This window comes from Stenotrophomonas sp. Steno-C15 (assembly GCF_056393265.1).
In genome coordinates, this window is sequence record NZ_JBWJPF010000002.1 from 163676 (window position 1) to 219338 (window position 55663).

A 55663-nucleotide genomic window follows, 5' to 3' on the forward strand; every position below is an offset into this window, starting at 1 on the left:
TCGGGTACAGCAGCAGGCTGGGCACCTCGACCTGCACGGTCTGTTGTCCATGGCTGACCTGCACCGGTCCACGCCGTACCAGATGCAGCTGGCCGGCTTCGTCCTCCCCTTCCAGGCTGTTGATGCCGCACAGTGCACCGGCGTGGAAGACCGACGCAGTGACCGCGAAACGCTCAAGCAGGACGGCGAGGCGATCCACCATGTCGGACTCCAGGGCAAGCAGAAGGGGGAGGAACCTGCAGATCGTATCGAATTCGGCGTCATTGTGTGCGGCGCTGGCCGCCGGCGCTGCGCGGCGCTATACAGGGGCCACCGTCCCGCGCATGGAGCCCACGATGTCGAACCGGATCGCCCGCGCCGTGTTGCCTCTGCTGCTTTTCGCCACCCATGCGCAGGCCGCTGCAACCGCAGACATTGAACAGCTCGGCTGGCTCTCCGGCTGCTGGCAGCTGGACGGGCAGCCACCTGGAGCCGGTGAGCAGTGGTCCACCGTGGCCGGCGGAACGATGTTCGGCAGCAGCCGCAGCCTGCGCGACGGGCGCACCGTGGGTTTCGAGTTCATGCAGCTGCGCCAGCACGACGATGGGCGGCTGGTGTTCACCGCGCTGCCCTCCGGCCGCAACGCTACTGATTTCAGTGCCGTCCGGGTGGAGGCCGACGAGGTAGTCTTCGAGAATCCGGCCAATGATTTCCCGCAACGGATCACCTATCGCCGCATCACTGGGCAGCGCCTGCACGCACGTATCGAGATCGCACAGGACGATCCGGCACAGGCCATGGATTTTCCGATGCACCGCGTCGCCTGCGGCGGGCCGGTGATGGCCCCCTGACCTGACGCATTGCAGCGGGCACGGCACCGCGGCCGGTTCTATGCTCGGCGTATCACCTGCCCGGATGAACACGATGCGTGCCCTTCTCCGACTGACCCTGGCACTGGCCCTGGCGTTGCCTTCCGTGCCGCTGCTGGCGGCGCCGCCCGCCCCACCACGCATGCTCAGTGGCGAGCTGCAGGGTGCGCCGTGGCGCCTGGACATCCCTGCGGACTGGAACGGCGATCTGGTGATGCTGGCGCACGGTTACGAGCCGGTGGGCACGCCACGCGAATCGCCGATGGCCGCCAACGAGGCAACCGCACCTCTGCTGGCGGCCGGCTACGCGGTCGCACAGAGCGCCTACGCGAGCCAGGGGTGGGCGGTGGCCGATGCCATCAACGATGTGGAACGCCTGCGTCAGCACACGCTGGCCGGTTTGAAGGGCGTGCGCAATACCTGGCTGCTCGGTTTTTCGATGGGCGGTGCGGTGACCGTAGCCAGTCTCGAACGGCATCCGGCCCACTACGCCGGTGGTGTTTCGCTATGCGGCGCCAACCTGTCAGGCGAGCAGCTGGCCGGCGACCTGCTCACCACCGTGGTCGCGTTCGACTACTTCTTCCCGCATGCCGAAGGACTGCCTGCTGCTGGCCTGGCATCCAGCGAAGCCGCTTCGGTACCACAGGGCGAGCTGTACCAAGGCATCGCCAACGCCCTGCAACGCGCGCCGCACTCCGCTGCGCTGCTGGCCACACAGTTGCAGGTCGCGTCCGATGCGCTGCCCGGAACGATCAGCCTGCACGCCCTGGTCCTGCACGAACTGGCCACGCGCAGCGGCGGCATGCCAGTCGGCAACATCGGCGTCGTCTATCGTGGATTCGGCGATGACGTCGCGTTCAATGCAGGGGTGCAGCGCATCGCCGCCGTTCCCGCAGCACAGGCGCGTGTGCGCAAAACACTCGGATTGACCGGCGCGCTGAAGCGGCCGTTGGTGATTCAGTTCAACAATGACGATCCCACCATCGCACCGCGCATGCAGGAACGCTATCCGCAACTGGCCGCGCACGCGGGTGCGACGCCGTTGCCGCGCGTACTGCCCGCAGCAGGCACAGGCCACTGTGGCTTCTCCGGAGAACAGGTGGTCGCGGCCCTGAAGGCTGCCGCGATGCGCTAGCCGCCCAGCGTGCCCATGGTGAAGGTGTAGCCGCTGCTCATCAGGAACTCACGCATGCGCATCTCGGCACGACGCGGCGATGCCAGGTTGGCAGGCCCGTACAGCGCGTAGACCACACCTGCCCCCTCGATGGCCTCGCGCCGGACCCCGCAGTGGCGGGTTTCCGAAGCGGTGCTCCAGCCATCGCGCAGGCGCTCCGGTCCGATCGATTGTCCGTTCATCAGCCGGAATGTCAGCCAGCGTACTTCCGTTGTGGGTTTGCTCATTGCCGATCCACCGCCTGTCCGCCACGCGCCATAGTCTCCCTGCCTGCCATTGCCGCGCCCGAAGGCCTCTGCGCTGACCATACCGCCTTGCCATGTCGTGGGCGGCTGAGACTGGGATGTCAGGCACGCTTGGCAGCGCACGATGACGGCGCAAAAAAAAAGCCCTGACCGAAGTCAGGGCTTTTCAATTGGAGGCCTCAAGCGGAATCGAACCGCTGTAAACGGATTTGCAATCCGGTGCATAGCCACTCTGCCATGAGGCCAACGTACTGCGCGCCAGGAATGGAGCCCCTGACATGACAAAACCCCGCGATGGGGCCTGTCGGAACATGGAGCGGGAAACGAGACTCGAACTCGCGACCTCAACCTTGGCAAGGTTGCGCTCTACCAACTGAGCTATTCCCGCATAGGCTGTCATGATACCGGAAGCCCGGAACTCACACCAGCGATTTCACACCTTATTTCACTTTTCTGACTGCGCGAAAAGCCTTGTGGCTCAACGGGCCCCGCCTTGCCAAGGGCGGGAGAAAAACAAGGCCCCAACCGGGGCCCTGTAGAATCTGGAGCGGGAAACGAGACTCGAACTCGCGACCTCAACCTTGGCAAGGTTGCGCTCTACCAACTGAGCTATTCCCGCAGATTCTTCGACCTGCGTCGAAGGAGCGCCATTGTGTCGAAGTTCCTTCACGCCGTCAACCGTCTTCCGATGGCGTGCGACGCGTGGCTTGGTCCACCGGGGCCCGCTGCCAGATCGCATACAGCGTTCCGACGATCTCCATTCCCTGCTCGAATGCCGAGAATCTGGCCTTCACCTTGCGGGGGCGGCGGCGCAGGTCGTCGCTGGCCATCAGCTCGCCAGACCGGTCGGCAGATGCCGCCTGGGCCTTCTGCAGGTACTGCTTCTTGAGGTACTTCTCGATCCCGGGAAGGTTCGACAACAGATGCACCCCGTTGTGCCAGGGCATCAGTACCGCAACCAGGTCGTTGCGTTCTGCGATCTGGATGGCGATGTCCAGGAAGGACTCCACGATGGACCGGAGACAATGCGTCGCAAGCATGTCTTCCATGGGATTGATCGCGCGGATGATGAGGCAGCTCCCGGAAGCGTGCAGGGACGGCACGACCTCGATGTTCACCATGGCCATGCCCGCCAATCGTCGCTGCCTCGGATCGAATACGACCAGGTGGGCGTGGCGCGCCTCCTGCCACATCGCAACGCGATCGCGTGAGCATAGATTGGCGGCATGCTTGGCGAAGTACGCCGGGTGCTTGGTCAACGTCGCCTGCAGATGCGTGCACGATCCGGAAGGGTCCGGGCGGCCATACCTGCCCTTCTCGCGCTTCACCCAGCGCACGCACACATCCAGAACGTTCTTGCGCATCTGCGCGAAGGCCTGATCCAGTGACATGACCGGTACCGTGCTGTCAGCGGACGGCGACGGCGGCAGCAGCCGCTGCAGCAGCTGCCCGGCGTCATCGGGAGCGAGGCTATGCAGAAAACGCTGAGCATGTTCGTCGAGGGCATCCGGCAATGCGCTGTTGAACAACCGATCCAGCTGCTCCAGGTACGCGCTGGTCTGCGCACCGTCCTCCGGCATGCTGGCGACCTCGCTGAAGGTGCTGCGCCGCCACTGGAGGATCTCCGGATCATTGCCTGCGGCAGCCAGCAGCAGGCCGAGATGGGCGGAGACCGACCAAGGATCCCGCGCGGGATCCAGCAACCGCTTCGATCGCAGGTCACGGAACGTTCGCGGCCCCTCATCCGGGCCGTGCTGGAACCGCGTCGCGTGTTCGCTGGCGCGTTTCAGTGCCAGCAGGCTGCTGCGCTCCAGCACGCCTGTGCGTTTTCTGATCGAGCGTTGCCAGGCCATCGGATGGAACGGCTCCAGCCTCCATCCATCCAGGTGCGACTGGAATCCGCGTGCCGCCGCCCAACTTCCACGGACGACATCGACGGACGTGCGGTAGACCATCGAAATGAGCTCCGCATCCACCTCGTCCAGCTCGGCTGACGTTGCTCCCTGCCCGGCCAGCAACTGCTCGACCGCGGGCTGTAACCGGGCCAGCCTGTCCTGCAGTGCTTTCATCGACGTTCCGCCTGCGCGAAGGACCGATGCGAGCAGAAGTCCGCCGGTTCCCTCCAGCATCGCGGGCAACTGCGGCAGGAGGCGCGCCATCTCTTCGCGACGCCGCGTGGCCAGCGCATCGTAGTAGCGCGCCATGGCATCTGCATCGACGTTTCTCTGCGGGCGCGGAACCACCTGGTGTGCCCGTCGTTCGACCACCTCCAGGACGCATCGATGGTTCTGCATCATGAAGCCGAAGTTGTGGCGCTGGAAGGCGTCATCCGCCAGCAGCCGACACAGTTCGGGATCGCTGCCGCCCCACCAGGTCACCCCGTGCAGGCCCCGGGTAGCGAAGTACCAGTCGCGCAGCGCTTTTACCGAATCCAGGCCTTTGTCTTCAACCAGGTAACGCAGCAGTCCCGGACCGAGGGACGCCAGCACTTCCAGCTTCCGCTGCTCTGCAAAATCAGCAGGCGCAATGGCCGAATGCAGGTACTGGAATGCGTCCAGGCTCCCCTGTGCAAGCATTCGACCCACCCATTCGACCAGCACATCGACGTCCATGCCCGCTGTGCGCCCCGCAATGAGGGTCAACCACGCGTCCAGGCGATCGGCGTCACCGACGCGATAGCAGGCCTGGAACGCAACAACGTGGCCCGCTGCACCGAGATCATGGCGAACCAGCACCTGCAGGAATCGATCCAGCCGGTCGGGCCGTCGCAGATACTGGCCGCAGGCGCCCAACTGCGTGAAGTCGAGGCAATGAGGTGCTGCCAGGAGAAGGTCGATGGCGGCCTCCACATCTTCGGCCGGGGCATCATCGCTCAGCTCGGCCAGCAACCGACAGCAAGTGGCAAGTGCATCAAGGCCTGCACCCACGTGCGATCAGATGATGGGCGATCCAGTCAGGGGGTGGAGCATGAAACCCCAGGTAGCCGCGCAGCGTGTGGATATCTGCCGGTGTGCATGCGCCGGCTGCCCCCAGCACCCAGGCCCACGTCTTCGTCGGCGTGCGCCACAACAGATAACGTGCAGAATCGAATACCTCGTGCACCGGCGCAATGCCGGCACCGGCCAGCAGTGTCAGATTCGCGGCCAGACGCGCCGCATCAGATTCTTCCAGGTCGACATCATGAAGGCGCGCCAGGTGCGGCCGCGCAACGCCCGCAAGCATCAGCTGGCGCACAACGGAACGCACCGGCTCGCGCTGCGTTCGCCGCGGCCGCCAGCCGACGCTCCATGCCCTGTGCGCGGTGTGCGCGGACTGCAGCCACTGCAGCTCTTCCTTGTGCTGGATGATGCCTTCATCCACCATCCACCGCGCAAACCATCCAGGCGCTTCAGACCGTCCAGCACACCGGTCGAGGTCCGTCAGCCGACGGAGGCCCAGGCGATGGGCAGCGATGAGCCAGCCGGCATCCCGCAGCTGCAGCGCCCGCAGTTCTTCCCACGACGTGGCTTCGAAGCGGCGCAGGGCGATGTCCAGGCTGCGGCTGTACATGCGTGCTTCCGCATGCAGGAACAGCCGTGCGTGGAACTGGCAGTACACGTACTGGCGGCCCTCGAACGTCCGGATCCGCGACAGCGCGTGTCGCACGTACCTGAGCACCCACGGGAACGGCATGAACACCTGCACCAGAAGCGGCCACCCGCGGCCCTTGCCAGGATGCAGCGCGATGTCCGCCGGAATGCCCAGCGCACGGCGCGCCATGTCTTCCTCGGTGACCACAGTCGGGTCTTGCCCGCGCAGCGCATCGGCCACTGCGATGCGGAAGCCACGGATGCGGTTGCGCGGTACTTCGGGCCGGTCATCCGTCCGCTCATCGTCGATGTCGTCGTGGAACGCACCCGCGGATCGTCCCCGGCAACCCTCCAGCATCCGATCACGGTACGCCCGGTAGGCGGTCTGCCCACCGTCCTGCCTCGTTTCGTGCACAGCCTCCATCTGCCAGCCCTTGCCCCGCTCCCTGCGTCACCCCGACGACTACAGCGGATGATATCCATTCGGCACGGTCCGCAATGGCGGGCAGGAGGGTCCGGCCTGACCGGAAACGAAAAACGCCCCCTTGCGGGAGCGTTCTTTCTTGAATCTGGAGCGGGAAACGAGACTCGAACTCGCGACCTCAACCTTGGCAAGGTTGCGCTCTACCAACTGAGCTATTCCCGCAGATTCCGTTCGACCTGCGTCGAAGGAGCGCTATTGTGTCGAGATTGCAGCAATGCGTCAACAGAAATCTCCTCGGCGATTCCCGTTTTCCGTTCAGGTTCGGATGAGCGGAAAGCCCGGCAATCCAGGGCCGGCACGACATAAAAAAAGAGAGGCCAGAGGCCTCTCTTTCAGAATCTGGAGCGGGAAACGAGACTCGAACTCGCGACCTCAACCTTGGCAAGGTTGCGCTCTACCAACTGAGCTATTCCCGCTTGGGAGGCGAAATTCTACCCATTCTGGAAGGGGCGTCAAGGCCTTTTTTCAACCGCGCGCATCCAGCAACCAGCGCGCTTCGCAACCTGACGGGCATCCCGTGTGCCGCCGATCAACCGTTGCCCAGCTTCTTCTGTCGTGAGCGCTCGCGTGCGGCACGCTCGTCCTCGCGCAGGCTCGGCCAGGCCGCGTGCAGATACTGCAGGCCGGACCACAGCGTCAGCACTGCCGCGATGGCCAGCGTCCAGTCACCGATGTGGAAGATCGGCCAGCCCATCCAGATGTCCTCGACCGCCACGCTGGGCGCGACCGAGTACAGCAGGCACAGCAGCGCGACCATCTGCGCCGTTGTCTTCACCTTGCCGATCATCGCCACCCGCACCTTGGCACGCTGGCCAAGCTCGGCCATCCATTCGCGCAATGCCGAGACCGCGATTTCGCGGCCAACGATGACGGCGGCCCAGAACGCCATCCACGGCGTCGGATGCCCCTGCACGATCAGGAACAGCGCCACCGCCACCATCAACTTGTCCGCCACCGGGTCGAGAAAGGCGCCGAACGCCGATTCCAGCTGATAGCGGCGGGCGATCCAGCCATCGAGCCAATCGGTGATCGCGGCCAAGCCGAAGATCGCCGCCGAAGCGAAGTTGGTCCAGGTGTAGGGCAGGTAGAACACCAGCACCAGCACCGGGATCATCACGATCCGCAACAGCGTCAGCCAGGTGGGCAGGGTCAACTTCATGCTTGCGCGCTTCTCTCTCTAATCGGCCGCATCGGGCGTGGCCAACCCGTGCAGGTTAGCGTAGATACGGGCCGCGAGGGCATCATTGATGCCTTCCACCTTGGCGATCTCCGCTTCACCGGCCGCCTTCAGGCCGACCAGCCCACCGAAATGCTTCAGCAGGCTGGCACGACGACGCGGGCCGATGCCCGGGATGTCTTCCAGCCTGCTGGTCATGCGCGCCTTCTGCCGGCGGCCGCGGTGACCGGTGATGGCGAAGCGGTGCGCCTCGTCGCGCACCTGCTGGATGAACTGCAGGGCGGGATTGGCGGCACCGGGGCGCAGCTCGCGGCCGTCGGGCATGACCAGCGCCTCATGACCGGCGCGGCGCTCCACGCCCTTCGCCACGCCCACCAGCAATACGCCCTCCACGCCCAGGTCGGCCAGCGCTGCCTGCGCCTGCGCCAGCTGGCCGGCGCCACCGTCGATCAGCAGCACGTCGGGCAGTACGCCCTGCTCTTCCACGGCACGGCGGAAGCGGCGGTCGATGGCCTGACGCATGGCGGCATAGTCGTCGCCCGGCTCGATGCCGCTGATGTTGTAGCGACGATATTGGGCACGCACCGGACCGGCCGCATCGAAAACCACGCAGGACGCCACGGTCGCCTCACCCAGCGTGTGGCTGATGTCGAAGCACTCCACGCGCTTGACCGGCTCGGCCAGGCCCAGCATCTCGCGCAGGGCTTCGCTGCGCACGTGTTGCGCGTTGCGGCTGTTGAGCTCGGTGGCCAGCGTCAGCTGCGCGTTGCGGCTGGCCAGCTCTACATAACCGGCGCGCTCGCCGCGCACGTTCCACTTCAGCTGCACCTTGCGCTCGGCCGAAGCAGACAGCGCGGCCATCAGCAGATCGGCATCCGGAATCTCGCGATCCAGCAGGATCTCGCGCGGTGGCTCGAACTCGATGTAGTACTGGGAGACGAACGCCGCCAGCACTTCCTGTGGGCTGTCCTCGCCATTGGTGCGGGGGAAGAACGGGCGGGTGCCCAGGTTGCGCCCATCGCGGAATGCCAGCAGCAGCACGCAGGCCTGCGATCCCTGCATGGCCACGGCCAGCACGTCCAGGTCGGCGGCGCGGCCATCGACGTACTGGCGGGTCTGCATGCTGCGCAGCGACGAAATCAGATCACGCAGGCGCGCGGCCTGCTCGAACTCCAGTGCTTCACTGGCAGCCTGCATCTGCTCACCCAGTTCCCGGGTCAGCTCATCGCTCTTGCCTTCCAGGAACAGCGCCGCGCGGCGCACCGACTCGGCATACTCGCCTGCCGGTACCAGCTCGACGCAGGGGGCACTGCAGCGGCCGATCTGGTACTGCAGGCACGGCCGTGAGCGGTTGCGGAACACGCTGTCCTCGCAGCTGCGCAGCTTGAACAGCTTGTGCATCAGGTTCAGCGTCTCGCGCACCGCGGTGACACCCGGATACGGCCCGAAATAGCGGCCGGGGATCGCACGCGGCCCCCGGTGCAGGGCGATGCGCGGCCATTCCTCGCGGGTCAGCAGCACGTGCGGGTAGGTCTTGTCGTCGCGCAGGGAGACGTTGTAGCGCGGTGCCAGCGACTTGATCAGCTGGTTTTCCAGCAGCAGCGCCTCGGCCTCCGAGCGCGTGACAGTCACATCCATCCGCGTGATCTGCGAGATCATCGACATGATCCGCGCGTTCTTCGGGCTGCCATTGAAATAGCTGCCCACGCGGTTGCGAAGCGCGCGTGCCTTGCCGACGTACAGCAGGGTGTCGTCGGCGGCGTACATGCGGTACACCCCGGGGGCGGTACTGAGTTGGGCCGCGAAGGCCTTGCCGTCGAAGGCCGGGACGGGAACGTCGGTCATTCGCTGATCGGTACTTCGCTGAGTACACCACTGTCAGGGTCGAAACGCAGCACGGCGTGCGCGTCGGTCTCGGCGATCCACACCGCGCCCGCGCCCACGGCCAGGCCGGCCGGGCCATGCAGGCGCCGTGGCAACGGTTGCGTGGTCAGTTCGCCGCCGCCCAGGCGCAGCGTGCGCAGGCGACCGTTGCCGGTATCGGCAATCCACAGCAGCGGTGCGCCCGGACTCAGTGCAATAGCCTGCGGGAACTGCAGGCTGGCGTGGGCACGCGGGCCGTCGGCTTCACCGAAGCGCCATGTGCCCTGCCCGAGCCGCGTCTGCACCAGATCCCCACGCAGCTGCAGCGCGCGGATCGAAGACCCCAGCGCGTCGGCCACGTACAGGACCTGTTGTACTACGGCAAGCGCGGTGGGTTGCGCGAAGGCAGCCAGATGCCCACTGCCGTCACGCTCGTCGATCGCGCCACTGCCGGCGCGCCATTGCAGGCTGCGCTGGCCGAGGTGGTAGCTCCAGATCCGGTTGTCTCCCGCCATGGCGATATGCAGCTGGTTGTCGGCGATGGCGAGGCCGACCGGATGATCCAGCGGCACCTGCCGCGGCTGGGCGACAGGCCCTTCCACCGGCGCGCCCGGGCGTCCATTGCCGCACAGAGTGTCGACCAGACCGGTCAACAGGTTGATCCGGCGGATGGCGTGGTTGCCGGTGTCGGCGACGTACAGGGCGTCGCGCTCGAGCACCAGTGCCTGCGGCCTGTGGAAGGCGGCCTCGGCCAGATTGCCATCCATGAAATCCGCGGTCCCCAGCCCGAACTGACGAAGCACGCGGCCGCCATGGCTGCATTCGAGAATGCGGTGATGGCCGCTGTCAGCGATGTACAGGCGCTCGGTGCTGACCGCCAGGCCCAGCGGAAAGCGCAACGCATGCCGCGGCTCGGGGTGCAGCTCGTTGCCACCGCGCGGCGGGGCCGAGGGTGCACCCTCGCACAGTGCGTTCAGCGCGCGCTCGAGCTCGCCGGCAGCGCCCTGCCCGACCAGCCGCTGCCGCTCGCGTCCCTGCGCGTCGAGAAGGATCAGGGTCGGCCATGCGGTGACACCGAAACGGCGCCAGCCGTCCCAATCCGCATCCAGCAGTACCGGGGCGGTCAGGCCCTGGCGGCGCAGCAGTTTCAACGCGGCATCGGGATCGCGCTCGAAGTCGAAGCGCGGCACCTGCAGCACCAGCGGCTGCAGCTTGCCCGGATGGCGCGACAGCCATTGGCCGAACTCGGCCAGGCGTTGTGCGCTCCAGGCAGAGGCAGCGTTGACGAACAGCAGCGCGACCGGCCGGCCGCGCAGTTCCGCCAGGGTGCAGGGGGTGGCGTTGAGCCAGGTGGCGAACTCGGGCAGGTCCGGGACAGGCTGGGCGTTCATGCCCTGATTATGCCGGAGTCGACGTCATGCAACAGTCGTGCCACCGCACGTTCTGCCGCTTGGTCAACCGGGGTCCAGACCTGCTCGAAATGATCGCTGCCACCGGTGTACGGATCCGGAATGGCGGCCGCGCCCTGCCCGCCTGACCATGGCAGGTACAGGGCCAGGCGCTGGCGCTCCTGCGCGGTGGCCAACCGTCCGGCATCGCGCAGGTTGGCCTCATCGGCGCAGAGAATCCAGTCGAAGCGCTGGAAGTCATCGGCGCGCAGCTGGCGGGCACGCAGCCCGCTGATGTCAACGCCATGGCCGGCTGCGCAGGCGATCGCCCGCCGGTCCGGCGGCTCGCCCACATGCCAGTCGCCGGTGCCGGCCGAATCGACCTGCACACGGCCGGCCAATGGGGATGCCTCCAGGCGCGCGCGCAATGCCCCCTCGGCCATCGGCGAGCGGCAGATGTTGCCCAGGCAGACGACCAGCAGCTTCATTGCGGGGTCATGGCCCGCAGCACCGCCTCGGCCCGCTCCAGGTCCTCCGGGGTGTCGATGCCAGGCGGAAACGCTTCAGGCGAGATGGCGACGCTGATCGAAAAGCCGGCTTCCAGCACGCGCAGCTGCTCCAGCGCTTCGATCTGCTCCAGCCGGCCCGGCGGCATCGCCGCGACCTGCTGCAGGAAGCCGGCGCGATAACCGTAGATGCCGATGTGACGAAGCCACTGGTGGCCTTCAGGCAGGGCCTCGCGACTGCGTGCGAAACCGTCCCGGTGCCAGGCGATCGGGGCGCGGCTGAAGTACAGCGCCTCGTTGCGCACATTGCGCACCAGCTTGACCACGTTCGGATCGAACAAGGTCTCGGCGTCCTCGACCGTCGTAGCCAGGGTCGACATCGGCGCCGCGCCATCGACCAGCGCCTCGGCCACGGCGCGGATGCCGGCCGCCGGCGCGAACGGCTCATCGCCCTGCAGGTTCACCACCACGGTGTCGTCATCCCAGCCGGCGATGCGCGCGCACTCGGCCAGGCGATCCGTGCCGGATGCATGCGATGCGGCGGTCATCGCCACCTTCACTTCGCCCAGGCCCGCCAGTGCGTCGGCGATCCGCTGATCGTCGGTGGCCACCCATACCTCGCGCGCGCCAGCCAGCAGCGCACGGCGCGCCACATGCAGCACCAGCGGATCGCCGCCGAGCAGGCGCAGCGGCTTGCCCGGCAGCCGCGAGGCGGCATAGCGGGCGGGGATGGCAACGACGAATTCAGTCATGCGGGCGGTACTCGGCAGGCTCGTTACAACGGGAATGTGGCCAGCGGCGCCTGATTGCAAGCGTCGCCCGGCCGCTCAGTTCGGTCGCAGCTTGTCCAGGCGATCGGTCAGCGCCACCCAGAACGCGGCAGGCAGTTCAGCGCGCAACGGCACGGCGTAATACCAGTCATTGCCGAACGCGCGGCACTTCACCGCGTCCTTCTCGGTCATCAACACCGGCAGCTGGCTACCAAAGGACAGTTCCTGCGGCTGGTAGGCATGGTGATCGGCGAAGGCATGCGGCACCACGCCGATGCCGCGCGCGCGCAGCATGTCGAAGAAGCGCTGTGGATGGGCGATGCCCGCCACGGCATGCACGCGCTGGCCCTTGAAATAGCCCAGCGGGCGCGCGCGCCCACCCGCGAGAGGCTGTGCGGTGTCGATATACAGGGCCATCGGCCATTGACCGAATCCGCAGGCCTGCGCCGCGCCGTCCTCATCCGTCTGGCCCAGGTTGACCACGCGGAAATCGCACTCGGCAGCGCGGCTGACCGGCTCGCGCAACGGGCCGGCCGGGATCATCCGGCCGTTGCCGTAGCGGCGCTGCGCATCCACCACTTCGATTTCGATGTCACGGGCCAGCCGGTAGTGCTGCAGGCCGTCGTCGCAGACGATCACATCGCAACCGGCCTCGATCAGCGCACGGCCCGCCGCCACCCGATCGCGATCGACGCGCACCGGCACGCCGGTCTTCCAGGCAATCAGCACCGGCTCATCGCCGCCGGTTGCAACCGGCGTATCGGCCTTTACCCACTGCGCCTTGTCGGCGTTCTCGCGGCCATAACCACGGCTCGCCACGCCTGGCGTCCAGCCGGCCGCGCGCAGCCGCTCGACCAGGGCGATGGTCAACGGCGTCTTGCCGGTGCCGCCAGCGGTGATGTTGCCGACCACGATGACCGGCACCGGCAACGTGTGGCGCTTGCGCCAACCGCGCTGGTACAGGCGTCGCCGCAGCGCGGTGACGCCGGCATACAGCGGGGCCAGCAGGCGCATGGGCCATGGAACCGAACTGCCGTCATACCAGTACGGCGGGGTCTGGGTACCCTTGCCTGCCATCAGTCCTGCCTTTCGCGGAACTGCATGCTGTGCAGGTGCTGGTACAGGCCACCCATGGCAAGCAGCTCATGATGGGTGCCACGTTCGACGATGCGGCCGTGATCCATCACCAGCACCTGGTCGGCGTGCTCGATGGTGGACAGGCGGTGGGCGATCACCAGCGTGGTGCGCTCCGGCATCAGTCGCTGCAGCGCGTCCTGCACCAGCCGTTCGGATTCATTGTCCAGCGCCGCGGTGGCTTCATCCAGGATCAGGATCGGCGCATCACGCAGGATCGCGCGGGCGATCGCCAGGCGCTGGCGCTGGCCACCGGACAGCAGCGCACCGTTCTCGCCCACCGGCGTCTGCAGCTGCTGTGGCATGCGTGCGATGAATTCCCAGGCATTGGCCGCTTCGGCCGCGGCACGGATCTGCTCGTCGGTCGCATCCATGCCATAGGCGATGTTGGCAGCGATGGTGTCGTCGAACAGCATGACCTTCTGCCCGACGATCGCCACCTGCCGGCGCAGGTCAGCCAGCGGATAGTCATCCAGGGGTACGCCGTCCAGCCGGATGACGCCGCCATTGGGCTCGTAGAAGCGTGGCACCAGCCGGATCAGGCTGGTCTTGCCGCTGCCGGAACGACCAACGATGGCGGTGACCGTTCCGGGCCTGGCAACGAAACTGATGTCATCCAGGGCGATGCCGCTGTCTTCGCGATAACGCAGCATCACGTGCTCGAACGACAGTTCACCGCGTACGCGCTGCACGACATGCGTGCCGTCGTCGCGCTCGACCGGCATGTCGATGATGCCGAACAGGCGCTCGGCCGCCGCGACGCCACGCGAGATCGAGGTCTGCACGCTGGTCAGGCGCCGCAGCGAAGGGATGATCGCCATCATCGAGGTCATCAGGCCCATGAACTGGCCCGCATTGAGCTTGCCGGCCAGTGCTTCGCGGGTGGACACCCAGACGATCACCGCCAGGGCCAGCGCAGCGAGGAACTGGACCACGCTGGACGCGGCGGCACGCGTCACTTCGACTTTCATGTTCAGCGCCAGCATGCGGTTGGCCAGGCGCGAGTAACGGGCGATCTCATGCGCCTGCGTGCCATGCACCTTCACTTCCTGCTGCGCGGCGAGCGACTGTTCCGCCGTCTGCGCCATCGTGCCCATGCCGTCCTGGATGCCGCGGCTGATGCGGCGGTAGCGCTTGCCGACATAGGACACGATGCCGCCGATCAGCGGCACCACCAGCAGCATCGCCAGGGTCACCTTCACGCTCATCTGCAGCATCACCACCAGCATGGCGATGATGGTCAGGGTGTCGGCGACCACGGTCTTCAGTGCGTCGGCGCTGGCCTGGGTGACCTGCTCGGTGTCGAAGTTGAGGCGGCTGACCATCACCGGCGTCGCCTCGTTGTCGAAGTGCGAAGACGGCAGGTGCAGGTACTTCTGCAGAACCTGCTCGCGCAGGTCGCGGACCACGCTGCGCCCGGTCTTGGCCAACGTGTAGTCGCTGACCCAGGTGGCCAGGCTGCGCATCAGGAACAGGCCCAGGATGGTCAGCGGCAGGATCACCGCCATGCGCGGCTCCGGGTTGACGAAGCCCCGGTTGACCAGCGGCTCCATCAGCTTGGTGAAGTGATAGCCGGCCAGTGCCTCGACCACCATCGCGATGACCGCGGCCACCATGAACACCCAATAGGCCCGTGTATAGCCCAGCAGGCGTTTGTAGATCGGCCACACCGGCGCGTGTTTGGAACTCATGGACGCACCTCTGGCGCAGTGGCGATTGCAATACGGCGGAAACCGAGCTGACCAAGCGCATCCTGCGCGGTCACGACGGCCTGGTAGGGAGTACGCGCGTCGGCACGCAGCAGCACGGTCTGTTCGCGATCACTGCCCGCCACAGCGGCAATGGTCTGCTTGACCGACTCGACGTCGCTGCGCAGCACTTCCTGGTCATTGATGAAATAGCGGCCATCGGCATTGATCAGCACGCTCAACGAACGCGGTGGTTCATCGGTGTGCTGCTGGCTGGCGGTGGGCAGCTGCACCTGCAGCGTCGAACGCGCATCGAAGGTGGTGGTGACCACGAAGAAGATGATCAGCACCAGGATGACATCGATCAGCGGTACCAGATCGATATGCGGCTCATCCTGGGATCGGTCGTTGCCGATACGCATCGATCAGGCCTTCGCCGGGGCGGGCGCAGCGGCACGTGCAGCCGATGCCGGTGCGGGCGCCATCACGCCGGGACGACCATCGAGCGTATCCAGCAACGCGCTGGCTTCCTGTTCCATCTCCACCACGTAGCCGTGGATCCGGCCCTTGAAATAGCGATGGAACATCAGCGCAGGAATCGCCACGATCATGCCGGTAGCCGTGCAGACCAGGGCCTTGCCGATGCCACCGGCCAACTGGTTCACATCGCCCACGCCGTGGTCGAGGATGCCCAGGAACATCTGGATCATGCCGATCACCGTGCCGAGCAGGCCCAGCAGCGGGCCGGCCGAGGCAATGGTGCCGAGCGCGTTGAGGAACCGCTCCATGCGGTGTACCAGGTGGCGGCCGGTGTCCTCGATACGCTCGCGGATCTGGTCGCGCGGACGATTGCGTGCTTCCAGCGCGGCGGCGAGCAGCGCTCCCAGTGGCGAGTTGGCGCGCAGCGTCTGCAGATGGGCAGGGTCGAGCTTGCCGCGCGCAGCCCAGTTGCGCACTTCCTGGCCCAGCCCCGGTGGCAGCACTTCAGCGCGCCGCAGGGACCAGAAGCGCTCCAGGACGATTGCCAAAGCCAGTACGCCCAACAGCAGCAGCGGCACCATCGGCCAGCCACCGGCCTTGACCAGTTCCCACACGTTTCAACCCTCCGGCCCAGCGGCCGCCTGTTCGATCGGCGATAGGATAGCAGCCGACCGCGCCCGCCCAGCGGCATCCCACCACCGGGCCGCGTGGATGCGCTGTTCACGCAGCTGCAGGCCTTGTGCGCCAAGCCATATGCGGATCGCGCCGGATTCGGCCGTAGCCAGCACTTCGGCGCCCACGGCGCGCCAGCGCTGCACCACGTCACGTTTCGGGTGGCCAAAACGGTTCCGGTGCCCGGCCGAGACCACGGCCAGCCGGGGAGCCACCGCTGCCACCCAGGCCGGATCCGAACTGCCCCCGCTGCCATGATGCGGCACCAGGACCACGTCCGCGCGCAGCTCGCCGGGCGCCCGCTCCACCAGGCGCCGTTCGGTCGCCGCGCCGATGTCGCCGGCCAGCAGGATCACGCCATGTGCGCTGGCGATGCGCAGCACGCAGCTGTCCTCGTTGCCGGCCGTCGGCACGTCGGGCCCGGGATGCAGCACCTCGAAGTCCACCCCGTCCCACCGCCAGCGAACGCCGCGATGGCAGCTGCTGGCACCGTCGAGGCTGCTGCCTGGGGGTGCCAGCAGCTCCAGGTGCGGCAGCTGCCGGCGCAGCCGCGGCAGTGCGCCGGTGTGATCCAGATGGTCATGACTGAGCACCACGCGACCGGGCGGCACCTGACCCAGCGCACGTACGGCCGGCAGCAGGACCCGTTCATCGCCATCGCCACCGATCGCAGGGCCGACGTCGTACCACAATGCATGCCGTGCCGTGCGCACCAGCACCGCCGTGCCCTGCCCGACATCATGCACCAGCAGCTGCACCTCCCCGGCAGCCGGTATGTCACGTGACGGCCATGACAGCGGCAGGCACAGCAGCGCGCCGGCCAGCGCGCCGCCGGCCCCGCGCGGCAGCAACCACCAGAACAGGCCCGCCAAGGCCGCTGGCACGGTCCACGCCGGAGCCTCGGCCAGCCACCACATCGCCTGCGGGTGGTCTGCCAGCGGCTGCAGGGCCTGCCAGCTGAGGTCGAACAGCCAGGACGCTGCGCGCCAGGGCCATCGTCCCGCCCCGCTGTACAGGGCATCCAGAGCGGTGCCAAGCAGTGCCAGTGGCACCACCAGCAGGCTCCACCACGGGATGACCGGCAGATTGACCAGAGGCCCCAGGCGCGCGGCGCCTCCGAACAGGGCCACGCACAGCGGCAGGAGGCCGAGACTGGCCACCCCCTGGGCCGCGAAGAAGGCCTGCAGGCGGCTCCCCACACTGTCGGCGCTTGCCGTCGGCAGGCACCACAGCAGCCAGAGCACGCCACCGAAGCTGAGCCAGAAGCCGGCCGACAGCACGGACAGTGGTGCTGGCAACAGCAGCACCAGGGCCGCCAGTGACACGGCCTGGACCACGTCGGGAGGTCGTCGCCCCCCGCGTGCCAGGGCAATCAGCCCGATCATCAACGCCGTGCGTACGGTCGGCAGTTCCGCGCCGGCCACCAGGGCATAGCCGGCCGCTGCCAGCGCGGCGGCACACGCAGCGGCCTGCGGACGCGGCCAATGACGGGCCAGCGACGGCAACAGCCACCACACTGCGCTGCACAGCAGTGCCGCGCAGCCACCCACCAGGCCCACGTGGAAGCCCGAGATGGCGATCAGGTGGGTCAGCCCCAGCGCACGCAACTGATTCCAATCGGTGTCGGACAGCCATCGGGTATCGCCCAGCGCGAGCGCGCGGATGAAGCGCGATGCGGGGCTGGGAACCTGCATTGCAATCGCATCGCTGCTGCCCTCGCGCCAGGCCAGCAGCCCGTCCGGCGCCTGCAGTTCACGCGCACTGCCCGCCGCGCGCACCGTGCCGTGACCGGCAATGCCCGCCAGCACGGCATGACGTTCGGCGTCGAAGCCGCCAGGATTGATCCGCGAGCGTGGCGCCCGCAGCCGCAACGGCAACCGCCACTGCGCCCCCGCACGGACCTGATGACGGCCCCCACCCTCAACGCGCGTGCGGGTTCCGGGCCATGGATCGCTCCAGGTGATCTGCAGGCGCTTGCCCGCCAGTGCGGGATGCCCCGGTGCATCGCCGACCTGCAGGACGAAACGGGTATGGCCGCCCACCGTTACCGGCAGATCGACGACGCGCCCGCTGACCACAGCATCGCGGACCGGCATGGCCGGCGGCAGTTGCTGCTGCAGCGTCCATTGACCATGCAGGGCCGCCCACGCTGCGCCGAACAGCAGCGCGGCAACCGCGCGGCCGCGCCACGGCAGCGCCCACCCCAGGCCGGCCACGGTGCTCGCCAGCGCGCAGCTCCAGAGCGGTGGCAACGCGGGCAGCAGCACGCACGCCAGGGCGCCGCTGACGAACGCGGCAGTGCAGACCCCGCCAATGGGAGCGGGCAACGGAGTATCGGCGGCCATCGCATCAGCCTGCCGCGTGCTGCCCCTGTCCTCCTATCAGGCAACGACCCGCGCAGCGGTCAGCGCCGCACGCTGCCGCGATGGAAATTGACCCGGAAGCTGGCGCCGCCGCCGACGGCTTCACCCACACTGACCGAGCCACCGTGATGCTGGACGATCTCCTTGACCAGGTGCAGGCCCAACCCGCTGCCACTGCCCGCCGCACGCAGTCGATGGAAGGGCTCGAAGATCGCCTCGCGGTCGCCGACCGGCACGCCCGCGCCCTGGTCGCTGACTTCCAGCAGACCGGTCCGGTCAAGACGTACGCAGATCGTGCCACGCCCGCCGCCATGGACGATGGCGTTGTGCACCAGATTGGCGATGACCCGCCCCAGCGCCAGGCTGTCGCCGTGGATCCACACCGGCGTCTCTGGTGCGTCCACCTCGAAACCGTAGCCGGCGCCCACCACCAACGGAGCCAGTTCGGCCGCCGCCTCGCGCACCACCAGGGCCAGATCCAACCGTTGCATCGCACTGGTGTTGCGATCCAGCCGCTGCAGATCCAGCAGGTGCTCGGCCACGTTGCCCAGGCGAGCAATGTCGGTCAGCAACTGCGATTTCAACTCGCCCTGCGGCAGCTGCGACAGGCGCGCCTGCACCACGGCAATCGGCACGCGCAGCTCATGCGCGGCATCAGCAAGAAACTTGTCACGCGCCGCATAGCCCTGCTGCACCTTGTCGATGGCATCGTTGAACGCCTCCACCAGCGGTGCTACCTCGGTCGAGACCAGCTGCGCGTCCAGCCGCGCGCCCGGCTGGCCGATGTCCAGTTCCTTGGCCTGCTGCGCGGAGCGTCGGACACCTCGCATCGCGCGGTGGATCACGGTCGGCATCACCAGCAGGGTGACCACGATCAGCGGCAGGAAGAACCACAGGCCAATCAGGCGCAGCACCATCAGCGCACCATCCAGCAGGCCGCCCTTCGGTGCGCCCCCCACCATCACCGTGATGCGCCGCCCGTCCTCGTTGCGGATCATCACCCGCGCCACGTCCAGATAGGGCGGCACCAGTGAACCCAGTTCGGTGGCACCCAGCGTCGGCAGCCGCGCCAGCAGCGGCGCATGGATCGCCGGTACCTTGCCACGCTCGAGCCAGGCTCCCCGGTCATCGACGGCGGCGAACCAGAGGTTGCCACCGGCGCGCGCATCCAGCTTCTGCCAGCGTGCCTCGTCCAGCGCCAGGCCCCCATCCTGGCTGTGCACGGCCTTGGCCACCGCCTCGGCGGTGAACATGTCCATGCCCCAGGAATCCTTGTCACCCCAGGTGAGGATCAGTGCGACCACGGCGAACAGCACGGTGAACGCCTGCGCCAGGAACAACCGCCAGGCCAGGCCGAGGGTGATCGATCGGATCGGTCGCGCCATGTCAGGCCTCCGCCAGCAGGTAGCCGACGCCGCGGATGACATGGATCTCCACGCCAGCGCCCGCCTGTTGCAGCGCTTTGCGTAGTTTGGAGATGTGCGCATCCAGCGCGTTGGACTGGATCTCGTCATCGAAACCGTAGACCGCCGCCTCCAATGCGCTGCGCGTGACCGTGCGCCCCTGCCTCATCGCCAGCGCCTGCAGCACCAGCACCTGGCGGCGCGGCAGTGCCAGTGTCTGGCCCTGCACCTGCGCCTGCAGCGATTCGAAGTCGAATTCCAGCTGCCCAAGCCGCAGGCTGGGGGTGACCATCGCCGATGGCCGACGCGATACCGCGCGGATGCGTGCCATCAGTTCTTCGATCGCCACCGGCTTGACCAGATAGTCATCGGCACCGACATCCAGGCCCTCGACCTTGTCCGACAGCGTGCCCTTGGCGGTCAGCATGATCACCGCCAGATTCGGCCGCAACGTGCGTGCGGTGGCGACGAAGGTGGCACCATCGCCGTCCGGCAGCTGGCGGTCGAGCAGCATCAGCTGGTGCACCGGTTCGCGCAACGCGATGGCGGCTTCGGCGAGGCTGCCGACCACGTCGGCGACCACGCCCTGCCGCTCCAGCCCGGACTGCAGGGCCCGCGAGAGGTCGGGATCATCTTCGACCAGAAGAATGCGCATGGAGGTCTCTGCTGCGGGAAACGGTTCGGATCATTGTGCCAGCCAGGGCCCCGTCGCGCTCCGTGTGCATCGACGCAATGTTGCGACAATGTTGACACCGCAGCATGCAGCCTCATCCCCTGCAAAGCTGTCGATCGATGCCCTTGTCGCCCTCTGCCCTGCTGCGCCCGATGCTGTTCTCCGCCGTGCTGTCGATGCCGCTGCTGGCCCAGGCGGCGGAGCAGACACCCGGCGTGAAGGCCGGGATCACGGTCGGCGCGACATCGGGCGCCTACGCGCACTACGACGTCAAGCCATTGGTCGTGCCCGCCCTCTCCTGGCAGGGCGAGCGCTTCTTCGCCAGCCCCGGCTCGCTGGGCATGTACCTGTACAAGGGCGAGGGCCTGCGCCTGTCGGCGGCGCTCACGCCCTACACGCTGCGCTTCAAGACCGATGACGTGAACGATCCACAGCTGCGCCGCCTGCACAGCCGGCAGATGTCGGCGATGGGAGGCATCAATGCCGAATACAGCGCCGACTGGGGCATCGTCGAAGCCAGTGTGATGCGCGAGATCAGCGGCCATGGTGGCGGCCTGGAATCAAGCCTGTACTACAGCTATCCGCTGCAGGCCGGTCGTTTCACCTGGGTGCCGAGGGCCGGAGTGGTGCACTCCAGTGCGCGCCTGCTCGATTACTACTACGGCATCAGCGACGAGGAAGCACTGCGTTCGGGCCTGGCCGCCTACAGCCCCGGCAGCGCCACCTCGCCGAGCGTGCAGATCGCAGTCAACACGCCACTGGGCAGCAGATGGCGCGCCACCGGCGTAGTGGCCAACCAATGGTTCGGCGATGCGGTCAAGGACAGCCCGATGGCGCGCCGTGGCAGCCAGACATCCGCCTTCATTTCCCTGATGCGTTCGTTCTGACCGAGCGCTCCCCGGACGAGGAATCCCCATGGCCTCCCCCAGCCCCGCAGCCGATGCGCACGCGATCCTGCGCGCCCCCGATCTGGACAGCGCCGAACGCGCGTATCTCGGCCTTCTGCCGGACCTGGACCACGTCGATGCGCTGACCCGTCGTGCAGTGGGCCTGTCGAAGGTAGCCGACGCGGCACGCGGCTACGCCCTGTCGATGACCCTGATCGGCCTTCGCCTGCAGGAACTGGAGATGGGTGAGCCCTGCACGACGGAGCACCGCCAGGCGACACTGCGCAGCCTGCGCCAGGCCTTCAGCGCCTGACCGCCCCCCAGAACGGCACCCGTCCGCAGCCGATGCGGGCCACGCGTGTCCGAGTGTGCGGCACGCCGGCACGCAGGTGAGCCATCAGCGGCAGGTCGTCCAGGCCAGCACGGCACACAGGATGGCCACCCAGACCACGGCCTTGAACGTGCCCGCCAGCATGTTGCCGCCGAACAACAGTTCGAGCAGCGGGTTGGGCCTGGAAACGGGAACGTGATCGCTCATCGCAGCTGCTCCTTGTGATGGCCGCGATTGCGCGGTCGCCGCAAGTCTACGCCTGCCCGGTGCGGATTCATCGGCGCCTGGCTGCGTTTGGCGGCTCAATCCGGGCGTTCGTCGCAGGCCGGCTGTGGTCCCGGCGGCGAAGTGCCAGTCTGCCTGCACTTTCCCGCTGGAGCACCGTGCCATGCCGATGCTTGCCCTGTTGCTGCTGTGCGCTGGCGCGTTCGGTCACGCCACCAGTGCCGACGAGCCCGTGCTGGTCGATCTGCCCCTACAGTCCGGATCATCGACGAGGGTGGCGCAGCCCGCCATGCAGCGCGAACTGGAACCTGCGAGCCTGCGGCTCTTCCACCTGCGCCAGGATCGACTGCTGCGGGTGGGACAGCAGTGCCTGTCGCAGGAACAGGCCGATGGCCATCGCGAAATCGTCGGCGAGGCACGCATGATCCAGCTGTGGGAGCGTATCGATGGGCACTGGCGGATACGGCGGACGCTCGTCATTGACCACCGGGCCACGCGGACGTGACATCACGCGGCCATTGCATGCGCCCATGAAAAAAGCCGGCGATGGCCGGCCTTTCGTATTACCACCGCTGCACCGGCAGGGCCGGGAGCCAGGTGGTGGGCGGTACAGGGTTCGAACCTGTGACCCCTACCATGTCAAGGTAGTGCTCTACCGCTGAGCTAACCGCCCATCGTGTTACTGCGGCCCGCCAGCGGGCCTCTTTACGTAAAAACCCGGCGCCAGGGCCGGGCTTTCAATTCACGACCGCCCTCTTTCGAGAACGTCGTGGTGGGCGGTACAGGGTTCGAACCTGTGACCCCTACCATGTCAAGGTAGTGCTCTACCGCTGAGCTAACCGCCCGTTTGGGGTCTGAACGTCCGCGAATGCGTCGGTGCAGGCCGCGTATATTACTGATGCCGGCCCGGAAGCGCAACACTTTTGTGAAGACGTGCGGCACTGTCGCGTTCAGCCCAGGCTGGCCTCCTTCAGCTGTCGGATCTGGTCGCGGACGCGGGCTGCGTCCTCGAATTCCAGGTCCTTGGCGTGCTGGTACATCTGCTGTTCCAGAGCCTTGAGACGCGCCGCCAGCTGCGCCGGCCCGAGCGCGCGGTAGTCGGCCACATCCTCGGCCACTCCAGGCCTGCCCTTGCCTTTTCCCTTGCGCGATTCCTTCTCGGCCGCTTCGGATCGGGCACCCTCCAGTACGTCGGTGATCGGACGCGCCACCGAGCGGGGAATGATCCCGTGCTCTTCGTTGTACTCGACCTGCTTGGCGCGTCGGCGGTCGGTCTCGTCGATCGCGGCCTGCATCGAACGGGTCACCTTGTCGGCATACAGGATGGCCTTGCCGCGCACATTGCGGGCCGCACGGCCGATGGTCTGGATCAGCGAACCGGTGGAGCGCAGGAATCCCTCCTTGTCCGCGTCCAGGATCGCCACCAGCGACACCTCGGGCATGTCCAAGCCCTCGCGCAGCAGGTTGATGCCGACCAGCACGTCGAACTTGCCCAGGCGCAGGTCACGGATGATCTCCACGCGCTCGACGGTGTCGACGTCCGAATGCAGGTAGCGCACGCGGATGCCATGCTCGGTGAGGTACTCGGTCAGGTTCTCGGCCATGCGCTTGGTCAGCGTGGTGACCAGCACGCGGTCGCCGGCCTTGATGCGCTCGTTGGCCTCGCTCATCAGATCGTCGACCTGGGTGGCGACCGGGCGGATCTCCACCATCGGGTCGATCAGGCCGGTCGGCCGCACCACCAGCTCGGTCACTTCGTCGCCCGACTCGCGCATTTCATACGGGCCCGGCGTGGCCGACACATAGATGCTGCGCGGCGAGCGCGCCTCCCACTCTTCGAAACGCAGCGGACGGTTGTCCAGCGCCGAGGGCAGGCGGAAGCCGAATTCGACCAGGGTTTCCTTGCGCGACCGGTCGCCCTTGAACATCGCGCCGATCTGCGGAATGGTCACGTGCGATTCGTCAATCACCAGCAGCGCGTCGGCCGGCAGGTAATCGAACAGGGTCGGCGGTGGCTCGCCAGGGCCCTTGCCGGTGAGATGCCGCGAGTAGTTCTCGATGCCGTTGCAGTAGCCGACCTCGGCCATCATCTCCAGGTCGAACTGGGTGCGCTGGGCAAGACGCTGCGCCTCGACCAGCTTGTTCTGTGCGTAGAGCTGCTCAAGCCGCTCCTTCAGTTCCACCTTGATGGTCTCGATCGCCGCGAGCACGCGTTCGCGGGTCGTCGCATAGTGGGTCTTCGGGTAGACGGTGAAGCGCATCAGGTTGCGCAGGGTTTCGCCGGTGAGCGGATCGAACATCGTGATCTTCTCGACCTCGCCATCGAACAGCTCAATGCGCAGCGCCTCGCTGTCCGACTCCGCCGGGAACACGTCGATCACTTCGCCGCGCACGCGGAAGGTGCCGCGCTGCAGCTCGTATTCGTTGCGGGTGTACTGCAGCTGCGTCAGATGATTGATCAGGTCGCGCTGGTCGATGCGTTCACCCTTGGACAGGATCAGGCGCAGCGACAGGTAATCCTCGGGCGCACCCAGGCCGTAGATCGCCGACACGGTGGCCACCACGATCGCGTCGGGCCGCGACAGCAGGGTTTTGGTCGCCGCCAGCCGCATCTGCTCGATGTGCTCGTTGATCGAACTGTCCTTCTCGATGAAGGTGTCCGACGACGGCACATAGGCCTCGGGCTGGTAGTAGTCGTAGTAGCTGACGAAATACTCCACCGCGTTGTGCGGGAAGAACGCCTTGAATTCACCGTACAACTGTGCGGCCAGCGTCTTGTTCGGCGCCATGATCAGCGTCGGCTTCTGGATCTGCTGGATGACATTGGCGATGGTGTAGGTCTTGCCCGAGCCGGTCACACCCAGCAGCGTCTGCTTGGCGATGCCGGACTCGAAATTGCTGGTCAGCTTCGCGATGGCGTTCGGCTGGTCGCCCGCCGGTGAATACGGCGAGACGAGTTCAAAACTGTCGCTCATGATGTTGCCAGATCCCGGGAACGGCCAGTATACGGGGCATCCGGTGACGGCCGGCTGAGGGGAAGCCGGACACCCCGACGCGCCAACCTCCAATGGAGACCGGCCGGCGGGGCCAGCAGGCTGGGGGCATGCTCCAGACCCTCTGCAAACACCCCGCGCGCAAGGCCCGGGGGCTCCACCTGCCTGAAATGCTGGTGGTCCTGATGATCCTGTGCGTACTGCTGGCTGTGGCCTGGCGCCCCTGGCAGCGCGCGATGCGCCAGCTGCAGGCCGAATCCCTGCGTGCCCAGCTGGTCGGCAGCCTGTCGCTGGCGCGCAGCACCGCCATCACCGAGGGACGCCCGGTCACCGTGTGCGGCTCCGGCGACGGCAGCCGCTGCGACAACCGCTGGAGCCAGGGCTGGCGCGTTCAGGTTGAGCCGCGGGTGGCCAGCGGGGGAATGACCACCCTGCTGCACACCCAGGAGAACCGCCATCGCCATGTGGAACTGCGGGCGAGCGACCATCGCGCCCACATCCGATTCCGCGCTGACGGGCGCAACGCCGGCACCAACCAGTCCATCGTGCTGTGCGTGCAGGGCCTGGAACACAGCCGCGTGATCATCAACATCCCCGGACGGATCCGGAGCCTGCGCCCACGCGTGCCTACGCCCTGCTGATCCCGCGCGGCATGCCCCAACGAAAAAAGCCGCGATTGCTCGCGGCTTTCTCGAAACTGGCGCCCGAAGTTGGACTCGAACCAACGACCCCCTGATTAACAGTCAAGTGCTCTAACCGGCTGAGCTATTCGGGCGGGGTGCGCATTCTAGCCAATTCCAGAAGTGGGGTGCAAGCCCCTTCCACACTCGCCGCTGCCGTCTTACCAGCACTCCGGGTTGGTCTTGCTGTCCGGCGTCTTTCGGCCCGCCTGATCGAGTGTCAGCGTGCCGCACGCGTCCTTGTCCTGGCCGGTTTCCGGAACCGCCTGCAGGGTATAGGTCCCGGCGGTCGCCTTGCCGTCGAACGATATGGCATAGCGGGCAGAGCCCTGCCGCGGCGACTGGCTGAACGGCAGCGAGAATCCGTCGTAGCTGTTCTGCACGGTGTGATGCCGCTCGAGCAGCTGCGCGATCTCGACCAGGTCAGCCTTGGCCATCGCGCGGTGCGTCTTCAGCACATGTCGCTGGTAGGAAGGCAGCGCCACAGCCGCAAGTACCGCGATGACGGCAACGGTGATCATCAGTTCGATCAGGGTGAAGCCCGTTACCTGCTGTTGTCTGCTGGATGTGCGCATGGCAGCTCCCGTATTCCTGGTAGTCATCGGATCTGGCGCCACGACTGGCGACCACAGGCACGCTGGCCATACGCAGTATCCGCGCCCGGCGTGTTCAGAGCCACGATGCAGCGGTCCAGCGATCCATCGACCGTGCACTTCGGATCGCTGGGATCGCAGCCCTTCAAGGTGGTGCTGTTGACATTGGTGGACAGCACGGGGGCACCGGTTGCGATGTCTCCGCCGCGGGTCAGCGCACCGGCACCGCAGTTGGCGCCGCACAGCGCGTTTCCGCCGACCTCGTCGGTCAAGCCGCTCATCGCCGGCTGGCCGGTCAGCATGTTCAGGCGATAGCGCCAGTTGGTGCCGCCGCCGGTGCCGCAGACCGCCTGCCCGGGCACATAGGTGGTGAACATCACCGCGCCGCCCTGCAGCGTCGGATAGCCGAAGAAGCGCTCACCCTCCACATCGGAACCCACGATCAGGTCGACGTACCAGCCGCGCTTGCTCGCGTAGTCCACGCCGTTGCCCGACACGTCACGGAAGCCGGCACCATTGGCACTGACGGTCTGCCCCACCAGCGAATCACGGCTGGAAATGGCAGTGGAGAGGTTGTCCCAGAGCCCATACAGCGTCTGCACCGGCGAATTACGGGTCACTGCATTGTCGTCAGCGGTGAAGTAGCGACCGGTACCGAAGAACAGGCTGACGCCACCGCCCGGCCCTGCCGAGACTTCGATCGCACCGGTGATCGGCTGGGCGACAGCGCTGCGCACTGCGGTGAACAGCGGCGTGCCGTTGAGGGCCACATTCCAGGCGCTGGGATCACCGCCACGCAGGTCGAAGCGCCACATGTTGCCCTGCATGTCGCCGCCATAGACGGTATCGGCCAGGCCACTGCTGTTGTGCAGCGCTACCGCGGTGACATGGTTGAGGCCATTGGCGACTGCGTACTTGCCCGCCGTGGGGTACACGCGCTTGAGGATCTCGCCGGTGCGGATGTCGACCACATAGAGCACCGGTCGGCCGGTGCTGGAATTGACACCGTTGCCGAACAGGGCGACGAACCGGGGCGGACTGTCCGCATTGGGGCCGGCGACGGGCACCACAACCGGCTTGCCCATGACGAAGCCCAGGTCCGACTCGGTCTTGCCGGAAATCTCCCACAGCACGTTGCTGGCGGTGAATCCGGTCGGATTGCTGATATCCAGGGCGAACACCGAACCGTTGCCCACTGCCGTGGCCGACGGCCCGCGCGACGCGCCGCCGCCGCCGGTCGAACCGACCAGTACCGTGCGCCAGGCATCGCCGTAGTAGACGTCCGACGAGGTCAGTCCGCCGTCCACGTAGTAGCGATGTCCATAGGTGGGGTTGGCCAGCTCCGCCATGTGCTGCAGCGAAGCCGATGGAATGAAGGCGAACTGCTCGCTGCCCGCCGAGGTGCCGGTGCTGGCATTGAAGCCATGCAGCATGCCGTCGTTCGCACCGACGTAGACCATCGAAGGTGGGCCACCGTTTGCCACCTTGGTCGCCAGGTAGGCCCGATAGCTCAAACCCAGCGAGGTCTTCCAGCTCACTCCGCCCTGCGCCTGCCAGGAGGTGAAGCCGTAGTCGTCCTTGTTGGACACGATCTCCACGCTGGAATTGACGATATCGCCAAGCAGTGAACTGCGCGGGCGGAAGCCGCTCACCGGTGAGCCGCGCAGGTAGCTGACCAGGTCCGCCACGCTGTGCGAACCGAACCAGTTCGGCACCGTGTTGAGACCCATGTTGCCTAGCTTCTCGGCGCGATCCCGCCCGGGAACGTTGTCAGCGGTGAAATCGGCCGCTGCCACCGGCACCAGTTGGTTGGACGTGTTCACATAGGTGGGTGCGGTCGACATCACGATGGTCCGCCCGGAGGCGCTCATCTTGGTCGACGCACGCCACAGTTCAGCGCCGGCGCCTCCGGTGCTCGTGGTCTGGCTGGCGATGACATCACCGGTCCAGTCGTTCGAGCCCGACGGCACCGTGTAGTGCGCGGACACGGTGAAGGAGCCGGCGTTGACACGGGCGCCGGTGCCGCTGCCACCCACCGGGGCCTCGCCAGCCGCAGCGCTGTCGAAGATCGATTCCAGCGCGGACTTCAGCTTGGCCGGATTGCGCGCCAGGAAGTAGTTGTCCGGTACACCCGGCACCTTGCTGTCCCACTTCCTGCCTTCCGGCACGCCGTACTTGGCGGCGTACCACAGCGGGCTTTCCAGCTGCCCGGCCTGGCCGGTACCCAGTTTGTAGCGCATCACGACCGCGCCGGTCCAGGTAGCCGGCGGATCGGCGCTGGTGCTCAGCACCGAACCGTTGCGGTTGCCGGGGCGCAGCACCAGCCGCTGCACGTTGTCAGCCGCATTGGAGCCCACGATCGTGTAGCCGGTCAGCATCGCGTTGCCTGCATAGGCGGACAGGTTCTCGATGCGGACCAGCACTTCGTCTTCGCCGACCTTGTTGCGAACGGCGTTGTTGCTGCATTCACCACTGTTGGAGCGCCAGCAGATGTTGCGGAATGGCGTCGTGCCACCGTCGCTGCAGGTGCTGCCAACGCAGTAGCTGAGCATGGAGACCACGTCGTTGTCGTGGTCATTGCCCCACAGCGAATCCTCCCAGACCAGCGAGAAACTGCCGGCCTTGCCATCGGCTCGGTAGTCACGGCCATAGACGTAGTTCGGCGATACCGCTGATCGCTTGGTGCCGACGCCGACCGAGCCGAGGAAACAGCTGCGCCAGCCGCTGCTGTTGATGCCCGCTCCTTCGGTGTTGTTGGCCTGGCACAGGGGGGCCAGGGTGATCTTGCCATTGCCCACCGGAATCTCGAACTTCGGCAGGCTCTCAGCCATGGCCACGGTGTAGGTGGTGGCGGTCAGCTTGTAGGTGTTGGGTTTGTCCTGCACGCCCGGACGCAGATCGGTCTCGGCAGCGGCCTTGGCCAGCCCCGAGATCAGGTAACTGCCTTCCGTGGACGGCACGTCCGGGCAGATGCCGCGCACGAGCGAAAGGCCTGTCACCTTGACCGCACGGCAGATGTCCTCATGGGTGTTGATCGAGGCATAGCGATTGGTCAGGCCGACACGGCCTGCCATGTAGCTGCCACCGGTGATGTTCTCCTGGTTGCCGATCGCATCGGTCGCCGCCGCTGCCGTGGTCAGGCCAGTGACCGTACCGATGTTGTCGCTGTCGAAGGATGGCAGGCCCGAGGACATCACCAGGATGTTGCAGGTAGCGCAGTAGGAGTTGCCGCCGTCGTTCGGCGACCGGTACGGATCCTTCCAGGCCACCGAATTGGGCAGGCCGCTGAGATCACCGCTGGCGCTGTAGATTCCCTTCGTTTCTCCCTTGATGTAGCGCAGCGCTTCGGCATACATCTCCGCCAGCGGATTGCCCCAGGCGCTGCACTTCTTGGACGCGTTGCCCGGGTCGGTCAGGTTGCCCCGGCCGTCGAAGCCCTGGCGATTCAGGATGCTGTAGTCGTCACAGTCAGTCCATTTGTCCTTCCAGTTCCACTGGTCGATGCGGAAGTTGGAGATCGTATTGATGATGCCCTCGGCCCCGCCTGCCAGCGTGTTGCAGAACTGGCCATTGGACAGGTTGATCTCATCGCCGGCCGCACAGAAGGTCGTGCCGTTGCCGGCGATCTTGCCGATGTTGCGACGGACCACGCCGCCATCGCGAGGATTGACATAGGTGCCGGTGACCAGACCAAACCGCAGACGGCCACTTTCACCATAGGACTGCAGCAGGCCCGCCGGTTTCAGGTAGTCCCGGGTGCCGTCGTTGTACTTGCGGCAGAACGCTTCCTGGAAGGTTCCAGAACCGGTGGCGCAGACTTCAACCCGGACATTCAGGTCGGCCGCGACCGATCGGGGGGAGTCATCCTTGCCCTCGTCGCTGCGCCCCACGATGCACTGATAGCCGGCAGTCGAGGCCCATTCACCCCAGCTGCCACTGGCAACGCGCATCAGCGGTGCGCCGGTGGCACTGATGCTGGCATTGCAGAACGACATGGTCGTCTTGTACGGGGTGAAGTTGTTGATGTCGGCGCCGCTGTACACCTTGACCCAGGCGTGCAGGTCGTTGGGAATCTGCGCCCGCTCCAGCACCGTCTTGCTGGCGGTATCGGTGATGCGATGGCCGCCGTACAGCACGTAGCGCATCACATCCAGGCGGCTCATGGTCGCCCAGTTGAGGAAGTTGCCGGACCAGGTACCCGAACAGGTGTGTCTCTGCGTGCCGGTCGCCTTGGCCGTGGCCTTGAACTGGCTGCTGCTGTACGTGTAGCAGAGATTGGAGTCGAAGTACCCGGAGTAGTCGAATTTGTCCTGGTAAGTGGTGTCGAGCGTGCCGTCCTCGTCCAGATCGCTGTAGTCGCTGTAGGCCTTGTTGAACAGCTGCTCGTCGCGCGACATCACCATCATCATCAGCGGCGGCTGTGTCTTCTTGCTGTAGAGCGGCTCCTGCGCGATGTCATAGTCGCCAAGCGCAGCGAACAGCGGATAGACCAGTGCGCCCACGCCCACCAGCACGGCAGCGGCGGTGCCTGCACGCAGCCACGGGGAGGAGGCAAGGCGGGAGAATCGGCGCGGAGTATTCATGGAATGAAGATCGTGTCGATGACGGCGCTGGAAGAAGGATTGGCCGGATCGTCACTGGCCAACACGGTGATCTGGTAGATGTTCTCGGTCTCTTCGTTCTTGCGCCGCCCCAGGCCCAGCGGCCCGACCGGCACGCATTTGTCCAGGCGGCGGGTATTGATCGCCGTTGCCGTGGTCTTGCCATCGGCCCAGGTCGCCGGGTCGAACACCGGGCTGCACTCTTCCTGGTTGGCCTCGAAGATCTTGCCGCTGTCGATGACAGCCTGGATCGCCGCTTCCTGCGAACGTACATCGGCCTCGGCGTTCTGGAACGCCTGGTTCGAGCGCAGGTAGTTGGCGGCCATGCGTTCCTGCATGCCGGTCACCTGCATGCCGGCGATGCCGATCAGGGCCAGCAGGATCAACATGATCAGGGCGACATACAGCACCGCGCCGCGCTGTTGGCGGTGCGATGCGAAGGAGGGGGTGCGCGGGCGCGGATGCATGGTGGCCTCAGTTGCCGAAGAGGCGATTGCGGAGGGCGATGGTGGTCTGGTAAACAGCGCGCATGCGGCCGTCCTCGGGCGCGGTGAACGTCACACCCATCGAGGTCAGTACCGCATTCTGGTCGGCCTGAGGGGCTGCCGAGGGATCGGGACTGGCCATCACCAGGCCCATCTGCACGGCGCCCACGCGCCGCCAGGCGTTGATGTTGGGATTGGCCGATGCCTGCACGGTGGCAGCGGTACCCTGGCGATCAATGAAGCCGGTCGGGTAGGCACTGGTCAGGCGACGATCCTGGCCGTACAGCAGCTGCATGTTCTCCACACCCTCCACCAGGGCCTCCGGCGCGCCGGCGACCAGCGCACCGTTGGGCGTGGCGTTGAAACGCACACGGTACAGCGAGGAACGTGCGCTGGCAGCGTCGTAGCCCACGTAGTACACAGCGCTTTCCGCACGATGCAGCATCGCCTGGCCTGCGGTCACCGGACGGATGAAATTGCTCGCATTGTTCGGTGCATCGCCGAAGGTGATCGTGCCCCCCGCCTTGTCAATGCTGCGCGCCTGGAAAACGGTGGCGCTGGCGCAGTCGGCAGCGCCATACAGCCCGGAATCGGCAACGCCACTCTGCAGCACGGCGAGTCGCGCCTTGTCGAAACTGAAAACCGGCTGCGCGACGGTACCGCCGGAAGACGTAACCGGCACGCCGTCCGGCATCAGGTATCGCAGGGCGACGATGTCGCTGCCGTTGACCCGGTTGGGCAGCGCCGCAGCGAATTCATCGGGCAATGCGGGTGTGTAGGCGGTGCCGCCCGTCGCCGGAGTGGCCGGCAGCGTCACCGCATCGCCGGGCGCCGTATCGGTCGCCTCGTAGCCCTGGATGGATCGCTGGAAGTCCAGAGCCGGATGAGGCGTGGCCGCGAACGTCGTAAACAGCGAGACGCCATCCGGCGACTGCCGGGCCTGATCGTTGACGCAGCCGAAATGACCTGCCATGCGCAGTTCGCGCTGCAGGGTATCCATGGCGAAGCGACTGTTCTCCTGCACGCGCGCCAGGCCATCGGACAGCTGATAGGCAGCACGCGAGGCCGCGAACACCTGGACGACACCGAGCATGACGATCACGCCGATGGTCAGCGCGATCATCAGTTCGACCATGGACAGGCCGGCCATGCGCCGGGCCGGGGAAGGCGCGCGCATCACAGGCGGCTCCCGGCACTGAAGGTGGTATCGCTGGCGTCAGCGTTCCAGCGCTCGTCACCCCACGTCACGCTGACCGTGTACTGGGTGCCGGCACGTGCGACCTTGGCCGTGGCCCCATCTCCCAGCGCCTTGCCGAGACGGCAGGTCCAGTCCAGGGTGAACGCGTCCTTGCCGATGTCGTTGCCGACCGGTGGCAGGCAGTTCTTGGCCGCGGTGGTCGCCGTGTAGTCGCCCACGTAGGACGGTGCCATCGAGCGGTTCATCCGCAGCTGATCAAGCATTTCGTAGGTCAGGTTGGTCGCCTGGGTGCGATAGTTGGCGCTCTGCACGAAGCGTACGTTCATCGTCTGCAGCAGTGCGAAACCCAGCAAACCGACCCCCAGCACCAGGATCGCGATCAATACCTCGATCAGGCTGAAGCCGCCCTGTGCGTTGCGCGGGGAACGGAAACGGGGCGTTCTCACTTGCAGTCCTCCTTCAACAGACGCACCTGCCCGGTCGGAGACAGGCGAAGCGTGCGCTGCAGCGGCTGCTTGCCGCAGTTTTCCGGGCGCAGCGTCAGGTCGAGCGTGGCATTGGCGCGATTGCGGCCCCGCGGGTCGAAACTCACCGACAGGTCGGGCGTACCGACGGCGACCAGCGCCGAACGTCCGGGGCTGTAGCGCAGGACGGTTTCGCCGGCACTGAGCGCGCCGTCGCCGTTGCTGTCTGCCCAGACCAGCCAGCCATCGGTCCAGCTGTCGCCATCACAGGACGTGCCTCCGGCAGAGGCACACACGCCGCCGCCCCTGCGGTTCTTCACCGCTTCACTGCGGGCCAGCGCCATCGACGCGATGAGGTCATTGCTGGTGGTGGCGATGCGGTTGGAGCGGATGGTGCTCTGGAAGCTCGGAAACGCGATCGTCGCCAGCACGCCCAGCACGACCACCGCGATCATCAACTCAACCAGCGTGAAGCCGTTCTGCCGGCGCAAAGACATGTGGACGCTCCCCAGCGTATTGATCGCCACCATGGGCCATCGCCCTGCCGCCAGCAAGCGGCGGCAGGATGAACGGTCAATCCGGGGCGACGGGCGTCAAACGCTTGACGAACCGCCCTTCCCCACCGCTGCCGGCGCGATCCCCATCGCGCCGGCACGGTCTCAGGCCAGCACCTGGTAACAGGGCTGGTACTCGCCGGAGATCTTCATCCGGCGCTGCTCGACGAAGGCGCGCAGCAGCGCGTCCAGGGCCTGCATCATGTCCGGGTCACCGTGGATCTGGAACGGCCCGAACTGCTCGATGCGGCGCATGCCATCCTCCTTCACATTGCCGGCAACGATGCCGGAGAAGGCACGACGCAGGTCCGCCGCAAGGGCATGCGGCGCACGCCCATGGTGCAGATCCAGTGCAGCCATGGCCTCATGCGTCGGCACGAAGGGCTGCTGGTACTCCCACGGAATCTCGATGGACCAGTTGAAGAAGAACGAATCCTTCTGCGCCAGGCGATGCTCGCGCACGCGCTTGATGCCGGCGGACATCTTCCTGGCCACGGCAACCGGGTCGCCGATGATGATCTCGTAACGCTCGGCGGCAGCATCGCCCAGGGTCAGCCGGATGAAGCGGTCGATCTGCTCGAAATACGGCGCAGCCACGGTCGGGCCGGTCAGGATCAGCGGGAACGGCAGGTCCTTGTTCTCGTCGCGCAGCAGGATACCGAGCAGGTACAGGATCTCCTCGGCGGTGCCGACACCACCGGCAAACACGATGATGCCGTGACCGATGCGGACGAACGCCTCCAGGCGCTTCTCGATGTCCGGCATGATCACCAGATGGTTGACGATCGGGTTGGGCGATTCCGCGGCGATGATGCCCGGCTCGGTCAGGCCGATGTAGCGCGTCACCGTCTTGCGCTGCTTGGCGTGGGCGATCGTGGCCCCCTTCATCGGGCCCTTCATCGCACCTGGTCCACAGCCGGTGCAGATGTCCAGGCCGCGCAGGCCCAGCTCGTAGCCCACCTGCTTGGTGTACAGGTATTCGTCGCGCGAGATCGAGTGACCGCCCCAGCAGACCACCAGGTTCGGGTCACCGGGGTTGAGGATGCGGGCGTTGCGCAGCAGGCCGAACACCGCGTTGGTGATGCCTTCGGAAGACTCCAGTTCGGCCGCGTAGGCCGGGCCCATTTCGATGGCCATGTAGGCGAGGTCGCGGACCACGGCAAACAGCAGCTCGGCCACGCCGCGGATGATTTCGCCATCGACGAAGGCCATCGCCGGCGCATTGACCAGGTCGATGCGCACGCCACGATCCTGCTGCGCGACCTGGATGTCGAAGTCGGGATAGAGATCGCGCGCCGCGCGCGGATCATCCGATGCGCTGCCGCTGGTCAGCACGGCCAGCGCGCAGCGGCGCAGCAGCTCGTGCATGCCGCCGCCGGAGGCGTCGCGCAGGCGCGCCACTTCTGCCCGCGACAGCACATCCAGCCCACCGCGCGGGTAGATCCGCGCGTCCTGTACCGGCAGCGCACGGGCTGCCTTTTCGTTCGTGGTCATATCCAACGTTTCGCTTCCTTCAAGGTTTCCGACTGTACTGCCGCCCCCTTAAAAAGCAAAACGGCCGGGAATCCCGACCGTTGGATATGTGCTGACCGCGTTCGCCATTCCGGGACCGCATCTGCGGCATCGGCGCCGCGCACGAACCCGGATGCTACGCCGATGTCGTGGCCACTGCAAGAACTTTCACCCGAACGGGAAACGGCCGGGTTACCCCGGCCGTTTCCGTCTACTGCGTGATGTTCCGACGGATCAGAACTTGTACTTCAGGGTCAGCTGCATCGACCAGCGCGACACGGCAGTGTTGCCCTTGTCGTTGTTGTTTTCCTGGATCGCGGGGTTGTCGGTGGAACCGGTGAACGAGTACACGTACTTGCCGGTCGCCGGGTCGATACCCGCGTAGTTGGCGACGCGACGGGTGGCGTAGAAGCCGTAGTCGTCGATCAGGCCCCACTTCTTGTTCAGCAGGTTGCCGACATTCATGATGTCCAGCGCGATCTCACCCTTGTGGCTCTTCACGAAGCCCGGGAACTCCTGGCTGATGCGGACGTCGAAGGTGTTGATCCACTTGGCACGGTGCGAGTTGGCCGGGACCACGCTGCCACGGTAGGCATCGAGCTCCGGATTCTGCGCCAGCCAGTTGAAGAAGTCCTGCTCCATCTGCGCGCTCTGCACGAAGCGACCACCGACCACCGAACCGAACAGCACGTCACCCGGGCCGCTCGGCACATAGAACAGATCGTTGGTGGTAGCACCGTCGCCGTTGGCATCGTTGTAGAAGATGTAGCTGTACGGACGGCCCGAACGACCTTCGTAGAACAGGCCGACGCGGGTGGCGTTGTCACCGAAGAAGTTGTGCTTCCACTCCAGGGTGCCGGTGATGCGGTCCTTGATCGCGTAACGCGAGTCGTAGGCCACGTCTTCGTTGGCGTTGAAGATCAGCGTGTTGTTCCAGTTCGAGGTGTTCTGCGAGCTGGTCAGCGGGCTGACTTCCTTGGACTTGGTATAGGTGTAACCCAGCGACCAGCCCCAGTTCTCGGTCAGCGGCTTGGCCAGCGAGAAGGTAGCCTGCGTACCACGACCCTTGTCGGTGTTGCGCATGACCAGCACGTCGCCGATGTCGCTCGGACGGTTGGCACGGTCGGTGGCACGGTTGGTGCCGGTGGTCATGCCGAAGTTGGTGCCACCCGACATGCGGCTGTTCGCCGGATTACGGCCATTCGCATCCCAGTAGATCGCACGACCGTCCTGGCCGTAAGCGGTCGGCGCCGAAACGTCGAGACGGTCGAAGTAGATGCCGTCCTTGACCTTGGTCATCAGCACTTCGGCCGACGCCACGATGCCGTACCACGGCAGCTCATGGTCGAACGCCAGGTTGGCCTTCCACACCGACGGCAGGCGGGTGCCCGGGGCGATGATGTCGACGTTCTGGCGCGCAGCTGCGGGGCCACCAGCCGGAATGTACGGATTGTTGCCGTCCGGGGTGAAGCCGCTGGTCAGGTTGCGCTCATCGTACTCGATGTAGTTCAGGCCGGTGTTCTGGTAGGCACCCGCCAGCCACACGTTCGGGGCAGCGCCACCGAACAGGCCCACGCCACCACGCAGCTGGGTCGGGCGCTCGCTGTCGAAGGTGTAGTTGAAGCCGACGCGCGGCTGCACCAGGTTCTTGTCGACCAGCTGGGTGTTGTTGAAGCCGTACAGCTGCTCGATGCGCGGGTTGTACAGGCGCTGGCTGCTGAAGTCAGGCATGTCGACGCGGACACCGAACATCAGGCTCAGGTTGTAGTTGATGGCCCAGGTATCCTGGACGAACACACCGGTGTTCTTCAGGGTGAAGTCTGCCGGGATATCACTGCGGCTGCCGCCGGCGCGCGGGGCACGCAGCTGGTAGCGCGCGATGCGACCGTTCAGGAAGTCCTCGACGCTGTTGAACTCGTAGACGCCGTTGAGGTTGCGGCCGTAGAAGTTCATCAGGTCGTTCTTCGAGTAATCGAAGCCGAACTTGACGGTGTGATCGCCGATGTACCAGGTACCGGCACCGAAGGCGCTCAGTTCCTTCGATTCCACGATGTTGACGTGCGTGTTCTGCTCGGTACCGACGTACAGCGAGTCGTTACCCGAACGGATGCGGATCTGCGGCATGTCGACCAGCGGAACGCGGTTGGCCGAGTAATCCTTGTGCGAGACCTTGAACTCGGTCGAGAAGTTCTCGGACCAGTCGCTGAACAGTTCGCCCATCCAGGTTTCGTATTCGGTCGGCTGCTGGTACCAGAAGTTGCTCAGCGAGATCGCACTGGTGCTGACCTGCGGGAAGCGGACGACGTTCTGCTCCATCTTGTTGTAGCGCAGGGCCGCACGGTGGTTTTCATTGATGTTCCAGTCCAGCTTGACCGCGTACTCTTCGATTTCGGTCTTGCTGTTCGGTGCCGTCAGGCTGCCCGGGTCATAGCCGAGTCCACCCAGGAAATTCTGGACGTCGGTGATCTGCTGCTGGGTGATGGTGCCCTTGCCGATCGGGGTGTCGCTCAGGCTGATGCCAGCGGCCGAACGCTCGTACTTCTCGTAGTTGCTGAAGAAGAACAGCTTGTCCTTGACGATCGGGCCGCCGAAGGTCATGCCGTAGGTCTTCTCGTCCTCGAAGCCGTTGAACTTCTCGCCACGCAGTTCCTCGCGGACCATGTCCTTGTCGCGGTAGGAACCGTAGACAGTGCCATGGAACTCGTTGGTACCCGACTTGGTCACGGCATTGATCACCGCACCGGTACCACCGGCGATGGTGGTGTCGTAGTTCGCGAGATCGATGTTGATTTCCTGGATGGCATCCATCGACACCGGCTGACGCTCGGTCGGCAGGTTGTTGGAGCCCAGGCCGAACGGATCGGAGGCACTGATGCCGTCGATACGGATCGCATTGTAACGGGTGTTCTGACCGCCAGCCGAGATCGCGCCGTCAGCCTTGCTGACCTGCGAGATGCGCGGGTCCAGGCGGATGTAGTCCTGGATGTTGCGGTTGGCCGACGGCAGCGCGTCCATCGTTTCGCGGGTCACGTTCGAGCCGGTACCCATCTTGGTGGCGCTGAAGATGTCCAGGCCGCCCGCGGTGGCGACAACATTCACGGCGTCCAGGTTGGTGGCCGCCACGTCGCCGGTCAGGTTGGCATTGACGGTGTTGACCTGGTTCAGGTTCAGGTAGACACCCTCTTCGGTCTTGGTGCCTTCACCCGGCTTGGTGATGGTGATGGTGTACGGACCACCCACGCGCAGGCCGCGCGCGTTGTAACGACCCGACGCATCGGTCGTGGCGCGCGAAACGGTGCCCGACTCGGTGTGGGTGATGGTGACTTCAGCACCGGCGACAGGCTGGCCAGCGGCGGACACGACCTGGCCGCCGACACCTGCAGAGGTGCTCTGGGCGAAGGCGGGAGCGGCAGCAAGTGCGGCCACGAGACCAAGGGTGAGCTTGGACATCCGGAGTGGGTGGGTCATCTAGGGTAGCCTCGATACGAGTTGGCGATGGCGGAAAAAAGACGCATCCAAGCGGCCTTGCGGGTGGCCGACTGGACAGTGATCTGGGGTTCCCGACCGTGTTGGCTGAAGGCAGCCATAACGGTTAACACTAGATTAACACGCTACGCCATCAATGTGACGGTTGTGCGACAAACGGCACCGGATCGCAACGCAATCATGACGGGATCTTCATTCCGCCTTACGTCGCCCTTCACCCTGCCGGGCGAGCGCTGCCTGCGTCCAGGATCTGCCCCCGCCAGGCCGAGCCGGCACTGGACAGCAGGGTCACGGCCGCGGCCGCGGCGGCCTCGGGCCCCTGCGCAGCCGGGTCCTGGTCGATCGAGTAGGCGCGGGCGCGCAGGGCCGTGCGCAGGGGCCCCGGGTACAGGCCGCTGACCCGGACCGGACTGCGGCCCAGCTCATCATGCAGGCTGGCGATCAGGCCGCGCAGGCCATGCTGGGCGGCGCCATAGCCTCCCCAGTAGGCCTGCCCCACCCGTTCCGGGTCATCGACCGTGAACACCAGCGCCGCATCCTCGCGCTGGCGCAGCAGCGGCAGGCAGGCCTGCGCCAGCCAGGCGGGTGCGGTCAGGGTGACGTGGACGGCGCGGGCGAAACTTGCCGGGTCGGCCAGTTCGAACGGGGTCAAGCCCGGAAAGTGGGCGGCGCAGACAAGTAGCCCGTCCAGTCGCCCCAGCTCCGTCTGCAGCGCCTGGGCGAGGTCGGCGTAGTCATCGGGACCGGCCCCTTCCAGATCCAGCGGATACAGCAGGGGCTCGGGACCGGCTGCCTGCACCTGGGCGTAGACCCGGTCCAGCCGGCGCGGCTTGCGCCCCAGCAGGACCACGGTCGCGCCTGCGCTGGCGGCGGCCACTGCGGCGGCACTTCCGAGGCCACCACCGGCACCGGCCACAAGCACCACGCGGTCCTGCAACGGGCGGCCATCGAGCGCCCCGTTGGTCGGTGACGTCGATGGCGGCGCACTCATCCCAGGGTCGCCTCTTCGACGATGCGCTTGAGCTCGCCGGATTCGAACAGCTCCATGATGATGTCGCAGCCGCCGATCAACTCCCCGTTGATGAACAACTGCGGAAACGTCGGCAGGTTGGAGAAACGCGGCAGGTTCGCGCGGATTTCCGGCTCCTCCAGCACATTGACGGTGCGCAGGGAGACGGCGCCGGCAGCCATCAGCGCCTGTACGGCGCGGCTGGAGAAGCCGCACGTCGGGTATTGCGGGGTGCCCTTCATGAACAGCACGAGCGGGTAACGATCGACCTCGGCCTGGATTTGCTGCATTACCGCCACAACCACACTCCTTGCTTCGCCGGACAAACCGACCGCGATGGTCGGCTAGACTGCCCAAGGTAGCCGCCATTGTAAGCGGATGGAACCGGCTGCCGCCGCCCCTCTGTCCACGAACCTGTCCATGCCCGTCGAACTGCCTGCCCTGCCCTACCTGTCCGGCTCCCTGCAGCCCCATCTTTCCGCGCAGACCGTGGAACTGCATCACGGCGCGCACCATCGTGCCTACGTCGATGCGGTCAATGCCGGGATCCGCGGCACCGAATGGGAAGAGGCCTCGCTGGAGGAGATCGTCTGCCATGCCCAGGGCGCCCTGTTCGACGCCGCGGCCCAGGCCTGGAACCACGGCTTCTATTGGCAGTGCCTGCGCCCGCGCGGCGGCGGTGAGCCACAGGGACGGCTGGGCGAACTGGTCAAGCGCCAGTTCGGCGACGTGCAGCGCCTGCGCGAGGAGTTCAACCGCACCGCGCTGGGCCTGTTCGGCTCCGGCTGGGTGTGGCTGGTGCAGCATCCGGGCGGCCAGCTTGGCATCCAGGCCACCCGCAACGCCGGCACCCCGCTGACCGGCGACAGCGCGCCGCTGCTGTGCTGTGACGTGTGGGAACACGCGTACTACACCGACTACCAGAATGACCGTGCACGCTACCTGGAGGCGTTCTGGCAGCTGGCCAACTGGGAATTCGCCGAGAGCCGGCTGCGCTGAGAGCATCCGCCGGGCGTGGCCCGGCAGCACCGGGCCATGCCTGGCGACACGGCGGGCATCACGCGCTCTCGTGCGCCGCCACCGCATCCATGACCCGGGCCGAGTACACCAGTGCCGCGCCGGCGTTGAGCGAAACCGCCACCCCGAGCGCCTCGGCGATCTCCTCGCGGCTGGCGCCCTGCTTGAGCGCGGCATCGACGTGCACCGTGATGCAGCCGTCGCAACGGGTGGTCACGGCGACCGCCAGCGCGATCAGTTCGCGGGTTTTTGCATCGAGATGGTGGGTCTGGGCACCGGCATTGGCCAGAGTGGCGTAACCCTTGATGGTATCCGGCGAGAGCTTGCCGATCTCGCCGATACGGCCCTTCAGTTCCTTGCGGTATTCGTTCCAGTCGAGCATGACGATGACTCCGGGGAAAGGAGCCTTACGCTATCACCCTGGTTGATGCGCCGATGCGTGCATCGGCGCGTCACAGCGTTGCGCTTCCGCGTCGCGGTCAACCGCGCAGTGCCCGCACCGCCGGTGCGACCTGCAGCTGGCGCCCCAGTGCCTCGCCCACCTGTTCCAGCGCCGTGGCCAGTGCGCCGGCCTGGTCGTCGCGCAGCGTGGCGTGGCCCACCTTGCGGCCTTCGCGGGGCCGCTTTCCATAATCGTGCCAGTGGCCGCTGGCCTGGGCCAGCACCGGCGCCGGGTCCGGCATCTCGCCCAGCCAGTTGAGCATGCAGGCGTGGCCGAGCATGCGGGTACTGCCCAGCGGCAGGCCCAGCACGGCGCGAAGATGATTCTCGAACTGCGAGGTCTCGCTGCCTTCGATGGTCCAATGGCCGGAGTTGTGCACGCGCGGCGCCATCTCGTTGGCCAGCAGTTCGCCGTCGCGGCAGAACAGCTCCAGAGCGAACACGCCCACGTACTGCAGATGCTCGGCCAGCCGTCGGGCATAGCCGATGGCGGCATCCTGTTCGGCGGCCGACAGCACAGCAGGCGCCACACTGGCCGAAAGCACGCCATCCACATGCCAGTTGCCGGTCACCGGCCAGGCCTGGAAACCGCCGTCACGGCCGCGCACGGCCACCACGCTGACCTCGCGCTGGAAAGCCACGAAGCCCTCCAGGATCAGCCCGGTGTGCTCGACCTGGGCGCCCAGGGCCTGCCAGGCAGCGTCGATGTCGGCTTCGCTGCGCAACCGGAACTGGCCCTTGCCGTCGTAGCCGAAGCGCCGGGTCTTGAGGATGCACGGCAGGCCGAACGCGGCCGCCTTCGCGGCGAGCTCCTCGCGGCTGCGGATATCGGCGAACGGCGGCAGCGGAATGCCCAACTGCTGGAACAGCGTCTTCTCGCTCAGGCGGTCCTGCGCTACAGCCAGCGCTGCGGGCGGCGGATACACCGGCACCCGCTCGGCCAGCCACTGCGCACTGTCCGCGGGCACATTCTCGAAGTCGAACGTCACTACATCGACTTTGGCGGCGAAGTCCGCCAGCGCCTGGCGGTCATCGAAGGCACCGACGGTGAGCGGTGCCAGCGGCCCGCTGCAGGCGTCCGCCGCCGGATCGTACAGTTCGAAGCGCAGTCCCAGCGGCGCACCGGCCAGGACCATCATGCGGGCCAGCTGGCCGCCGCCGAGGATGCCGACAGTCAGGTTCATTGGCGCGGGTCGTCGTGGGCCATCACATCTTCGGTCTGGCGCGTGCGGAAGGCATCCAGCGCCTGGCCGATGGCCGGCTGGTCGCTGGCCAGCATCGCGGCGGCGAACAGCGCGGCGTTGGAGGCACCCGCATTTCCGATGGCGAAGGTAGCCACCGGAATGCCGGCCGGCATCTGCACGATCGACAGCAGCGAGTCCATGCCATTGAGCGCCTTGGACTGCACCGGCACGCCCAGCACTGGAACCGCGGTCTTGGCCGCGATCATGCCCGGCAGATGCGCGGCACCGCCGGCGCCGGCGATGATCGCGCGCAGGCCACGTCCACCCGCCTGTTCGGCATAGCTGAACAACACATCCGGCGTCCGATGGGCGGACACCACCTTCACTTCAAACGGAACACCCAGGGCCTCAAGCTTCTGGGCGGCGTGCTGCATGGTTTCCCAGTCGGAGCGGGAACCCATGACGATGCCGACGAGCGGCGCGTTCGGATTGGGGGTCATTGGCCGTCACCTGCCTTAAAGACGTATTCTAGCCGTCTTCCACGCAAGACGAAGAACCATGGATCGCAAGCTGCTCGACCTGCTGGTGTCGCCGGACACCCGCCAGCCCCTGTCCCTGCTGGATGGCAAGGGCCTGGAAGCCCTCAACAAGGCGATTTCCGCCGGCGCGGTGAACAAGGCCGACGGCAACCCGCTGGCACAGCCGCTGCGCGAGGCCCTGGTCACCCGTGACCGCAAGCAGGTGTTCCGGGTCGACGACGGCATCCCGGTGCTGCTGGCCGAGGAGGCCATTCCAACCGCGCAGATCGCTGACTTCCCGGCCGCATGAGCATGCTGCCGACGCCGGATGCGGCCGTCGTCGCCGCCGATGTCGCCCGCGCGCTGGCGGAGGATCTGGGCAGCGGCGACGTCACCGCCGCCCTGCTGCCCGACCAGGCTGACAGCGCCTACCTGCTGTGCAAACAGGATGCGGTGATTGCCGGCCGGCCGTGGTTCGATGCCACCCACCGCGCGCTCGACCCGGACGTGCGCATCGAATGGCGCATCGCCGAAGGCGAGTCCGTCACTGCCGGTACGGTACTTGCGCTGCTGCACGGACGCAGCCGCAGCCTGGTCAGCGCCGAGCGCACGTCGCTGAACTTCCTGCAGACCCTGTCCGGCACCGCTACCACCACGGCGCGCTACGTGGCCGCCGTGGCAGGCACCGGCACGCGCATTCTCGACACCCGCAAGAGCCTGCCCGGCCTGCGCCTTGCACAGAAATACGCAGTGCGCTGCGGAGGCGGGGAAAACCATCGTTTCGGCCTGTACGACACGGTGATGCTGAAAGAGAACCACATCCGTGCCGCCGGTTCGCTGGCCGCTGCGGTGGCGGCCGCGCGTCGGCAATGGCCACGGTTGCCGCTGGTGGTCGAGGTCGAAGACCTGACCCAGCTGCGCCAGGCGCTGGAGTCCGGCTGCGAGCGCATCCTGCTGGATGATTTCAGCCCCGACCTGCGCCGTGAAGCCGTACGCATCACCGCCGGCCGCATTCCGCTGGAGGTGTCGGGCAGCGTCGGCCTTGGCGGCCTGCGCTCGATCGCGGAGGACGGCGTGGACTGCATCTCCATCGGCGGCCTGACCAAGCATGTACAGGCCATCGATCTGTCACTGAAGCTGGGCCCACCGCCGGGTTGAGGCCCGGTAACGCCTGACGCAACCGCGTTGCCCGCCGGGCGTGGCCCGGCGCTACCGGAGGCGTCATGCACTGGGGAGCGCCGGGCCATGCCCGGCCGACATTGACGGATCCACCCGGCGTTCACGACGGCGCTGCGACGCTGCGCGCATCCCCCACTGGAGCCGCGCATGCGCCGGATGCTGTTGCCTGCCTGTCTGCTGCTCGCGTCAATGCCCTTGTCCGCCGCAGCGGCCGAGGCCTGTGATGTCCCGCCGCGCTTCGGCCTGAGCCCCTTGGCCATTGCCATCCGCAACGCGGCATGCAACGAGCATCGGCTGTGGTTCCGCCCCTTCATCGACCGCGATGGCCGCGCCGCCAGCCTCAGCGTCACGGAAGCCGAGAACGAGCATCTGGCCGACAACGGCCTGATTGCCTGGCAGCGCGTCTCCCACTACTGGCGTGACAGCGGGACGCTCAACGCCATGGGCAGCATCGCCGGTGCCAGCAGTTGTGCCGCACCACTGGGCTCGCGCTATACCGACAGCGACTGCCGTGCCTTCCTGATCGACAATCCTTGGTCGGCTGCCTTCATTTCCTGGGTGATGGTGCGTGCCGGTGTCCCCGGCTTCAACACCTCGCCGCGCCACATCGACTACATCCGTGCTGCCTACCAGGGTGGCCCTTCCGGCGTGCCTTACCGGCTGGCCGATCCAGCCACGGCAAAGCCGGCCCCCGGCGATCTTCTGTGCTTCCTGCGCGACCGCAGCACCACGCTCAGCTACAGCGGACTGGTACAGGCGCTTGGCAATGGCTCGGTCGGCCATTGGAAGTCGCACTGCGAAGTGGTGGTCGCGGCCAATCTCGGCGGTGACCAGACCTTGTACCTGGTAGGCGGCAACGTCATGAACACCGTGGCGATGCGGCTGCTGCCGCTGGATCGGACCGGACTGATCCAGTTGCCTGCGGCCCGCGAACGCGACAGCACCGGCATCGAGCCCAGCTGCACGCCCGGGCGCGAGGACGAATGCAGTTTCAACCGCCAGGATTGGGCCGCACTGCTGCAGCTGACTGCGACCGCGCCGTTGATCGCACCGGCACCGGCAACGCCACCGGCAAAGCCACCGATGACCACAGCGCCCGCAGTGCAGCCGGCTTCCGGTGATCCGCAGCGGATGAACTGAATCTTCTGCTTGATCCAGCAGGCATTCGCCGCCATCTTTGCCGCATCGACACCTGACGCCCTGGAACCATGCCCACCCTGCTGCTGTTGCTGATTGCCGGCGCCATCGTCTACTTCTTCTGGAACGCTGCCCGCTCCGCCGCCGAGCGCGCGGTCGAGCTGGGACGCAACGCCTGCCGCGCCGCCAATGTGCAGTGGCTGGACCAGGCGGTGCATGCCACCGGCCTGCGCCTGTCGCGCGGCGAGGATGGCCGGCTCGGTTTCGAGCGCACCTTCAAATTCGAGTATTCCTACGATGGCATCGATCGCCATGTGGGCCGGATGGTGCTGCGCGGCGATCAGCTGGTGTCGTTCACCGGCCCGGGCGCGGCGCGGATCAGCCAGATCCGGCCGGATGTGGACGATGCCGAGGATGTCTGATCCCGGACATCCACGCGTGGCGTGGATCTTCCTGATCCGGGATCGGTAGCGCCGGGCCATGCCCGGCGACCAGGTCTGTAGAACGGCAAGGCGCAAAGTTGCGCTGGATGCTCCTGTTACTTGACCACGCGCAGGTTCGGCCGGCCCTTCGGCGGCGGTCCTGCCGGCGGCGTATCCTCCGGCGGCGTGTCGTCGTCATGCAGCACTTCGTCGCCGGTCGACGCCGGTTCGCTGCCCGGAATGTCATCCGGCAGTGCCATGCCCTGCCCGGTCTCGCGGGCGTAGACGGCCAGCACGGCGCTGATCGGCACCTGCACCGGGTAGCTGGTACCGGAGAAGCGCGCCGAGAAGCTCACCATCTCGTTGTCGATCATCAGGCGCACTACCGCGCGTTCGGCGATGTTGAGCACCACTCTGCCATCCTTGACCGCCGAAGGCGGCACCTGCACGCCGGGGACGCCGGCGTCGACCAGGATGTGCGGGGTCAGCTGGTTGTCATTGATCCATTCCACCAGTGCCCGCAGCAGGTACGGGCGGTGGCTGGTCATGTGGAAGAAGTCTTCGGTCATGCGTGAAGTGTACGCGCCCGACGCCCCGACCGGGGCGGATCGCCTGCACGCCGGTCGGCGTGCAGACGGGAAAGCAGCGGCCGGCTCAGACGGGCAGGTCGCGCAGCTTCTTTTCCTGCTCGGTCAGGCTGCGCACGAACCCCGGGTGGCGGAAGATGCGGTTGCCGTAATCCTCGATGGCCTTGCCGTCCTTCGGCAACGGCACATCCAGTGACTGCAGGCGCCAGATGATCGGCGCCATCGCGCAGTCGGCCAGGCTCATTTCCGGGTTCAGGAAGAACTTGCTGGCCTTGAACAGCGGCAGCGACGCGGTCAGCAACTCTTTCAGGCGCTTGCGCCCGGCCTCGGCCTGGGTCTTGTTGCCCAGCTGGATGGCCTGCACCTGCGGCACCCAGTCGTGCTCGATGCGCAGCATCGCCAGGCGGATGCGTGCACGTGACAGCGGATCGACCGGCATCAGCGGCGGATGCGGATAGCGCTCGTCAAGGTATTCGCTCACCACCGAAGCGGCGTACAGCACCAGTTCGCGCTCGACCAGGGTCGGCACCGAATGGTACGGATTGAGGTCGATCAGGTCTTCGGGCGGATTCTGCGGATCGACCGCAACGAAATCGAACGTCACACCCTTGGCCGCAAGGACCAGGCGCACACGGTGGCACAGTACATCGTCGTTCGAGGAAAACAGCGTCAGTGTATTGCGCATGCGTACGCTCGCCGCCATCAAAGGCTCTCCTACGACAGGAGACCGCCTGCCGCATCGGCGCCGCCAGCACCGTGCCGGCGGTCGACTTCTCCCCGAGTGTGCAACCGACCATCACAAAAGCCAATAGGCCCAGCCAACGGCCGGCGGCAGAATCAGTGAACGTCCTTCCAGTATTCCTTCTTCAGCAGGTACACCAGGAAGGTCAACAGGGCCAGGAACAGGATCACCCACACGCCCAGCTGCTGCCGCTTGAGCGCAGCCGGTTCGCCGGCGTATTCGAGGAAGTTGGTGATGTCCCGCACGGCCTGGTCGTACTGGCCGGCATCAACCGAGCCGGGGCTGTCGATGCGCAGCCCGGTCACCGGCGGGTCCATGCCTGGCCCTTCGGCCTTGCCGTGCACGGCATGCTGCAGGCCCTGCATTTCCCAGAGCGGGTTGGGCATGGAGGCGTTGGCGAACAACGCGTTGTTCCAGCCCAGCGGGCGGCTGCTGTCGAGATAGAACGACTTGAGGTAGGTGTAGACCCAGTCGCTGCCCCGCACACGCGAGATCAGGCTCAGGTCCGGCGGCATCTTGCCGAACCACTTCTCGGCCTGCTCCTTGGGCATCGCCACCGGCACCGGATCGCCGATTGCCGCACCGGTGAAGTTGAGGTTGTTCATCACCTCTTCCTCGGTCAGCCCCAGGTCCTGCGCCATCCGCGAGTAGCGCAGGTACTTCAGCGCGTGGCAGCTGGAGCAGTAGTTCATGTACAGCTGCGCGCCGCGCTGCAGCGATGCGCGGTCACCGAGGTCATTGCCGGCCTGCAGCAGCTTGGTGCCGCCTTCGGCAGCGGTGGCCAGGAAACTGCCCAGCATCAGGGCGGCCGCGAGGGCCAGCCGGACCATCCAGCGCTCAGTCATGCGTGGTCACCCTCTCCGGTACCGGCTTGGTCTTGTCCAGCCTTGTCCATAGCGGCATGGTGATGAAGAACGCGAAGTACAGGAAGGTCAGCACCCGCCCGATGTAGGTCTCGTGCACGTCCGTACCCGGACCGGAACCGATCACGCCCAGCCACACGAAGCACACGGCCAGCATGCCCAGCATCACCTTCGAGATCCAGCCGCGGTAGCGCACCGACTTCACCCGCGCCTTGTCCAGCCAGGGCACCAGGAACAGGATGGCGATCGCCGAGAACATCACCAGCACGCCACCGAGCTTGTTCGGCACCACGCGCAGCATCGCGTAGTACGGGGTGTAGTACCACACCGGTTTGATGTGTTCCGGGGTCACCAGCCGGTTGGCCTCGGTGAAGTTGTCGTGCTCCAGGAACAGGCCACCAAAGCCGGGGGCGAAGAAGATGATGAAGGCGGCGATGATCAGCAGGAAGCCGGCGCCGACGCCATCCTTGAGCGTGTAGTAAGGATGGAAGGGAATGCCATCGGCCGGTGCATTGGGCGACCAGCGGTTGCCCTTGGGCCCCTTCTTGATCTCCACGCCATCCGGGTTGTTGGACCCCACTTCATGCAGCGCGCCCAGGTGCAGCACCACCAGCAGCAGCAGCACCAGAGGCAGTGCGATCACGTGCAGTGCGAAGAAGCGGTTGAGCGTGGCATCGCTGGGCAGGTAATCGCCCATGATCCACTCGGTCAGGCCATTGCCGATCACCGGAATCGCGCCGAACAGCGAGATGATCACCTTGGCGCCCCAGAACGACATCTGGCCCCACGGCAGCACGTAGCCCATGAAGGCCTCGGCCATCAGCACCAGGTAGATCAGCATGCCCAGGATCCACACCAGCTCGCGCGGTTTCTGATAACTGCCATACAGCAGCCCGCGGAACATGTGCAGGTAGACCACGATGAAGAACAGCGATGCACCGGTGGAGTGCATGTAACGGATCAGCCAGCCCCACTCGACATCACGCATGATGTATTCGATGGAGCCGAAGGCCTCCGCCGCGCTGGTCTTGTAGTGCATCGTCAGGAAGATGCCGGTGACGATCTGGTTGACCAGCACCAGCAGCGCCAGTGAACCGAAGTAGTACCAGATGTTGAAGTTCTTCGGCGCGTAGTACTCGCTGACGTGCTTGCGGTAGATCGGCATCAGCCCCGGCGCGCGGGCGTTGACCCAGTCGGCGACGCCTGTCGCGGTACGGCTCAGGATATTGGCCATCAGGCTGCCCCCTCCGGATCGACACCGATGATGAGCGTGTTGTCGTCCTGGTAGTGGTGCGGTGGCACCAGCAGGTTGATCGGCGCCGGCACGTCCTTGAAGACGCGGCCGGACATGTCGAAGCGCGACTTGTGGCAGGGGCAGAAGTAGCCGCCCTTCCACTGCGGGTCATACGGTTCGGGGCGGATCTCGGCCACCATCTCCGGCGAGCAGCCCAGATGCGTGCACAGGCCGACCAGCACCGACACATCGGGCTTGATCGAGCGCAGCTCGGGATTCTGCTTGAGCACGTAGGCGGGCTGCTGGTCCTTCTCGCCGGACTCCGGGTCCTTGAGGCGGTCGTCGAGCCCATGCAGCGCGTCGAGGATCGCCTTGGACCGTTTGACGATCCAGATGGGCTGGCCGCGCCATTCCACGATCAGGCGCTGGCCTTCCTGCAGGGCACTGATATCGGCCACCACCGGTGCTCCCGCGAGCTTCGCGCGGGCACTGGGGTTCCACGATTTGATGAAAGGAACTGCGGTGAATCCGACGCCGACGGCGCCAACCACGGCTGTGGTGGCAGTAAGAAAACGCCGACGTCCGGTATTGACTGGATCGTGTACCCCATCGTTGGCCATCCGGCACTCCGATATTGATTAGGTAGCTTTAAGGCTGCCAGCGGTCTGGTGGGGGCCAGAGCCGCATTGAATCATGGGCGAGTGTAGCGGAACCGTTACGCGCCACACAACGCATTGCAACAACTCTTTGCACCGTGTGCCGACCGGCAGCCGGCGATGGGCCGTCAGTCGGCACCGGCACCGGCCGGACTACTGGTGACTCAAGGCACTGCGGTAACGCTCGGCCAGCTGGCCCACCCGACGCACGTAGTACTGGGTTTCGCTGTAAGGGGGCACGCCACCGTGGCGGTCGACCGCACCTTCCCCGGCGTTGTAACCGGCGGCGGCCAGAGTGAGGTTGCCGTTGAATCGCTTCAGCAGCCACGACAGGTACTGCACACCGCCACGGATGTTCTGGCCCGCATCGTAGGAATCACTGACCCCGAAGCGCGCGGCAGTCGGCGGCATCAGCTGCATCAGGCCCTGCGCACCGGCGCGGCTGAGTGCGGTCGGATTGTAGGCCGACTCGGCATGGATGATCGCCCGGACCACCGCCTCCTCCACGCCGAACTCGCGCGCGGCCGAAGCGATCTCGGTCTGGAAGGCTGTCGTGTTCAGACGCACGGTGCCGAAGTCCACGCGCGGGTTGGCCCCACAGGCGTAGCAGCGCTCCATGAAGCTGTAGCGGATGGTGCGCACCGGCCCCAGGTGGGCAACCTGGCTGGGCCGCGCACTGGTGTAGTGGCGCACCCCATCCTTCATATAGGAATAGACCTGGCCACTGACCATGCGCCCGGTGCGGGGCGTGCCGGCAGCAACTGCCGGAGTCGAAGCAGGTACCGGTGCAGCTGGCACAGGCACGGCTGCACTGGCGGCCACCGCCACCGGATTGCGCTCGATGCTGGCCACGGTGGCCGGCACAGGCCTGGCAACAGTCGCTGCCGGGCGGGCCGGGCGGGCGGCCTCCCGGCTGTAGCTGATGGTGCTGCATTGGGCACCGGCCACACGCTTGCTCACATAGCTGGTGACCCCGTCTGCCCCCTGGCACTTGTACAGGGTGCCGGCGCTGGCCGGCGCAGCGGTCAGCGCAGCGATGATGATCGCCGTTGTCCCCAGTCTCCCCTTCATGGCCGCGAGTGTCCCAGCTTCGCCCCGCGTTGCCAAGCCGTGCGGCTCAGCCTGTGACGTCAGGCACAGCCAGCAGCTGCGCCAGCCCGCCCAGGCGCTGCGCCAGTTCCTGGCGCAGCGCCGGCGGCGTGGTCCACAGCTCCAGCGGCACCCGGTCGAGGCTGAGAATCTGCGCCAGCATCATGCCGCGGCTTTCCGCGCCCATGCGCAGCAGGCAGTGATCGGCACCATCGGCTTCGAGCACGCCACACCAGGGGGGAATGCGACCTTCCAGTTCGGTGTGGCTGCCGGCCAGGCGCAGCACCGCCTGCAGTGCGAACGGCGCCTGGCTGACCGCCTGCCGCACCATCACATCGGGTGGTGCGGGCGTGCGCCGATGCAGGCCGGGCTCGGCCAGCGCGCGCACCGCGCCCATCCGGTCCACCCGCAACGTGCGCCAGTCCTGGCGGCCCAGATCCCAGGCCAGCAGGTACCAGCGACGTCCGTAGTTGACCAGATGCTGGGCCTCGACCTCGCGCTGGGTCACCGCGTCCTGCGCGCTGCGGTACTCGAAGGCCAGCCGGGTTGCCTGGCGGCAATGCTGGGCCAGGCGCCCCAGCAGACGTGCATCGGTGGAAGGCAGATCCGACAGCGTCGCGGTGGCGGCGTGCACCTCGCCAGCCTGCTGGCGGCGGCGGGTCGGCACCAGTGGGTCGAGCTTGGACAGCAGACCGCGCGCTGTCTCGTCGATGCCGGCCACCGTGGCCGAGGCCGCACGCAGGGCGATGGCCAGGGTCGTCGCCTCCTCTTCGTCCAGCAGCATCGGCAGTACCGGTGCGCCCGCCCCCAGCTGATAGCCGCCCCCTACCCCGGCCGATGCCCTGACCGGATAGCCCAGCTCACGAAGGCGCTCGATGTCGCGGCGGATGCTGCGCCGGTCCACCCCCATGCGCTCGGCCAGTTCAGCCCCCGACCACTGTCGGCGGGCCTGCAGCAGGGCGATCAGGCGGAGCAGGCGATGAGCAGTATGGCGCATGAGAGATCGAGGACAGAAGTCGTCCGCAATAGTGCCCCAGCATGGGCCCCAGTTCACCCCTCTGCTGCAAGGAGCACTGCCATGACGTCCCGCCAGATCACCCTCTATCACGCTGCCCGTTCACGCTCGAGCGGCGCCGTGGCCCTGCTTGAAGCCCTGGGTGCCGACTACCGCCTGCATGTGCTGGACCTGAAAGCCGGCGCCAACCTGGCCCCGGCCTACCTGGCCATCAACCCGATGGGCAAAGTGCCGGCGATCCTCCATGAGGGCGCGCTGGTGACCGAGCAGGTGGCGATCTACCTGTACCTGGCCGATCTCTACCCCGAAGCCGGCCTGGCGCCGCCGATCGGCTCGCCGCTGCGCGGCCCCTACCTGCGCTGGATGGCGTTCTACGGCGCCTGTTTCGAGCCGGCGATGATCGACCGCGCGATGCGCCGCGACCCGCCCCCGCAGTCGATGTCGCCCTACAACGACGCCGAAACCGTCCTGCAGGTGATTGAGGCGCAGCTGGCGCAGGGGCCTTACCTGCTGGGTGAGGAAATGAGCGCCGCCGACGTGCTGTGGGGCAATGCCCTGAAATGGACCACCGACTTCGGGCTGGTGCAGCCCGCCCCCGCCACGGCGGACTACATCGCCCGGATGGGCGCACTGACGGCCTTCGACCGGTCGCGGCAGATCGACGCGGAGCTGATCGCGGCGTAAGGGCGCCCGCCGGGCACGGCCCGGCGCTACCGGGCGCGGCAGGGGCCGTGCCCCATGAGCGTGCACCGCGGCGGGAGGCGCAGGATGCGGGTAGAATTGCCCGCTTTCCCGCCACCCGAATGGATTAAGCGCCATGACCGGGACGCCAGACGTCTTTCCGCCCGCCACGCCGGGCGGCACCCCGCTCGTTGCCCTGCCCTCCGCTCCGCGCACGCCGGAGCAGATCAAGGGCAAGCTGTACATCAAGACCCACGGTTGCCAGATGAACGAGTACGACTCGGCCAAGATGGCCGACGTGCTCGCCGCCAGCGACGGCCTGGTGCTGACCGACACCCCGGAGGATGCCGACGTCATCCTGGTCAACACCTGTTCCATCCGCGAGAAGGCGCAGGAGAAGGTGTTCAGCCAGCTCGGCGTCTGGAAGGGGCTGAAGAACCAGGGCCGCGAGGTCATCATCGGCGTCGGTGGCTGCGTCGCTTCGCAGGAGGGCGAGGCCATCATCAAGCGCGCGCCGTTCGTGGACCTGGTGTTCGGCCCGCAGACCCTGCACCGGTTGCCGGAGCTGATCCGTGCGCGTCGCGAGCAGAAGCGACCGCAGGTGGACATCAGCTTTCCGGAAATCGAGAAGTTCGACCGCCTGCCGGAACCGCGCGCTGAAGGCGCGTCGGCGTTCGTGTCGATCATGGAAGGCTGCTCGAAGTACTGCTCGTTCTGCGTGGTGCCCTACACCCGCGGCACCGAAGTCAGCCGTCCATTCGAGGACGTGGTGGTGGAAGTGGCACAGCTGGCCGCGCAGGGCGTACGCGAGATCAACCTGCTCGGCCAGAACGTCAACGCCTACCGTGGCCCGTATGGCGATGGCGAGTTCGCCGATCTGGGCCTGTTGATCCGCACCATCGCCGAGATCGATGGCGTCGGCCGCATCCGCTTCACCACCTCACACCCGCTGGAGTTCAGCGACTCGCTGGTGGACGCGTTCCGCGATGTGCCGCAGCTGGCCAACTTCCTGCATCTGCCGGTGCAGGCCGGCAGCGACCGCGTCCTGTCGGCGATGAAGCGAGGCTACACCGCGCTGGAGTTCAAGTCGAAGATCCGCAAGCTGCGCGCGGTGCGCCCGGACATCTCGATCAGTTCGGACTTCATCGTCGGCTTCCCTGGCGAGACCGAGGCGGACTTCGAGAAGACCATGAAGCTGATCGAGGACATCGGCTTCGACCACAGCTTCTCCTTCATCTATTCGCGACGCCCGGGCACTCCGGCCGCCGACCTGGAAGACACGCTCAGCGATGCCGAGAAGCATGCGCGGCTGTCGCGCCTGCAGGAACGAATCAACGCGCACGCCGCCGGCATTTCCGCGAAGATGGTCGGCACCGTGCAGACGGTGCTGGTGGAAGGCCCATCGCGGAAGAACCCGAATGAGCTGACCGGCAAGACCGAGAACATGCGCTCGGTGAACTTCCCGGCGCCGGCACGCCTGATCGGTCAGTTCGTGGATGTGGTGATCACCGAGGCATTGACCAATTCGCTGCGCGGGCGGGTGGTGACGGAAGGCTGATCGCCGGGGCGGGGGGGAGCCATGTACGGCTTGCCCCCACACAGCAGTCGTGGTGATTTTCTCACCACGCCACGCATACCCTCTGTGCAGAAGGCTCTGCGTCACCTATCCACAGGTTGATTGCGCGTCGTTCCACAGTGATTGTGGAAAAGCGGTGGGTCTCAGGGGCGAGCCCGCCGGGCCTCGTTGCTGGCCGCAACCTTCGCTTAGCGGGTCTGCTCTGAGCCTCAGAAGGACGCACCGCGCTACTCGCTCAGGAATCCCAGCTTCGTCGTCCCGAATCCGTACCGGGTCTCCATCAGCTTCTTCACCGGTCCCATGCCCTCTATGATCATCCTGCCGTCCGGCGTCCCGCAGCGTGTGCCCACCTGCGTCCTGCCGTACTGCAGTTCGGCTTCACGACTGCGCTTGGGACGGGGATCGGGCTCCCACCAGGGGAAATGGGCATACGGCTTGTTGGTCGAGACTTCATGGCGCCAGCACACGAACGAGAGCGTCTCGTTGCCTGCTGCGTCATAGTCGTAGACGCGGTAGGAGCTGTAGCCGCTGGTCAGCGGCGTAAGCTTCAACACACCCTTCTCTACGTATGCGCGCAGGTTCTCGGTGTAGCCACCACTATCGGGAACCGGGCCGAACAGGATCACCCGCGTGAGCCTGCCGCTTGCGTCGTAGTTCTCCTGGCGGTTCAGATCCAGCGTGCGCCACTGGCGTTCGTGGGGCTGCTTGGCACCCGGTCCGAAGACCTCGAAGATCCGTCGATGCGAGCGATGGCGATATTCCCGGACGCGGGTGTAGTCGGTGATTCCCTCGAACAGCCCCTTGGCGATTTCTGGTGGCACAGGTTCGCCAGGGAACCTGTACTTCAGCTTATCAGTGGGCTCTTGCCTGCGTTGCGCAAAGACAGCCGTGGCGTCCGACGGCGCTATGGAGAAGGATTCACTTTCAACACCACGAAGCCCACGCTTTTCACTGCCATGGAAGCGAATACCCGCGACCCGCCCCAATTCAGCATCGTCGACATTGACGAAGCCCCTCACAGTCCATGCACCATCGGCGGCCTCGGTTCCAAAGCCGGTGTCCTCGCGATTGGGGTCCTCACCTGGCTTACGCGTGGCTTCCTTGATTACATCGGAAGCTCGCGATCCATCCGGTCGATAAGTGAAGTATCGAGTTGAAGTGCGGGATGGCATATCGCGGAGCTGCGCACACTGAAAATCTGGCTTATCCGAGACAATCAACCCAGAGCTCTCATTCGCTACTTCTATGCGACCATCACCATCATAGAGCGCACAGAAGGTTGTCGCCCTATGCCCTTTCGCGTCAGTTGCATGAATCGACGTCAATTGACCTGACCCGTCATAGTCAAGCTCCTGCGTCTTGTAAAGCTCGAAATATGGATACACATGCCTGACTGCAGGGTGCAGGCTTTCAGGGGCCTGTGCCTCAATCAACTTTGACTTTCGCCTCTTCCATTGCTCGGCACGACATATCCGTTGCCCTTGAACGCCTCTTTCCAGGTAGTAGACCGAACCACCACTCGAGTTGAATGGCTTGTTGTGTAGCTCACTGACCGGTGGATTTATGTCAATCCGCACAAAGGGGGCCGTCGCGTTCGCACGATCAAGACTGGCGGCTACTGCAGACCCTTCGCCAACCTCCCTCGGCGAGAACTTGAGCACTACTTCATTGCCGTAAATCGGTGCATTCTTCTCGTTTGACGAACCACAATAGGCAAGCGCAGTCTGTACGGCGCACAGGCCACCAAGAACGAGGAATCCCCTCAACAGTTGATACCCACTCATACCTGCTCTCCGTGTTCCCCGGGGACCTGCCGACTGGAGTAAGCCAGTTCAGTTGACCTATCCCTCTGAACAGGCGCGACTGC

General features: G+C 66.2%; 53 protein-coding genes and 8 tRNA genes (2 of these 61 cut by a window edge). 13 read left to right on the top strand and 48 right to left on the bottom strand.

The genetic code is table 11. From position 1 onward, the window contains the following. Positions 1-202, bottom strand: the start of a protein-coding gene (locus AC06FB_RS02820; protein ID WP_065175878.1) for an AraC family transcriptional regulator. 632 nt of this gene lie to the left of the window's left edge; only the first 202 of its 834 coding nucleotides appear in the window; it begins with the start codon at positions 200-202; its stop codon lies off the left edge, out of view. Positions 203-335: 133 nt separating this feature from the next. Between AC06FB_RS02820 and AC06FB_RS02825 the strand changes: the two genes are divergently transcribed. Both AC06FB_RS02825 and AC06FB_RS02830 read left to right on the top strand, forming a co-directional pair. After that, entirely contained in the window at positions 336-830 is a 495-nt protein-coding gene (locus tag AC06FB_RS02825) for a DUF6265 family protein (RefSeq protein ID WP_262218361.1), read from the top strand. Positions 831-903: 73 nt separating this feature from the next. Then, positions 904-1983 carry an alpha/beta hydrolase gene (locus AC06FB_RS02830; protein WP_478053360.1) on the top strand — a complete coding sequence of 360 codons (1080 nt, stop codon included), beginning with the start codon at positions 904-906 and terminating at the stop codon, positions 1981-1983. On the opposite strand, the gene AC06FB_RS02835 is transcribed toward AC06FB_RS02830, so the two are convergent. The 20 genes from AC06FB_RS02835 to AC06FB_RS02930 form a co-directional block, all read right to left on the bottom strand. Continuing rightward, on the bottom strand, positions 1980-2249 hold the full coding sequence (locus AC06FB_RS02835) for a hypothetical protein (protein ID WP_053520307.1): 270 nt from the start codon (positions 2247-2249) through the stop codon (positions 1980-1982). The two genes, AC06FB_RS02830 and AC06FB_RS02835, sit on opposite strands and share 4 nt — an antisense overlap. A 189-nt stretch (positions 2250-2438) precedes the next feature. Further along, positions 2439-2512 (bottom strand) — tRNA-Cys (locus AC06FB_RS02840). A 67-nt stretch (positions 2513-2579) separates the two neighbouring features. Continuing rightward, a tRNA-Gly gene (locus tag AC06FB_RS02845) sits at positions 2580-2655 on the bottom strand. Positions 2656-2810: 155 nt separating this feature from the next. Further along, positions 2811-2886: transfer RNA gene (locus tag AC06FB_RS02850), tRNA-Gly, on the bottom strand. Between the two features lie 55 nt (positions 2887-2941). Then, a complete protein-coding gene (locus AC06FB_RS02855) occupies positions 2942-5194 on the bottom strand; it encodes a hypothetical protein (RefSeq protein WP_478053361.1) in 2253 nt (750 codons plus the stop codon). Next, entirely contained in the window at positions 5178-6251 is a 1074-nt protein-coding gene (locus AC06FB_RS02860) for a hypothetical protein (RefSeq protein ID WP_461287695.1), read from the bottom strand. The genes AC06FB_RS02855 and AC06FB_RS02860 overlap by 17 nt, the downstream gene beginning before the upstream one ends. Before the next feature lie 155 nt (positions 6252-6406). Beyond that, positions 6407-6482: transfer RNA gene (locus AC06FB_RS02865), tRNA-Gly, on the bottom strand. Positions 6483-6660: 178 nt separating this feature from the next. Continuing rightward, positions 6661-6736: transfer RNA gene (locus AC06FB_RS02870), tRNA-Gly, on the bottom strand. Positions 6737-6849: 113 nt separating this feature from the next. Beyond that, the gene (pgsA, locus tag AC06FB_RS02875; protein WP_053519958.1) at positions 6850-7479 is read right to left on the bottom strand and encodes a CDP-diacylglycerol--glycerol-3-phosphate 3-phosphatidyltransferase; all 630 of its coding nucleotides are present in this window, start codon (positions 7477-7479) and stop codon (positions 6850-6852) included. A gap of 18 nt (positions 7480-7497) precedes the next feature. After that, complete coding sequence (gene uvrC / locus AC06FB_RS02880; RefSeq protein WP_053519959.1) at positions 7498-9342, bottom strand: excinuclease ABC subunit UvrC; 1845 nt, start codon at positions 9340-9342, stop codon at positions 7498-7500. Next, positions 9339-10751, bottom strand: a complete 1413-nt coding sequence (locus tag AC06FB_RS02885; protein WP_478053362.1) for a hypothetical protein — start codon at positions 10749-10751, stop codon at positions 9339-9341. Before AC06FB_RS02885 ends, uvrC begins: the two co-directional genes overlap by 4 nt. Next, entirely contained in the window at positions 10748-11236 is a 489-nt protein-coding gene (locus tag AC06FB_RS02890; RefSeq protein ID WP_478053363.1) for a low molecular weight protein-tyrosine-phosphatase, read from the bottom strand. The genes AC06FB_RS02885 and AC06FB_RS02890 overlap by 4 nt, the downstream gene beginning before the upstream one ends. Further along, positions 11233-12006 (bottom strand): 3-deoxy-manno-octulosonate cytidylyltransferase, encoded by a 774-nt coding sequence (gene kdsB, locus AC06FB_RS02895; RefSeq protein WP_193395553.1) that lies wholly within the window; start codon positions 12004-12006, stop codon positions 11233-11235. The genes AC06FB_RS02890 and kdsB overlap by 4 nt, the downstream gene beginning before the upstream one ends. A gap of 75 nt (positions 12007-12081) precedes the next feature. After that, positions 12082-13101, bottom strand: coding sequence for a tetraacyldisaccharide 4'-kinase (gene lpxK, locus AC06FB_RS02900; RefSeq protein WP_193395554.1), 1020 nt, complete (start codon positions 13099-13101; stop codon positions 12082-12084). Continuing rightward, positions 13101-14849, bottom strand: coding sequence for a lipid A export permease/ATP-binding protein MsbA (gene msbA / locus AC06FB_RS02905; RefSeq protein ID WP_053519964.1), 1749 nt, complete (start codon positions 14847-14849; stop codon positions 13101-13103). Before msbA ends, lpxK begins: the two co-directional genes overlap by 1 nt. Further along, positions 14846-15268 (bottom strand): ExbD/TolR family protein, encoded by a 423-nt coding sequence (locus AC06FB_RS02910; RefSeq protein ID WP_065181236.1) that lies wholly within the window; start codon positions 15266-15268, stop codon positions 14846-14848. Before AC06FB_RS02910 ends, msbA begins: the two co-directional genes overlap by 4 nt. A 3-nt stretch (positions 15269-15271) precedes the next feature. Beyond that, entirely contained in the window at positions 15272-15940 is a 669-nt protein-coding gene (locus tag AC06FB_RS02915; protein WP_053519966.1) for a MotA/TolQ/ExbB proton channel family protein, read from the bottom strand. A 3-nt stretch (positions 15941-15943) separates the two neighbouring features. After that, positions 15944-18343: a DNA internalization-related competence protein ComEC/Rec2 gene (locus AC06FB_RS02920; RefSeq protein WP_478053364.1), complete on the bottom strand. Its 2400-nt coding sequence runs from the start codon at positions 18341-18343 to the stop codon at positions 15944-15946. Between the two features lie 59 nt (positions 18344-18402). Further along, positions 18403-19746: a sensor histidine kinase gene (locus AC06FB_RS02925; protein ID WP_053519968.1), complete on the bottom strand. Its 1344-nt coding sequence runs from the start codon at positions 19744-19746 to the stop codon at positions 18403-18405. A gap of 1 nt (position 19747) precedes the next feature. Then, positions 19748-20419 (bottom strand): response regulator transcription factor, encoded by a 672-nt coding sequence (locus tag AC06FB_RS02930; protein WP_065175867.1) that lies wholly within the window; start codon positions 20417-20419, stop codon positions 19748-19750. Positions 20420-20556: 137 nt separating this feature from the next. Between AC06FB_RS02930 and AC06FB_RS02935 the strand changes: the two genes are divergently transcribed. Together AC06FB_RS02935 and AC06FB_RS02940 are read left to right on the top strand one after the other, a co-directional pair. Continuing rightward, positions 20557-21324, top strand: coding sequence for a MipA/OmpV family protein (locus AC06FB_RS02935; RefSeq protein ID WP_478053365.1), 768 nt, complete (start codon positions 20557-20559; stop codon positions 21322-21324). Between the two features lie 28 nt (positions 21325-21352). Beyond that, entirely contained in the window at positions 21353-21637 is a 285-nt protein-coding gene (locus tag AC06FB_RS02940) for a hypothetical protein (RefSeq protein WP_065175865.1), read from the top strand. 84 nt (positions 21638-21721) lie between these two features. On the opposite strand, the gene AC06FB_RS02945 is transcribed toward AC06FB_RS02940, so the two are convergent. Next, entirely contained in the window at positions 21722-21862 is a 141-nt protein-coding gene (locus AC06FB_RS02945) for a hypothetical protein (protein WP_181452099.1), read from the bottom strand. Positions 21863-22043: 181 nt separating this feature from the next. Here AC06FB_RS02945 and AC06FB_RS02950 point away from each other — a divergent pair, with 181 nt between their 5' ends. Then, positions 22044-22385 (top strand): hypothetical protein, encoded by a 342-nt coding sequence (locus AC06FB_RS02950; protein WP_065181234.1) that lies wholly within the window; start codon positions 22044-22046, stop codon positions 22383-22385. 93 nt (positions 22386-22478) lie between these two features. Here the strand turns inward: AC06FB_RS02950 and AC06FB_RS02955 are convergent. From AC06FB_RS02955 to uvrB, 3 genes are all read right to left on the bottom strand, one after another. After that, positions 22479-22553 (bottom strand) — tRNA-Val (locus AC06FB_RS02955). A gap of 97 nt (positions 22554-22650) precedes the next feature. Then, positions 22651-22725, bottom strand: a tRNA-Val gene (locus tag AC06FB_RS02960). A gap of 105 nt (positions 22726-22830) precedes the next feature. Further along, positions 22831-24855, bottom strand: a complete 2025-nt coding sequence (gene uvrB / locus AC06FB_RS02965; protein ID WP_053520440.1) for an excinuclease ABC subunit UvrB — start codon at positions 24853-24855, stop codon at positions 22831-22833. 128 nt (positions 24856-24983) lie between these two features. Here uvrB and AC06FB_RS02970 point away from each other — a divergent pair, with 128 nt between their 5' ends. Then, entirely contained in the window at positions 24984-25514 is a 531-nt protein-coding gene (locus AC06FB_RS02970; RefSeq protein ID WP_065181232.1) for a GspH/FimT family pseudopilin, read from the top strand. Positions 25515-25571: 57 nt separating this feature from the next. On the opposite strand, the gene AC06FB_RS02975 is transcribed toward AC06FB_RS02970, so the two are convergent. From AC06FB_RS02975 to grxD, 11 genes are all read right to left on the bottom strand, one after another. After that, a tRNA-Asn gene (locus AC06FB_RS02975) sits at positions 25572-25648 on the bottom strand. A gap of 66 nt (positions 25649-25714) precedes the next feature. Continuing rightward, complete coding sequence (locus AC06FB_RS02980) at positions 25715-26128, bottom strand: type IV pilin protein (protein ID WP_053516619.1); 414 nt, start codon at positions 26126-26128, stop codon at positions 25715-25717. 23 nt (positions 26129-26151) lie between these two features. Next, positions 26152-30729, bottom strand: coding sequence for a pilus assembly protein (locus tag AC06FB_RS02985; RefSeq protein WP_478053366.1), 4578 nt, complete (start codon positions 30727-30729; stop codon positions 26152-26154). Further along, on the bottom strand, positions 30726-31214 hold the full coding sequence (locus AC06FB_RS02990) for a pilus assembly PilX family protein (RefSeq protein ID WP_053516616.1): 489 nt from the start codon (positions 31212-31214) through the stop codon (positions 30726-30728). Before AC06FB_RS02990 ends, AC06FB_RS02985 begins: the two co-directional genes overlap by 4 nt. 7 nt (positions 31215-31221) lie before the next feature. Continuing rightward, positions 31222-32409, bottom strand: a complete 1188-nt coding sequence (locus AC06FB_RS02995; RefSeq protein WP_283218944.1) for a PilW family protein — start codon at positions 32407-32409, stop codon at positions 31222-31224. Then, on the bottom strand, positions 32409-32876 hold the full coding sequence (gene pilV, locus AC06FB_RS03000; RefSeq protein WP_053516615.1) for a type IV pilus modification protein PilV: 468 nt from the start codon (positions 32874-32876) through the stop codon (positions 32409-32411). Before pilV ends, AC06FB_RS02995 begins: the two co-directional genes overlap by 1 nt. Next, positions 32873-33391: a GspH/FimT family pseudopilin gene (locus AC06FB_RS03005; RefSeq protein WP_065175926.1), complete on the bottom strand. Its 519-nt coding sequence runs from the start codon at positions 33389-33391 to the stop codon at positions 32873-32875. Before AC06FB_RS03005 ends, pilV begins: the two co-directional genes overlap by 4 nt. Positions 33392-33553: 162 nt before the next feature. Beyond that, the gene (gene ppnN, locus AC06FB_RS03010) at positions 33554-34942 is read right to left on the bottom strand and encodes a nucleotide 5'-monophosphate nucleosidase PpnN (RefSeq protein ID WP_053516614.1); all 1389 of its coding nucleotides are present in this window, start codon (positions 34940-34942) and stop codon (positions 33554-33556) included. A 252-nt stretch (positions 34943-35194) separates the two neighbouring features. Next, complete coding sequence (locus AC06FB_RS03015; protein ID WP_074901106.1) at positions 35195-38428, bottom strand: TonB-dependent receptor; 3234 nt, start codon at positions 38426-38428, stop codon at positions 35195-35197. Positions 38429-38660: 232 nt separating this feature from the next. Continuing rightward, positions 38661-39437, bottom strand: coding sequence for an SDR family NAD(P)-dependent oxidoreductase (locus AC06FB_RS03020; RefSeq protein ID WP_164152714.1), 777 nt, complete (start codon positions 39435-39437; stop codon positions 38661-38663). After that, complete coding sequence (gene grxD / locus AC06FB_RS03025; protein WP_053516610.1) at positions 39434-39754, bottom strand: Grx4 family monothiol glutaredoxin; 321 nt, start codon at positions 39752-39754, stop codon at positions 39434-39436. The genes AC06FB_RS03020 and grxD overlap by 4 nt, the downstream gene beginning before the upstream one ends. 121 nt (positions 39755-39875) lie before the next feature. Here grxD and AC06FB_RS03030 point away from each other — a divergent pair, with 121 nt between their 5' ends. Then, complete coding sequence (locus tag AC06FB_RS03030; RefSeq protein ID WP_478053367.1) at positions 39876-40454, top strand: superoxide dismutase; 579 nt, start codon at positions 39876-39878, stop codon at positions 40452-40454. A gap of 58 nt (positions 40455-40512) precedes the next feature. Here AC06FB_RS03030 and AC06FB_RS03035 read toward each other — a convergent pair whose 3' ends face one another. The 3 genes from AC06FB_RS03035 to purE form a co-directional block, all read right to left on the bottom strand. Next, positions 40513-40854, bottom strand: coding sequence for a carboxymuconolactone decarboxylase family protein (locus tag AC06FB_RS03035; protein WP_053516609.1), 342 nt, complete (start codon positions 40852-40854; stop codon positions 40513-40515). Positions 40855-40951: 97 nt separating this feature from the next. After that, complete coding sequence (locus AC06FB_RS03040) at positions 40952-42097, bottom strand: 5-(carboxyamino)imidazole ribonucleotide synthase (protein ID WP_368866066.1); 1146 nt, start codon at positions 42095-42097, stop codon at positions 40952-40954. Beyond that, positions 42094-42597 carry a 5-(carboxyamino)imidazole ribonucleotide mutase gene (purE, locus tag AC06FB_RS03045; RefSeq protein WP_053516607.1) on the bottom strand — a complete coding sequence of 168 codons (504 nt, stop codon included), beginning with the start codon at positions 42595-42597 and terminating at the stop codon, positions 42094-42096. Before purE ends, AC06FB_RS03040 begins: the two co-directional genes overlap by 4 nt. Positions 42598-42655: 58 nt before the next feature. On the opposite strand from purE, the gene AC06FB_RS03050 reads away from it, so the two are divergent. The 4 genes from AC06FB_RS03050 (at position 42656) to AC06FB_RS03065 (ending at position 45353) form a co-directional block, all read left to right on the top strand. After that, positions 42656-42925: a Trm112 family protein gene (locus AC06FB_RS03050; protein ID WP_005408847.1), complete on the top strand. Its 270-nt coding sequence runs from the start codon at positions 42656-42658 to the stop codon at positions 42923-42925. Further along, the gene (nadC, locus tag AC06FB_RS03055; RefSeq protein WP_478053368.1) at positions 42922-43773 is read left to right on the top strand and encodes a carboxylating nicotinate-nucleotide diphosphorylase; all 852 of its coding nucleotides are present in this window, start codon (positions 42922-42924) and stop codon (positions 43771-43773) included. The genes AC06FB_RS03050 and nadC overlap by 4 nt, the downstream gene beginning before the upstream one ends. A gap of 168 nt (positions 43774-43941) precedes the next feature. Continuing rightward, a complete protein-coding gene (locus AC06FB_RS03060) occupies positions 43942-44934 on the top strand; it encodes a DUF2272 domain-containing protein (RefSeq protein ID WP_478053369.1) in 993 nt (330 codons plus the stop codon). Positions 44935-45002: 68 nt separating this feature from the next. Continuing rightward, positions 45003-45353, top strand: a complete 351-nt coding sequence (locus tag AC06FB_RS03065) for a DUF3301 domain-containing protein (protein WP_053516603.1) — start codon at positions 45003-45005, stop codon at positions 45351-45353. A gap of 116 nt (positions 45354-45469) precedes the next feature. Here the strand turns inward: AC06FB_RS03065 and AC06FB_RS03070 are convergent, their stop codons facing one another. The 7 genes from AC06FB_RS03070 to AC06FB_RS03100 form a co-directional block, all read right to left on the bottom strand. Further along, entirely contained in the window at positions 45470-45922 is a 453-nt protein-coding gene (locus tag AC06FB_RS03070; protein ID WP_053516602.1) for a ClpXP protease specificity-enhancing factor, read from the bottom strand. A gap of 85 nt (positions 45923-46007) precedes the next feature. After that, positions 46008-46643, bottom strand: coding sequence for a glutathione S-transferase N-terminal domain-containing protein (locus tag AC06FB_RS03075; RefSeq protein ID WP_053516601.1), 636 nt, complete (start codon positions 46641-46643; stop codon positions 46008-46010). Between the two features lie 134 nt (positions 46644-46777). Next, positions 46778-47527: a cytochrome c1 gene (locus AC06FB_RS03080; protein WP_053516600.1), complete on the bottom strand. Its 750-nt coding sequence runs from the start codon at positions 47525-47527 to the stop codon at positions 46778-46780. Then, positions 47520-48779, bottom strand: coding sequence for a cytochrome b (locus AC06FB_RS03085; protein ID WP_053516598.1), 1260 nt, complete (start codon positions 48777-48779; stop codon positions 47520-47522). Before AC06FB_RS03085 ends, AC06FB_RS03080 begins: the two co-directional genes overlap by 8 nt. After that, a complete protein-coding gene (gene petA / locus AC06FB_RS03090; RefSeq protein ID WP_053516597.1) occupies positions 48779-49399 on the bottom strand; it encodes a ubiquinol-cytochrome c reductase iron-sulfur subunit in 621 nt (206 codons plus the stop codon). The genes AC06FB_RS03085 and petA overlap by 1 nt, the downstream gene beginning before the upstream one ends. Before the next feature lie 189 nt (positions 49400-49588). Further along, positions 49589-50506 (bottom strand): lytic transglycosylase domain-containing protein, encoded by a 918-nt coding sequence (locus tag AC06FB_RS03095; protein WP_197572116.1) that lies wholly within the window; start codon positions 50504-50506, stop codon positions 49589-49591. A gap of 46 nt (positions 50507-50552) precedes the next feature. After that, the gene (locus tag AC06FB_RS03100; protein ID WP_253161718.1) at positions 50553-51521 is read right to left on the bottom strand and encodes a helix-turn-helix transcriptional regulator; all 969 of its coding nucleotides are present in this window, start codon (positions 51519-51521) and stop codon (positions 50553-50555) included. A gap of 81 nt (positions 51522-51602) precedes the next feature. Between AC06FB_RS03100 and AC06FB_RS03105 the strand changes: the two genes are divergently transcribed. Next, positions 51603-52223 carry a glutathione S-transferase family protein gene (locus AC06FB_RS03105; protein ID WP_065176221.1) on the top strand — a complete coding sequence of 207 codons (621 nt, stop codon included), beginning with the start codon at positions 51603-51605 and terminating at the stop codon, positions 52221-52223. 133 nt (positions 52224-52356) lie between these two features. Continuing rightward, the gene (miaB, locus tag AC06FB_RS03110) at positions 52357-53778 is read left to right on the top strand and encodes a tRNA (N6-isopentenyl adenosine(37)-C2)-methylthiotransferase MiaB (RefSeq protein WP_065176220.1); all 1422 of its coding nucleotides are present in this window, start codon (positions 52357-52359) and stop codon (positions 53776-53778) included. Positions 53779-54023: 245 nt separating this feature from the next. Here the strand turns inward: miaB and AC06FB_RS03115 are convergent, their stop codons facing one another. Both AC06FB_RS03115 and AC06FB_RS03120 read right to left on the bottom strand, forming a co-directional pair. Further along, on the bottom strand, positions 54024-55580 hold the full coding sequence (locus tag AC06FB_RS03115; RefSeq protein ID WP_478053370.1) for a hypothetical protein: 1557 nt from the start codon (positions 55578-55580) through the stop codon (positions 54024-54026). Next, positions 55577-55663, bottom strand: the 3' end of a protein-coding gene (locus AC06FB_RS03120; RefSeq protein WP_478053385.1) for a phospholipase D-like domain-containing protein. 3222 nt of this gene lie beyond the right edge of the window; 87 of the gene's 3309 nt are visible here — the last part of the coding sequence; its start codon lies beyond the right edge, outside the window — the gene reads right to left on this strand; the stop codon is at positions 55577-55579. Before AC06FB_RS03120 ends, AC06FB_RS03115 begins: the two co-directional genes overlap by 4 nt.

What these genes read in the sequence shown, in the direction of transcription:
- AC06FB_RS02825 (WP_262218361.1), top strand. Translation starts at nt 336, where the DNA reads ATGTCGAACCGGATCGCCCGCGCCGTGTTGCCTCTGCTGCTTTTCGCC.
- AC06FB_RS02830 (WP_478053360.1), top strand. Translation starts at nt 904, where the DNA reads ATGCGTGCCCTTCTCCGACTGACCCTGGCACTGGCCCTGGCGTTGCCT.
- AC06FB_RS02835 (WP_053520307.1), bottom strand. Translation starts at nt 2,249, where the DNA reads ATGAGCAAACCCACAACGGAAGTACGCTGGCTGACATTCCGGCTGATG.
- pgsA (WP_053519958.1), bottom strand. Translation starts at nt 7,479, where the DNA reads ATGAAGTTGACCCTGCCCACCTGGCTGACGCTGTTGCGGATCGTGATG.
- uvrC (WP_053519959.1), bottom strand. Translation starts at nt 9,342, where the DNA reads ATGACCGACGTTCCCGTCCCGGCCTTCGACGGCAAGGCCTTCGCGGCC.
- AC06FB_RS02885 (WP_478053362.1), bottom strand. Translation starts at nt 10,751, where the DNA reads ATGAACGCCCAGCCTGTCCCGGACCTGCCCGAGTTCGCCACCTGGCTC.
- AC06FB_RS02890 (WP_478053363.1), bottom strand. Translation starts at nt 11,236, where the DNA reads ATGAAGCTGCTGGTCGTCTGCCTGGGCAACATCTGCCGCTCGCCGATG.
- kdsB (WP_193395553.1), bottom strand. Translation starts at nt 12,006, where the DNA reads ATGACTGAATTCGTCGTTGCCATCCCCGCCCGCTATGCCGCCTCGCGG.
- lpxK (WP_193395554.1), bottom strand. Translation starts at nt 13,101, where the DNA reads ATGGCAGGCAAGGGTACCCAGACCCCGCCGTACTGGTATGACGGCAGT.
- msbA (WP_053519964.1), bottom strand. Translation starts at nt 14,849, where the DNA reads ATGAGTTCCAAACACGCGCCGGTGTGGCCGATCTACAAACGCCTGCTG.
- AC06FB_RS02910 (WP_065181236.1), bottom strand. Translation starts at nt 15,268, where the DNA reads ATGCGTATCGGCAACGACCGATCCCAGGATGAGCCGCATATCGATCTG.
- AC06FB_RS02920 (WP_478053364.1), bottom strand. Translation starts at nt 18,343, where the DNA reads ATGGCCGCCGATACTCCGTTGCCCGCTCCCATTGGCGGGGTCTGCACT.
- AC06FB_RS02925 (WP_053519968.1), bottom strand. Translation starts at nt 19,746, where the DNA reads ATGGCGCGACCGATCCGATCGATCACCCTCGGCCTGGCCTGGCGGTTG.
- AC06FB_RS02930 (WP_065175867.1), bottom strand. Translation starts at nt 20,419, where the DNA reads ATGCGCATTCTTCTGGTCGAAGATGATCCCGACCTCTCGCGGGCCCTG.
- AC06FB_RS02935 (WP_478053365.1), top strand. Translation starts at nt 20,557, where the DNA reads ATGCCCTTGTCGCCCTCTGCCCTGCTGCGCCCGATGCTGTTCTCCGCC.
- AC06FB_RS02940 (WP_065175865.1), top strand. Translation starts at nt 21,353, where the DNA reads ATGGCCTCCCCCAGCCCCGCAGCCGATGCGCACGCGATCCTGCGCGCC.
- AC06FB_RS02945 (WP_181452099.1), bottom strand. Translation starts at nt 21,862, where the DNA reads ATGAGCGATCACGTTCCCGTTTCCAGGCCCAACCCGCTGCTCGAACTG.
- AC06FB_RS02950 (WP_065181234.1), top strand. Translation starts at nt 22,044, where the DNA reads ATGCCGATGCTTGCCCTGTTGCTGCTGTGCGCTGGCGCGTTCGGTCAC.
- uvrB (WP_053520440.1), bottom strand. Translation starts at nt 24,855, where the DNA reads ATGAGCGACAGTTTTGAACTCGTCTCGCCGTATTCACCGGCGGGCGAC.
- AC06FB_RS02970 (WP_065181232.1), top strand. Translation starts at nt 24,984, where the DNA reads ATGCTCCAGACCCTCTGCAAACACCCCGCGCGCAAGGCCCGGGGGCTC.
- AC06FB_RS02980 (WP_053516619.1), bottom strand. Translation starts at nt 26,128, where the DNA reads ATGCGCACATCCAGCAGACAACAGCAGGTAACGGGCTTCACCCTGATC.
- AC06FB_RS02985 (WP_478053366.1), bottom strand. Translation starts at nt 30,729, where the DNA reads ATGAATACTCCGCGCCGATTCTCCCGCCTTGCCTCCTCCCCGTGGCTG.
- AC06FB_RS02990 (WP_053516616.1), bottom strand. Translation starts at nt 31,214, where the DNA reads ATGCATCCGCGCCCGCGCACCCCCTCCTTCGCATCGCACCGCCAACAG.
- AC06FB_RS02995 (WP_283218944.1), bottom strand. Translation starts at nt 32,409, where the DNA reads ATGCGCGCGCCTTCCCCGGCCCGGCGCATGGCCGGCCTGTCCATGGTC.
- AC06FB_RS03005 (WP_065175926.1), bottom strand. Translation starts at nt 33,391, where the DNA reads ATGTCTTTGCGCCGGCAGAACGGCTTCACGCTGGTTGAGTTGATGATC.
- ppnN (WP_053516614.1), bottom strand. Translation starts at nt 34,942, where the DNA reads ATGACCACGAACGAAAAGGCAGCCCGTGCGCTGCCGGTACAGGACGCG.
- AC06FB_RS03015 (WP_074901106.1), bottom strand. Translation starts at nt 38,428, where the DNA reads ATGACCCACCCACTCCGGATGTCCAAGCTCACCCTTGGTCTCGTGGCC.
- AC06FB_RS03020 (WP_164152714.1), bottom strand. Translation starts at nt 39,437, where the DNA reads ATGAGTGCGCCGCCATCGACGTCACCGACCAACGGGGCGCTCGATGGC.
- AC06FB_RS03030 (WP_478053367.1), top strand. Translation starts at nt 39,876, where the DNA reads ATGCCCGTCGAACTGCCTGCCCTGCCCTACCTGTCCGGCTCCCTGCAG.
- AC06FB_RS03035 (WP_053516609.1), bottom strand. Translation starts at nt 40,854, where the DNA reads ATGCTCGACTGGAACGAATACCGCAAGGAACTGAAGGGCCGTATCGGC.
- AC06FB_RS03040 (WP_368866066.1), bottom strand. Translation starts at nt 42,097, where the DNA reads ATGAACCTGACTGTCGGCATCCTCGGCGGCGGCCAGCTGGCCCGCATG.
- purE (WP_053516607.1), bottom strand. Translation starts at nt 42,597, where the DNA reads ATGACCCCCAATCCGAACGCGCCGCTCGTCGGCATCGTCATGGGTTCC.
- AC06FB_RS03050 (WP_005408847.1), top strand. Translation starts at nt 42,656, where the DNA reads ATGGATCGCAAGCTGCTCGACCTGCTGGTGTCGCCGGACACCCGCCAG.
- nadC (WP_478053368.1), top strand. Translation starts at nt 42,922, where the DNA reads ATGAGCATGCTGCCGACGCCGGATGCGGCCGTCGTCGCCGCCGATGTC.
- AC06FB_RS03060 (WP_478053369.1), top strand. Translation starts at nt 43,942, where the DNA reads ATGCGCCGGATGCTGTTGCCTGCCTGTCTGCTGCTCGCGTCAATGCCC.
- AC06FB_RS03065 (WP_053516603.1), top strand. Translation starts at nt 45,003, where the DNA reads ATGCCCACCCTGCTGCTGTTGCTGATTGCCGGCGCCATCGTCTACTTC.
- AC06FB_RS03070 (WP_053516602.1), bottom strand. Translation starts at nt 45,922, where the DNA reads ATGACCGAAGACTTCTTCCACATGACCAGCCACCGCCCGTACCTGCTG.
- AC06FB_RS03075 (WP_053516601.1), bottom strand. Translation starts at nt 46,643, where the DNA reads ATGGCGGCGAGCGTACGCATGCGCAATACACTGACGCTGTTTTCCTCG.
- AC06FB_RS03080 (WP_053516600.1), bottom strand. Translation starts at nt 47,527, where the DNA reads ATGACTGAGCGCTGGATGGTCCGGCTGGCCCTCGCGGCCGCCCTGATG.
- AC06FB_RS03085 (WP_053516598.1), bottom strand. Translation starts at nt 48,779, where the DNA reads ATGGCCAATATCCTGAGCCGTACCGCGACAGGCGTCGCCGACTGGGTC.
- petA (WP_053516597.1), bottom strand. Translation starts at nt 49,399, where the DNA reads ATGGCCAACGATGGGGTACACGATCCAGTCAATACCGGACGTCGGCGT.
- AC06FB_RS03095 (WP_197572116.1), bottom strand. Translation starts at nt 50,506, where the DNA reads ATGAAGGGGAGACTGGGGACAACGGCGATCATCATCGCTGCGCTGACC.
- AC06FB_RS03100 (WP_253161718.1), bottom strand. Translation starts at nt 51,521, where the DNA reads ATGCGCCATACTGCTCATCGCCTGCTCCGCCTGATCGCCCTGCTGCAG.
- AC06FB_RS03105 (WP_065176221.1), top strand. Translation starts at nt 51,603, where the DNA reads ATGACGTCCCGCCAGATCACCCTCTATCACGCTGCCCGTTCACGCTCG.
- miaB (WP_065176220.1), top strand. Translation starts at nt 52,357, where the DNA reads ATGACCGGGACGCCAGACGTCTTTCCGCCCGCCACGCCGGGCGGCACC.
- AC06FB_RS03115 (WP_478053370.1), bottom strand. Translation starts at nt 55,580, where the DNA reads ATGAGTGGGTATCAACTGTTGAGGGGATTCCTCGTTCTTGGTGGCCTG.